Origin of the sequence: Bradyrhizobium sp. SZCCHNR1002 (genome assembly GCF_032381435.1) — a bacterium.
Taxonomy (GTDB): domain Bacteria; phylum Pseudomonadota; class Alphaproteobacteria; order Rhizobiales; family Xanthobacteraceae; genus Bradyrhizobium; species Bradyrhizobium aeschynomenes.
Window position 1 is genome coordinate 1 of sequence record NZ_JAUHIS010000008.1, and the last position, 57,384, is coordinate 57,384.

The following is a 57,384-nucleotide window of genomic DNA, read 5'->3' on the forward strand; positions in this document are numbered from 1 at the left end:
GATGATACGGCTATGGCTCGAAGTCGCACCGCGCCGAGCCCTCCTAGCCTCTTAATTTGGATTCTTGCCCAGCCTCGTCGGGCAAATCAGAACGATCTTTCCGCCCGTCCCGCCTCACTGAAGAGGGACGCTTCGCGGTCGTCACGAACGTGGAGGCGGGATGCGGTGGACGCGACGTGGCGCAGCGGGCCCTGGTGCCCGCGGACGAACGTCATGGCGCGGACGGTCAAGTCGCATGGTCCTGACATCCCGATGCTGATGCCAAGCTGGCCGATGATCGCCAGTGACGGGGGCAAGACAGCCCGGTCCCCGGGGAGAATGCGAAGCAGCCGTTAAAACCATTGCGCAGGGAGGGCCGGGTCTTGTCCGGCTGAACCTGTGGTACCTGCCGCCTGCATTTTTTTCCGCAGGCGGGCCACGGGCCTCAGTCGGGGCCCGGCCTTCCCTGCGCCCTCTGATAGGAGAGGGCGAGAAAGAAGATCAATGCTCGGACGCGAAACGCGGGCGCGAGGATGATGAACTGTGTCTATGAGGATGACCGGCTGCGCTGACAAACTCCGCCGTCGTCCCGGGCAAGCCGCACCAACGCGCATGCGTTGGTGTGGCGCCGACCCGGGACCCATACTCCCAGGAGCAAATGTGAGGCAGGCTGGAGCGACCGGATGTGCCAACCACGACGTGCGGTGGCTATGGATCCCGGCGTCCGCCGGGATGACACTGAATGCGAGGCGGCGCTGTCCCAACTCATTCCTACAACGGCGCCTGCCCATATTCGCGGTTGGCGAGGCTGGCCTCCTCCAGATCCAGGTCGCGTTCGATGCGGCGGCGGGTTTCGTCGGTGATCTTGCCGTCGCGGAGCATGACGTGAATGGTCTTGCGTTCGACGCCGATCAGCTCCCGCGTCAGCTCGATGCCGAGCGCGGAGGCGTCGTAGTCGTCGGGGTTCAGGGTTTCCGGCAACTGGTTGGCGCGCACCTCGTGGCGGGCGCGCAGCAGCCGCACCACCTCCTCGGACAGCTCGCGGTCATTGGTCATCGTCTCCAGCGAATTCAGCGCCCGATCGAGCACCTCGCGCCGGGCCGCGATCTCCTGCTCGTGCTCGCGCACATGCTCGGCGCGGCCTTCCTGGCCGAGCCCGAGCCCGCGCACGACCAGCGGCAGGGTCAGGCCGAGTCCGATCAGCGTGAAGAAGATCACGCCAAAGGCGACGAACAGGATCTCGTCGCGATAGGGAAACGCATCGCCGGTCGACAATGTCAGCGGCAGCGCCAGCGCGGTCGCGAGCGAGACCGTGCCGCGCACGCCGGTGAAGCCGATGATGAAGGTCTGCTGCCAGGGCGGCAGCGGATCGCGGGCCCGCAACGAAGGACTCAGCACGCGCGGCAGGATGGTCGCGGGGAAGGTCCAGGCGAAGCGCGCGATCACGACGATGGCGACCACCAGCGCGGTGGCGATCATGATCTCGTCGAGCGGGAATGCCTTCGACTTCTCGTAGATCAGCCGCATCTGGAAGCCGGTCAGCAGGAACAGCATGCCCTCGATCAGGTAGACCACGAGGTCCCAGAAGAACACGCCCTGCAGCCGGGTCGCGGAGGAGATCCACAGCGGGCCGTTCCAACTCATGTAGAGGCCGCAGGCCACCGTCGCGATCACGCCGGAGCCGCCGACATGCTCGGGAATCCAATAAGCGAGATAGGGCGTCAGCAGCGACAGCGTGATCTCGACCTGCGGATCCCTGGAATAATGCCGGGCGCGCAGCATCAGCCAGCCGACGCCGATGCCGAACGCGATCTCTCCGACGACGATCGCGGCGAATTCGCCGGCGGCGACGGGAAAGGAAAACGTGCCGGTCATGATCGCCGCCACCGCGAAGCGGTACAGGATCAGCGCCGTGGCGTCATTGGCGAGGCCCTCGCCTTCGAGGATCACCATCACCCGGCGCGGCAGATGCAGCCGGCGGGCGATGGCGAGCGGCGCCACCACATCCGGCGGCGCGACGATGGCGCCGAGCAGGAAGCCGAGGCTCCAGGGCAGGCCGAGCAGGACGTGAGTTGCCGTCGCCACCAGCGTTGCGGTGAAGATCACGCAGCCCACGGCCAGCAGCACGATCGGCCGCAGATTGCGCTTGAACTCGCGCCAGCTCATCGCGACGCTGGAGGAGTAGATCAGCGGCGGCAGCACCACGAGCAGCACGAGTTCGGGCGGCAGTGCAAAGGCCGGCATCGTCGGCACGAAGGCCAGCGCGATGCCGGCCAGCATCAGCAGGATCGCCGGCGCCAGGTTGGCACGCCGCGCGATCAGGGCGGTTCCCGCCAGCACGGCCAGCAGGATCAGGAATATTTGAAAATGCTCTTCCATTGCGGACAGCCTGGCGCCGGTGCGCCGGGCTCAGTCCCGGAGGTCGTAGCGATAGGATTTCGACACGATCTGCCAGCCGTCCTTCAGCTTCATCGCCACGAGATAATCGGTAAAATAGCGCGGCGGCAGCTGGCAGCGCACCTTGATGAAGGCGGTCTTGTCGTCGGACCGGTCGATGGTGACGATGAAGTCCTCGCGCGGCTTGCCCTCGCCCTTGGCAGAGGGACGCTTGCGCACCCAGGCGAGCCAGTCCGGCACCGTCAGGACCTTGAGCTCGCCGTTCTCGACCCAGCGCAGGTCGGCGGTGGGATGGAACACCGCGCCGAGCTTGTCGGCGTCGCCCTCATAGAGCGCATCGAAATAGCCCTGCACCACGGCTTCCACGCTCGAACGATCTGTGCTCACGGCCATCTCCCTGGAACCCGGACAAACAAGCATCGCATTCTCGATGCAAATCCGGACTTGGCAAGCCATGAACTGCGGCCGATGCTCCCTCGACAGAAATATCGTGGCCGACGCGGGTTCTCCGGGAACAACGGCTGCGTGATCCCGATCACAAGGCGAGCGGGCTTTCATCTGGTAGGCAGAGCCGGCAGATTTCCCAGGGCTATGGGGTAAGACGATGTCGTGGTCAGTTCGATTGGGCGGTTTCCTCCTGGCGGCAGCGCTATTGCTCGCTGGCCACCCCGCGCTCGCCGAGAAGCGGGTGGCGCTCGTCATCGGTAATTCCGCCTATCAGAACGTGCCGCAGCTGACGAACCCGGCCAATGACGGCGCGGTGATGACCCAGACGTTCAAGAATGCCGGGTTCGATGTGGTCGACTACCGCCGCGACCTCACCGCGCGGGAGACGCGCAGGGCGTTGCGCGATTTCGCCGACGCGGCCCGCGATGCCGACATTGCCGTGGTCTATTATGCCGGCCACGGCATGGAGGTCGAAGGCTCCAACTATCTGATCCCGATCGATGCCCGGCTCGAGCGCGACACCGACGTCTATGACGAGACCTTGTCGCTCGACCGCATCCTGGTCGCCGTCGAGCCCGCCAAGAAGCTGCGGCTGGTCATTCTCGATGCCTGCCGCGACAATCCCTTCACCCGCAACATGCAGCGGACGGTGGCGACCCGCAGCCTCGGCCGCGGCCTTGCCAAGGTCGAGCCGACCAGCCCGAACACGCTGATTGCCTATTCGGCCAAGGCCGGCTCCACCGCGCAGGACGGCGACGGCAGGAACTCGCCCTTTACGCTGGCGCTGTCGCGGCACATCGCGACCCCCGGTCTCGATGTCCGCAAGGCGTTCGGCTTCGTGCGCGACGAGGTGCTGAAGTCCACGAGCAACCGCCAGGAGCCGTTCGTGTACGGCTCGCTCGGCGGCGAGGACGTGCCGCTGGTGCCCGGCGTGCCGCGCGTCGTCACGCAGATGCCGGTCGCGCCCGCCCCGAGCCCGCAGGCCGACATCCGCCGCGACTACGAGCTGGCGATGCAGGTCGGCAACAAGGGCGCGCTGAATGCCTTCCTGGCGCAGTATCCCGACGGCTTCTATGCGAGCCTCGCCAAGCTGCAGCTCGAAAAGCTGACCGCGGAGGAAAATCGCGCTGCCGCCGCCGAGAGGGCCCGCGTGACCGAGGCCGAACGGGCCCGTCTCGCGGCGGAGGGGGCCCGCAAGGACACGCTCGCCAAGGCGGAGGCCGAGGCCAAGGCGGCCGAGCAGGCGCGGCTCGCAGCCGAAAAGGCCAATCAGCTGGCGCAGCAGCAGGCCGCCGAGGCCGAGAAGAAACGCCAGGAGCAGCCGCTCGCAGCGGCTGACAATCCGCGCGCCGCGACCTCGCCGGCCGCAGCTCCGCCGCAGGGGCCGCAGGTGGCCTCGCTGACGCCGGCGTCGCAGCCCGCCGATCTGACCAAGTCTGTCCAGCTCGAGCTGCGCCGCGTCGGCTGTCTCACCGAGGAGGCCGACGGCGATTGGGGCTCGGCCTCGCGCCGCTCGCTGTCGCAGTTCAACCGCTATGCCGGCACCAAGCTCGACACCCAGTCTGCGTCGGCCGATGCGCTCGAGGCGATCAAGCTCAAGCAGGCGCGCGTCTGCCCGCTGGTCTGCCAGCACGGCTTCAAATCGGACGGCGACCGCTGCAGCCGCATCGTCTGTGCCGAGGGCTCGTTCGTGAACGACGACAACGAATGCGAGAAGCGGCGCGACAAGAAGCCGGTCGCCAAGCGCGGTCAGGACGACGAGGACATGCCGTCGCGCCGCCGCGCCCGAGCCGCGCCGGAGCCCGGCATGCCGTTGTCCTCTCCCGGGGTGGGGGTTGGCGTTGGCATCGGTGTCGGTGGCGGTGGTCTCGGCGTCGGCATCGGCGCAGCTCCCGGCTACGCCAAGCCGCAGACCCAGGCCACTCGGCCGTCGAAGTCCTCCGGCCAGATCTATTGCGATGCCTATCTCTGCCGCGCGGTCAGGCCCGGCTGCCGGCTCGAATATCGCGGCGGCGGCGGCCCCGCCAACAATGCCAGCGTCGAGGTGTGCAATTGATCAGGACGAGATCGCGCTCGCGGCGATGTTGACCATCAGGGCGACCAGGGCGGTGTTGTAGACGAACGAGATGATGCCGTGAACGGTCGCGGTGCGGCGGATGATCTTGTCGGTGATGCCGACGTCGGAGACCTGCGCGGTCATGCCGATGATGAAGGAGAAGTAGACGAAGTCCCAATAGTCGGCGGGCTGCTGTTCGTCGCCGCTCGGGAATTGCAGGCCGCCGGGCTTGGCGCCGCGGTAGTAGTCATGGGCATAGTGCAGGGCGAAGGTGGTATGCACCGCGGCCCAGGACAGCGAGACCGTGAGCAGCGCCAGGGTCAGCGCCGGCGCGTCGCGCTTGGAGGCGCCGAGCTCGAACACGATGGCGGCGATGCTGGCGAAGGCGCCGAGCGCGGTGACCATCAGGATCACGAAGCGGCCGTCGTCCTGCATGATCGCCTTGCGGCGGATGTGATGATGCTCGCTGCGCAACATCATCACCGCGACCAGCACCAGGTAGAGCGCGGCGAAGACGTCCCAGCTGATCAGAAGCCGCGTGATCAGCCGCAGCGCGGAGGGCAGCAGGAAGAAAGCGGCGACCGCGAGGCCCAGCGACGCGAAGGTACGGGGCCTCGCATAGACGATCCGCAAGGCCGTCGGCAGCCGTGTGAAACGGGCGAGGGCCGGATCGTCAGGATGGACGCCGGCCAATGCCTCGCCTCAGCTCTTGCGCTCGGCGACGAAGTGGGCGGCGGCACGCAGCACGTCGCCCTTGGCGCCGAAGATCGACAGCGCGGCGTCGCCGCGGGCGAGGAGGTCGCGGACGCGCTGCTTGGCGCCCTCGATGCCGAGCTGGGTGACGAAGGTGGTCTTGCCGAGCTCGGCGTCGGCGCCAGCGGGCTTGCCGAGCGTGGCGGCATCGCCCTCGACGTCGAGCAGGTCGTCGGCGATCTGGAAGGCTTCGCCGAGGGCGCGGCCGTAGTCGTCGAGCGCCTGGTACTCGGCCGCCGAGGCCTGGCCGAGCAGGGCGCCCGCGATGCAGCCGAAGCGGAGCAGCGCACCGGTCTTCATCTGCTGGACGCGGGCGACGTCGACCGGGCCGCTGTCGCCGAACCGGCCCTCGCCCGCGAGGTCGAGGATCTGGCCGCCGGCCATGCCGCCGACCCCGGCGCAGCGCGCCAGCGCCCGGGTCAAAGCGAGGCGAACCCCGGCGTCGGGATGGATCTCGTCGCGGGTGATGATGTCGAAGGCGATGGTCAAGAGCGCGTCGCCGGCCAGGATCGCGGTGGCGTCGTCATAGGCCTTGTGCAGGGTCGGACGTCCCCGGCGGAGATCCGAATTGTCCATCGCCGGCAGGTCGTCATGAATGAGGGAGTAGCAGTGGATGCATTCCAGCGCGGCGCCGGCCATCAGCGCGCCCCGGCGCGGCACGCCGAACACGGCGGCGCTCTCGACCACAAGGAAAGGACGCAGCCGCTTGCCGCCGCCAAGGCTCGAGTAGCGCATCGATTCGATCAGCCGCTTCGGCCGGACGATCTCGTCGGCCATCGGCGCATCGGACAGGAGCTCCCCGAGCAGCGCTTCGGTCTCCTCCGCGGTCTTGTCCAGGCGTTGGGTGAAGTCGGTGGCCGTCGCAGTCATTTAAGAAGAGCTCCAGGGGGGCGAAATTCGCCGGACAATCGTTGATGGCGGCGACTTCGTCAATTGCCGGGACCGTGGCGGCTTTCGGCCGCAACGGTAGCAAAAAGCGTCAAAAAAAGCAGGAAACCTTACGGAGATGTCGGATACTCCCGCCCAATTGCCCGCCGATGCGGCGGTCCCAACCGAGCGGCGCCTGCCCTTGCGTACCGTCAGAACCATCCTGGTGATCGTCGTGCTGGTGCTGCTCGTGCCCTACGCGCTGACGCCGTTCTATGCCGTGGGTCACCCGGTCTCGACCCTGATGCTCTGGCGGACGGTCACCGGCCAGCCGGTGACACGGCACTGGATCGACCTGTCGGCGATGTCGCCCTACCTGCCGCGTTCGGTGGTGGCGGCGGAGGATGCCAAATTCTGCAGCCATCACGGCATCGATTGGGGTGCGCTGCGCGAGGTCATGGACGATGCCGAGGATGGCGAAGTCAGCCGTGGCGGCTCGACCATCACCCAGCAGGTCGCCAAGAACCTGTTCCTGTGGCAGGGCCGCAGCTACGTCCGCAAGGCATTGGAGCTGCCGCTGGCGCTGTGGATCGACCTCGTCCTCAGCAAGCGGCGCATTCTGGAGATCTATCTCAACATCGCCGAGCTCGGCCCCTCCGGCCAGTTCGGGGTCGAGGCCGGGGCGAATTATGCGTTCAACCGCTCCGCGGCCGGCCTGGGCCCGCGCGAGGCGGCGCTGATGGCCTCGATCCTGCCCAATCCCGTCCGGCGCAGCGCCCGGACGCCCGGGTCCGGCGTGCGGCGGCTATCGGCGACCTACATGGTACGGGCTCAGGCCGCCAGCCTGCAGACCTGCTGGGGAGACCGACGTTGAGGCTCGGCGGGCGCGAATTTTGGCCAAAAATGCCTCGGAGAGCCCTAGCCATCGCGGACCCCTTCCTCTATAAGCGCGGCCTTGATCGGCATCCCGGCTCGCCAGCTTCTTGGCTGCAGCCGTCCCTTTGCGGACGATGCCTTCCGAATACCCCTAGAGGATACCGATATGGCCGTCCCCAGAAGAAAAACTTCGCCGTCGCGCCGCGGCATGCGCCGCTCGGCCGACGCCATCAAGAAGCCGACCTATGTCGAGGACAAGGACTCCGGCGAGCTGCGTCGTCCGCACCACCTGGACCTGAAGACCGGCATGTACAAGGGCCGCCAGGTTCTGAAGAAGAAAGACGCCTGATCGTCCGCGGGCAGCGTTTGAGGCTGCCCGAATTCGGCCATTGATGAGGTTGAAATCGGTCCCGTGCGATTGATTCGCCGGGACCGATGCGCATGGATCATGCGCGACGCTCTTCGTTGATTCGTCGGACACCATTGATTTCGCGCCGAGCCTCGACCGGCGCCATCCAAGGCTTCAACCGATGTCCATGGTCGGTTTCCCGCTGCTGCTGATCCCGCTGGCGATCTACAACATGATCGTCTTCCTGATGCCGGGGGTCGCGTTCAGCGAGACGCTGCTGCGCCTGCAGCTCCCGTCAGGGGAGGTCTGGACGATCTCGCTTGGCGACATGCTGCTTTCGCTCGGCGTGCTGCTGCTGCTGCTCGAAATCATCAAGGCGGCCAAGCCGAACGGCAAATATCTGACCGACCACCTGCTGTCGCTGCTGGTGTTCGGCGGCGCCGCGGCTGAGTTCGTGATGTGGCAGAAGTTCGGGAACTCGACCTTCCTGCTGCTGACCCTGCTGGCAATGGTGGACTTCTTTGGCGGCATCGCCCTGCGTACCAAGCGCGCCGCCCGCGCCGCCGTGGCAGCACCTGCTCCGATGCCGGCGCCGGCCGATGAACACGTCCCCGAGCCCGAGCTGATCGAAGAGCCGGCCAAGGAGCCTGCTCCCGTGGAGGTTCAGCCGACGGACGCTGCCGCCGCACCTGCCCCCCTGGTCGAGGAGCCCACCGACGCCGTGCCGGCGGCGGCTTCGGTCGCCGAATCGGTGCTGCTCGATCGCTCGGTGCCCCCGCCGGCTCCTGCCGTCGAGCCGAAAGTGACCGCCCCCGAGCTGCACGCCGAGGTCGCAGGCGCAAATGGCCGGGATCCCCTCAAGACAGACCCGCCGAAGGCCTGACAGGTCGCAAGCGCCGGATCAGATGACCTGCCGTGTCCGGGGGCTGGCACTCGTGACCGGATGAAGCCTCGCCGCATAGGCATTGTGGACGTCGGCCGGCGCGGCGCGGCGCAGCATGCGCGTCTGCGGCAGCTGCTCGGCGGTGGCAATCAGATGAGCGATGAAGCCGGCGTCGGGGCGGGCGGCGCGGCTGACATGCCCTCGGCGGTCGCGGCTCGTTGCCGACGACAGCGGCACCAGCGAGCAGGACATCTGCTCGGCGCCGTCCCGGCCGTCCTCGTGATCGATCGTTAACATCGTCCCACCACATCCGGCGCGCTCGTCTCGTTATGGGACGCCGGAGCCTTTCACCCTTCGACCTCGCAAGGGCAATGCCGCGCCCGGCCGGCCAGGTCCCTTCCGATCGAAAGATGGTTGATGCGCTTCTGACGCACGCCCGTGACCTCGGCATGCTCTCCGTTAACCAGAGATGCGTAGTCTGATTCGCGAAGTCCGCTGCCGCCGCTCGCACGGGTAGGCGTCGGCTGTCCTTGACATCGACGCCGGTCCACGCCGGCTTGTTCCGAAACGAGGCGATCTTGACATCCGATTTGCCGCAGACCTCGATGATCCTGGCGTCCCTGGGCCAAGCAGCCTTCGTCTGGGATCTCGCGAGCGACGTGATCGTCTGGAGCGATCATGTCGGCGCCGTGTTTGCCGACGTGCCGCTGCCGCAGCTCTGCAACGGCACCGAGTTCGGCAAGCTGATCGAGCCCGACCGCAGCATCCGCCTGGAGGTCATGCGTCAGGCGACGCCGCTTCATGGTGCCGCCGGCACGCCCTACCGGATCGAATATGGCGTGCGGACCCACGCCGGCGCGCCGTTGATCTGGGTCGAGGAGACCGGTTGCTGGTTCGCAGGCTCCGACGGCCGGCCCTCGCGCGCCCAGGGCATCGTGCGGATCAACAACGAGCGGCATGCCCGCGAGGAGCAGCTGCTCAAGCTGTCGCGCCACGATCCGCTGACCGGCGAACTGAACCGCACCCATCTGCTGGCCACGTTGGCCGAGGTCATCGAGGAGTCGCAGCGCTTCCGCTTCGCCTGCGCCTTCATGCTGGTGGGCATCGATCACCTCGCGCGCATCAACGACGCGTTCGGTTTCGATGTCGCCGACGGCGTGGTGCTGGAAATTGCCCAGCGCATCCGCTCACGGCTGCGTGGCGGCGACTCGTTGGGGCGCTTCTCGGGCAACAAATTCGGGCTGATCCTCAAGAACTGCACGATGGACGACATGAACGTCGCCGCCGAGCGCTTCCTGGCGACCGTTCGCGATGAGGTGGTGCCGACCAAATCCGGGCCGGTGGCCGTGACTGCGACGATCGGCGCGGTCAGCGTGCCGCGTCATGCCCGCTCGGTCGAGGAAGCGGTCAACCGCGCCCATGAGACGCTCGATGCGGCCAAGCGGCGTCGCATCGGCTCGTTCTCGATCTGGCGGCCGAATGTCGAACGCGACGCGCAGCGTAAGGTCAACATCCGCGTCACCGACGAGATCGTCACCGCGCTCAACGAGCGGCGCATCGTCACGGCGTTCGAGCCGGTGGTGAACGCCCACACGCTGGCGCCCGCCTTCTACGAATGCCTGGTGCGGATGCGGCAGGATGACGGCCGCGCGTTGCTGGCGCCGGACGTCGTGCCGGTCGCCGAGCGCCTCGGCCTGATTCGGCTGGTCGATCACCGCATCCTCGAGCTCGTCGTCGCCGAGCTCGCGAGCACCCCGAACGTGACCTTGAGCCTGAACATTTCGCCGGAGACCACCATGGATCCGGACTGGTGGGCCTCGATCGAATCCATGATGCGCGCCCATTCGGGCGTTGCCGAGCGCCTGATCGTGGAGATCACCGAGACGGTCGAGATCCAGGACATCGACGATCTCCGCGGCTTTGTGACGCGGCTGAAGGATCTCGGCAGCAGGATCGCGATCGACGATTTCGGCGCCGGGCACACCTCGTTCCGCAACCTGCGCAAGCTGGGCGTCGACATCGTCAAGATCGACGGCGCGTTCGTGCAGAATCTCGTCCGCTCGGCCGATGATCGCGCTTTTGTGCAGACGCTGGTCGAGCTCGCGCGGCGGCTGCAGATCAAGACGGTGGCCGAATGGGTGCAGGATGAGGCGTCGGTCGCGCTGCTGCGGGACTGGGGCTGCGACTACATCCAGGGCCGGGTGATCGGCCTTGCGTCCGTCGAGCGGCCCTGGATCGAGAGCAGCAGAGTGGAGCTGCCGGCGGCGAGCTGATCGGCCGCCGGCTTGGCGCCGAACGCCTCAGCCTTGCTGGTCGTCCTTCTTCGGCTCCGACATGCGGTCGAGCCGGTCCTGCATGTCCTTCATCTGGCGGCGCAGGTCGTCGATGTTGTCATCGGGCGCGGCGGCGGCACCCGGCTCCGCGGCCTTCTCATCGGTGCGGACCGCTGCAGGTGCGAACGGCTTGAACATCGAGAAGGTCTGCTGAAACAGCTCCATGTTGCGGCGCACCTGCTCCTCCAGCGGCGCGAACGGCGTTCCGCTGAAGGTGTCCGCGATCTGCTTGCGGAACTTCTCCTGCTCGCGGGTCAGGGTATCGATCGACTGTTCGAGGTATTTGGGAACCACCATCTGCATGCTGTCGCCATAGAAGCGGATCAGCTGGCGCAGGAACGTGGTCGGCAGCAGGTTCTGGCCCGCTTTGTTCTCCTGCTCGAAGATGATCTGGGCGAGCACCGAGCGGGTGATGTCGTCACCGGTCTTGGCGTCGTAGACCAGGAAATCCTCCCCGTTCTTAACCATGGAGGCCAGATCCTCGAGGGTCACGTAGGTACTCGTCCCGGTATTGTAGAGCCGCCGGTTCGCGTATTTCTTGATGGTGGTGGGTTGGTCAGATTTCGCCATGAGCTCACACATGCAAACCGAGAACAGGGGAACCCGGCGGCGTCGCCGCAGGGCGAAGAGCTACGCAATGCAATAAGGTAATCACTTTCGAGCGAGTTCGGCTACGGTTTTGTGCGGAACGGTTAATTGGGCAGCAGAAATCTTGCTCAGGAAACGGCCAGACATCCCATTTTGAATGCGCCGCAACAGGAATTGCGGCTGCCGCCGATTGACATGTCGCAACGACGTTAACAGGATGACGGGCGAAGGTTGCGCACCGCCAATCCGGGGCTTGCGGACGGCCGGCACGACCGTGAACTGAAAAATTCGTTTTGATTTCAAATACGCCCAATCTCTCAAGCCTCGCTCTCACGTCCAAGATCAAGAACCCCAGGAGATGCCCATGTCAGACGATGTCGTCATCGTCAGCGCCGCTCGCACCGCGGTTGGAAGTTTCAACGGTGCCTTCGCCAGTGTCCCGGCCCACGAGTTGGGTGCGGTCGCCATCAAGGCTGCGCTGGAGCGCGCCGGCGTCGAGCCGGGCCGGGTCTCCGAGGTCATCATGGGGCAGATCCTGACCGCGGCGCAGGGCCAGAATCCGGCGCGGCAGGCCTCGATCGCCGCCGGCATTCCGGTGGATAGCCCGGCCTGGGGCATCAACCAGCTGTGCGGCTCCGGCCTGCGCTCCGTCGCGCTGGGATACCAGGCGCTGAAGAACGGAGACTCCGACATCGTCGTCGCCGGCGGGCAGGAGTCGATGAGCATGGCGGCGCACGCACAGTACCTGCGCGCCGGCGTCAAGATGGGCTCGCTTGAGCTCGTCGACACCATGATCAAGGACGGCCTCTGGGATGCCTTCAACGGCTACCACATGGGCAACACCGCCGAGAACGTTGCCAAGCAATATCAGATCACGCGCGCGCAGCAGGACGAGTTCGCAGTTGCGTCGCAGAACAAGGCCGAGGCCGCGCAGAAGGCCGGCAAGTTCAAGGATGAGATCGCGGCGGTGACGATCAAGGGCCGCAAGGGCGATACCGTGGTCGACACCGACGAATATCCGCGTCACGGCGCGACGATCGAGGCGATGACCAAGCTGCGCGCGGCCTTCGAGAAGGACGGCACCGTCACGGCCGGCAACGCGTCGGGCATCAATGACGGCGCGGCGGCCGTCGTTCTGATGACGGCCAAGCAGGCCGCAAAGGAAGGCAAGACGCCGCTGGCGCGGATCGTGTCGTGGGGGCAGGCCGGCGTCGACCCGAAGATCATGGGCACGGGACCGATCCCGGCCTCGCGCTCCGCGCTGAAGAAGGCCGGCTGGAACATCGCCGACCTCGATCTGATCGAGGCCAACGAGGCGTTCGCCGCGCAGGCCTGCGCGGTCAACAAGGATCTCGGCTGGGATCCGGCCAAGGTCAACGTCAATGGCGGCGCGATCGCGATCGGCCATCCGATCGGTGCATCCGGCGCGCGCGTTCTCGTGACTCTGCTGCATGAGATGCAGAAGCGCGACGCCAAGAAGGGCCTGGCCACGCTGTGCATCGGCGGCGGCATGGGCATCGCGCTGTGCGTCGCACGCGACTAAAAACGCGGCAGCGACTGCGAACCGTTCGGTCTTCGCAATCGCTTCCAGCTCAACTAAAGATCAACGCCCGGCGATTTCGCCGGGCGTTTTGTTCTTGATGTCCGTCAAACACGTCGCATAATCGACCACTAAAAAAATGGACGTGAGCGAGCGTGAGCGGCGCGGCGACGAAGCGATTGTCGCAACGGCGGTCATGGTCCAATAACAACGGGTCGGTACGGCGGCATCCAGAGGTTGTCGTCGTGCGCATAGTCATCGAGGGAAGGAATCGACATGGCACGTGTAGCGTTGGTGACGGGGGGAACGCGCGGTATCGGCGCTGCGATCAGCAAGGCGCTGAAAGCGGCGGGGTACAAGGTCGCTGCGAATTACGGTGGCAACGATGCCGCTGCGGAGAAGTTCAAGAGCGAGACCGACATTCCCGTCTACAAATGGGACGTCAGCTCCTTCGAGGCCTGCTCGGAGGGCATCAAGAAGGTCGAAGCCGAGCTCGGCCCGATCGACGTGCTCATCAACAATGCCGGCATCACCCGTGACACGGCCTTCCACAAGATGACGCTCGAGCAGTGGAGCGCGGTCATCAACACCAATCTCGGCTCGCTGTTCAACATGACCCGTCCGATCATCGAGGGCATGCGCGCGCGCAAGTTCGGCCGCATCATCAACATCTCCTCGATCAACGGCCAGAAGGGCCAGTTCGGCCAGGTCAACTACTCCGCGGCGAAGGCCGGCGACATCGGCTTCACCAAGGCGCTGGCGCTGGAGACGGCCAAGGCGGGCATCACCGTCAACGTGATCTGTCCCGGCTACATCAACACCGAGATGGTGCAGGCGGTGCCGAAGGACGTGCTTGAGAAGTCCATCCTGCCGCTGATCCCCGTCGGGCGCCTCGGCGAGCCCGAGGAGATCGCGCGCACCGTCGTGTTCCTCGCGGCCGATGAGGCCGGCGCCATCACCGGCTCGACGCTGTCCGTCAACGGCGGCCAGTACATGGCGTGATGTCAGCGGTGGCGTTGCCACCGGGTGCGATCTACGGTTAAGACACGGAATGCCCGCGCTCGCCGCGGGCATTCACGTCTTGGGTGTTGCCCGGCACGGGCACAGGCGTGAATGGCCGTCGGATCGGCCGTGATGGAGCCTGCCGTCCGATGTCCCAGCGCACCGCGACCTTGATCGGCCTGACCGCGATTCTGATGTGGTCGCTGCTGGCCTTGCTGACGGTGGCAACCGGCGCGATCCCCGCATTTCAGCTCGCCGCGATGACCTTTGCCGTCGGCGGCGTCGTCGGCATGCTCACCGTCTTGCAGCGGGGCAATGTGCTGCAGGTGCTCCAGCAGCCGGTGACGGCGTGGGCCGTCGGCGTCGGCGGCCTGTTCGGCTATCACGCGCTGTACTTCCTGGCACTGCGCTTTGCGCCTCCGGCGGAAGCCGGCTTGCTCAACTATCTCTGGCCGCTCCTGATCGTGCTGTTCTCGGCCTTTCTGCCCGGCGAGCGGCTCGCGATTCATCACGTGATCGGCGCCGCGCTCGGGCTCGTCGGTACGGCGCTGTTGTTGGTCGGCAATGGTGCGAGCTTCGCAGCCAGCCAGCTGCCGGGTCTCGTGGCCGCGTTCGTCGCGGCCTTCGTATGGGCGATCTACTCCGTGCTGTCGCGCCGTCTGAAGGCGGTGCCCACTGATGCCGTCGCGGGGTTCTGTCTCGCCACATCCGGGCTCGCCGCCCTGGTCCACCTGGCCGTCGAGCGTACGGTCTGGCCCGACAACGCGATGCAATGGCTGGCCGTTGCCGGGCTCGGCCTCGGCCCGGTCGGGGCTGCCTTCTACGCCTGGGACATCGGCATGAAGCGTGGCGACATTCGTGTGCTCGGAGCGGCGTCCTATGCGACGCCGCTGCTTTCGACCGCGTTCCTGATCGTCGCCGGCTATGCCCAGCCGAGCGCCGCCATCGCGGTCGCGGCCTTGCTGATCGCGGGCGGGGGGCTCGTCGCGGCCAAGGACATGTTCCTGCTGCGCCGCCGCTGACGGCACTCCTGCGCACGCCGCGTCGAATGTCGGCGCCTGTCGCGAATACGCAAGTTATCCTTGATGCACGCTTAACCCCGGGAACCAGCGGCATCGTTTGCTGGTAGCTTGCAACCGGCGATCGTGGTTTGGCGTGGTCTGCACCTAACCCAGCCTTTACCGGTGATGCGCGACACTCTGCCCGCAATGGTGCTGACAACGGGGCGGCGGATGCCGGACGTGAAACGTTACATGGCCCGGGCGGGGGATTTGTTTCGCGTTCCCGCCGAGAATCCCGAGCTGACGCGCGCGCAATTCCAGGCCTTCTCCAAGCAGGTGCCGCTGCTCTATTTCATCCTGATCACCAACAGCCTCGCGCTCGCCTACACGTTCCTGCCGTTGGCACCGGCATGGCTGACGGTCTCGGTGCCGGCGCTGCTGTCGACGATCACCGGCGTTCGCATGCTCTGGTGGCTGCGTCAGGGCGAGGTGACGAGCAGCGACGCCGAGGTCTTGCACAATCTGCGCGTCACCAACAGGATCGCCGGGCCGATCGGTGCGCTGTTCGTGGTCTGGTCGTTCGCGCTGTTTCCCTATGGCGATCCGTTCGCCAAGGGACAGGTCGCGTTCTACATGGCCGTCACCGTCATCGGCATCATCTTCTGCCTGATGCATCTGCGCTCGGCAGCGCTGATCGTGACGCTGGTGGTGATCGTCCCTTACGTGATCTTCTTCATGTCAACGGGCGTTCACGCGCTGCGGGCGATCGCCGTCAATCAGCTGCTCGTCTCGGGCGCGATGGTGACGGTGCTGTTCATCTATTATCGCGACTTCGCCGCTTTGGTCGCGAGCCGCAAGTCGCTGTTGGCCGAGCAGGCTGCAACCCAGGCACTCTCGGACGAGAACTTCCGGCTTGCCAATCTGGATTCGTTGACCGACCTTCCCAACCGGCGTCGGTTCTTCTCCGAGCTCACCCATGCCTTCGCCGAGGCCGAGCGCGACGGCACGTGCCTCGCCGTCGGCATCATCGATCTCGACGGCTTCAAGCCGATCAACGACACCTATGGGCACACGGTGGGCGACCGCGTCCTGATCGAAGCTGCGCGCCGCATTCGCGACGTCTGCGACACCCGTGGATCCCAAGTTCACTTGGCGCGGCTCGGCGGCGATGAGTTCGGCCTGATCGTGGTCGGCAATCCGACGGATGCTGATCTTCTGACGATCGGTCGCGAGATCACCGATCTCATCAAGCTGCCCTATCAGTTTGACACCACGCATACCGGCCTGTCCTGCTCGACCGGCTTTGCGATGTATCCGCGCTCGGCGATGGCCGCGGATGCGCTCTATGAATGTGCTGACTATGCGCTGTACCACGCCAAGCGCCGCGCGCGCGGCCAGGCGATCATCTTCTCGACCGAGCTCGAGGCCGAGATCCGCAGCCGCAGCGTGATCGAGCATCTGCTGCGCACGGCGGATTTCGAGACTGAAATGGAATTGGTGTTCCAGCCGATCATGGATGCCGCGAACGCGCGCACCACCGGCTTCGAAGTCCTGGCGCGCTGGCACAGTCCCAAGCTGGGCGTGGTGACGCCCTCGAGCTTCATCCCGGCGGCCGAGCGCATCGGCGTCATCCGCAGCCTCACCCGCGTTCTCCTGGTGAAGGCCTTGGCCGCAGCTCGGATGTGGCCGGATGGCATCCAGATGTCGTTCAACCTCTCGGCGCATGACATCTGCTCGCCCGAGGGCATCCTGCCGCTGATTTCCATCATTCAGGCCAGCGGCGTCCCGCCACGCCGCATCGAGTTCGAGATCACCGAGACGGCCGTCACCTACGATTTCGCCCGTGCCGAGGAGTCGATCGCGGCGTTGAAGGCCATCGGCTGCGGCATCTCGCTGGATGATTTCGGCACCGGCTATTCATCGCTGAGCCACGTCCACCGGCTGCCGCTCGACAAGCTCAAGGTCGACCGCAGCTTCGTCCGTGACGTCAATGCCAATCCGGTCAGCCACAAGATCATCAAGTCGCTGACCGGCCTGTGCGCCGACATGGAGATATCCTGCGTCGTCGAGGGCGTGGAGACCAAGGAGCAGCTCGACAGCCTCAAGCGCCTGGGCGCCGACTACATCCAGGGCTACTACTTTGCCGAACCGATGCCGGCCGAGGCGATCTACGGCTTTCTCACCAAGGAGCGTCAGCGCTTCGCCGAGCCGCCCGGCGCCAAGGTCGCCGGTGTGAGCGCCTGAGTCAGACTGCGGGCTCCCAGCCTGCGGGCGCCAGCTCGAAACCCTCGAACCTGAATCCCGGCGCGACCGTGCAGCCGACCAGGGTCCAGTCGCCGGTGCTCTCGGCCGCTTGCCAGGCATGGGCGGGGACCACCGCCTGCGGGTGCTGGCCGGCCGCAAGATCGATGCCGAGCGTGGTCGTCTCCGGCGGCTTGCCTTCGCAGGCAATTCGCAGCGCCAGCGGAGCGCCGGCATAGAAATGCCAGGTCTCCACCGCGTCGACCCTGTGCCAATGCGAGCGCTCGCCGCGCGCGAGCAGGAAATAGATCAAGGTCGAGGCGGCGCGCCCGGATGCGTCGACGGCGGTGTCGCGAAAGGTTTCGCGAAAATGTCCGCCTTCGGGGTGCGGCAGCAGACCGAGACGGGCGATGATATCGGCTGCGGACAGCGCGGTCATGGCCGTGCTCCGTCTTACGACTTGTTCTTGCGTTCGCGCAGCTCGCCGAACACCTCCTCCGGGCTGGCGCCCTTCATGCGCAGCCGGACCGCGACCGCCGGGTCATCGGCGCGCAGGAACACGTTGGCCTGCTTCTCCTCGCCGAGCAGCGTCGGGATGGTTGGCCGGTTGGCGGCGCGGAGCCGCGTCACCTCGTCGGCGCGCGCCTTCAGCGCTTCGTTGTCCGGATCGACGGTCAGCGCGAACTTGACGTTGGAGACGGTGTATTCGTGACCGCAATAGAGCCTGAAATCGTCCGGCAGGGTGCGCAGCTTCAGCAGCGAATCCCACATCATTGGATAGTTGCCTTCGAACACGCGGCCGCAGCCGATCGAGAACAGCGTATCGGCTGCGAACACGGCCTTGTCGGCATCGAATACGTAAGCGACGTGGTCGAGCGTATGGCCCGGCGTCTCCAGCACGCGCGCAAGCAGTTCGCCGATCTTGACCACGTCGCCATGGGCCACGCGCAGATCGACATTGCCGATCGCCGTCGTCTTGTCGTGGGGGGCCACGACACGGCAACCATATTTCTGCTTCAGCTCGGTGACCCCGCCGACATGGTCGTGATGATGATGCGTGATCAGGATGTCGGTCAGGGTCCAGCCCGCAGCCTCGAGCTGGCGTATGATCGGACCGGCCTCCGGTGCATCGATCGAGGCGGTGGCGCCGGTCGCGGGGTCGTGGATCAGATAGCCGAAATTGTCCGACAGACAGGTGAAGACGCGGATGTCAGCGGCCATGATGTCTCCGTTCGGCGATACAGGCGGCAGAGATATGGCGTTAACGGTGCAGGCGCAACGCAATATTGGACGCGCGGCAGGCCGCATCCGCATGGTACATTGACGCCATGGACGTGATCGATCTGCGGAATTTCTATTCGGGTCGCCTCGGGATCGTCGCGCGGCTCCTGATCAACCGCGGCATCCGCGCGCGCTGGCCGAGCGCGGCCGGACAGCGCGTGCTCGGCATCGGCTACCCGACGCCCTATCTCGGACTGTTCCGTGAAGATTCGGAGCGCTGCATCGCCTTCATGCCGGCGGCGCAGGGGGTGCTGAAATGGCCGACGGCGCGGCCGACCCTGGCGTCACTGGTGGATGAGTTCTCGCTGCCGCTGCCGGATTCGGCTGTCGACCGCATCCTGATCGTTCACGCCCTGGAAATGTCGGACGATCCGGCCGGGTTGCTGCGCGAAGTCTGGCGCGTGCTGGCGCCGACCGGGCGCGTGATCATCGTGATTCCGAACCGGCGCGGTGTCTGGACCAGGACCGACAACACCCCGTTCGGCCATGGCCGACCCTATTCCCGCTCGCAGATCACGCAGCTGCTGCGCCAGACCTGGTTCACGCCGAGCGCGTGGGGCGAGGCGCTGTTCATGCCGCCGGTCGGCGGCTGGTTCCTGAAATCGGCGATGGCCTGGGAGCGGGTCGGCGCGGCGCTGTCGCTGCCGTTCGCCGGCGTCCACATCGTCGAGGCGACCAAGCAGGTCTATCGTGTCATTCCCGCCCGGCGCGAGCGCATCCGGCTGATCCCGCGGCTCGAACCGGTGCTGGCGCCGGCGCCGTCGACCCAAGGATCTGGTCTCGAGTCCAACCTTGGCTCCAATCGCGGCGCCAATGCCGCCTCGGATGATTGATTGCGCCGGCCTCGTCGAGGGAACGGCTGCACAAAAAAGCGGGCGGACAAATCGCCCGCCCGCCTTCTTCAATCTGTCAGCAACGATCATTCGCCGGGATTGAGGTCCTCGCTCGGCGCTGGCGCCGCAGCGGCTTCCGGGCGCGGGCCGTGCGGACGGCGGCGGCGGCGCGGGTAGCGCTCGGCAGCGCCTTCGAAGGCCGCCGGGGCGTTGGCGATTTGCGGCTGGGGACCGGTGATGAAGGACGGCAGGCGATCGACGCCGCTGTCGGCAATCACGGGCTGCGGCTGTGGCTGATACTGGGCAGGCTGCGGGCGTTCGCGATGCTCGCGCTGCTCCTGGGGGTCGCGCTGCTCACGAGGCTCGCGATGCTCCCGCGGCTCCCGGGGTTCTCGCGGCTCCCGATGCTCTCGGGGCTGGCGATGCTCACGCGCCTCGCGGTGCTCACGCGGCTGCTGCTGGTCGCGCTGATAGGGCTGGTTGTCACCGCGCTCGCGCTGGCCGCCTTCACGCATGAAGGGCTGGGGCTGCGGCTGGGCGGGAACGAATCCGGGCTCCTGGCCGAAATTCGAGAAGCTCTCGCCGTCATCGTCGAGGTCGTCGACGGTCAGGTCCTCGGTCGAGCGCGGCTGCGGCTGGTTCTGCCGGAACTGCTCCTGGGCGGCGGCGATCAGGCGAAAATAGTGCTCGGCATGCTGGTAGTAGTTCTCGGCGGCAACGGGATCGCCCGAGGAGCGGGCGTCGCGGGCAAGCTGGACGTATTTCTCGGCCACATGGGAGGCAGTGCCGCGGATCTTGATGTCCGGCCCGTTGGACTCGAACACTCTGGTCAGCGGATTCTGGCCGCGCCGGTTGTTGTTATTATTGTTACCGCTATTCCGGTTGCGCATCCGCTTGTTGTTTTGACCGTTTCTCATGTCCTGCCTTTATTCCAACCCTGCGTTAGGAGCACTGATTGTCATCGGAATACCGATACCGTGTTGAAATACCGCCTCGCGGCCGGGCGCCCGCGCACGGTCCAAAGGGACGATCTGGCCCCGCCGGTTCCGAGATGCCGGTTCCGACCCATGCCTTCGACCCAAGCCGATGTGATCGACAGCCGATTCTCTCGACAAAAGCGCGTTCAACACGCGTTCCCCACCCACCAGCCGTCTCGGCCGGCGAACCACGTCATTCAGCCAGCCCGGGCGATGCGCGCCACGACCGACCCAGTTTGCTTAGCGTAAGACCTCAAGTGCAAAGTCAGGCTTTCGTTCGCTTTGCAGTCGTCGGCTGCGCAGCCATCCGGCTCTCGCGCTCAACAGATCTGCGTTCTGGAACCAATCGCCCGGCGCGGCTCTCTGGCATCCGTCCGCGGCGGTATTCCGTGAATACCACTCAGCGGGCCTGCGCCGATGCTATGGAGGGAACGTAGTCGCTCCCCGGGGATATTCCAAGAGCTTTTTCCATTTCCGCCGGCCTTTAGCGGAGCTTTTTTAGGGCCATGACGGCCCTCGAAATGCCGCCCAGATCGGCCCTCACGCCCGCCGAATCGATCGCCAGCCCGGCTTCCGTCATCAGCGTTGCGACGTCGCCGCTCTGTCCGACGCCCACCTCGACGATCAGGGCGCCGCCAGGTTGAAGCAGGCGAGCGGCCTGCGGGATCAGCGCGCGATAGGCATCGAGTCCGTCGCCGCCGCCATCGAGCGCGCGGCGCGGGTCGTGGGCGCGGACCTCGATGGCGAGATCCTCGATGTCCGTCGAGGGGATGTAGGGCGGGTTCGAGACGATCAGATCGAGCGGCGCCTGCAGAGCGGCGGCAAAGGAGCAGGCGATGAAGCCGGCACGGTCGGCAAGGCCGAGCGCCTGCGCGTTGTCGCGGGCAGTCTCGAGCGCGGCGACGCTGATGTCGGTGCCGACGCCATAGGCCCGCGGCAGCTCGGACAGCAGCGCCAGCAGGATGGCGCCGGAGCCGGTGCCGAGATCGGCGATGCGCAGCCGCCGCTTGAGGTCGCCGCCGGCCGCGAGATGCTCAAGCGCCAGCTCGACGACGGTCTCGGTGTCCGGACGCGGCACCAGCGTATCGGCTGATAATTGCAGCTCGAGGCCCCAGAACTCCTTGGTGCCGAGGATGCGCGCGACCGGTTCGCCGGCCAGCCGGCGCGATGCCAGCACGTCGAGGCGCTGTGCGTCCTCTTGCGACAGCTGTCGCTGCCCGTGCATCACCAGTCCGGTGAGGTCGAGCTGCATCGCGTGCCCCACCAACCGCCGCGCGTCGAGCTCGGGCGAATCGAGCCCCGCGGCTGCGAGGCGCGCCGCCAACGTGCGGCGGGCCGCATCGATGGTTGCCCCGGCGACGATCTCCGTCATCGCGCCGTCTCTCTCCACGGGTCATCCCCGCGAACGCGGGGATCGATACGCCGTGCAGGCGCGGGACGGGCAGTCGGAGTGGCCGTCTGTGCCAGCCACTGCAGCCGGCGGTTATGGGTCCCGGCGGTCGCCGGGACGACACGGAGCGTGTCGCGGCAGCGTCGCATCGCCTCTCGCAATGCGCGCGCGCTCATCACGCCGCAGCGCCTTGCGCAGCGAGCTGCGCGGCCTGGTGCTCGGTCGTCAGTGCGTCGATCAGCTCGCTCAGCGCCTCGCCGGCGATCACCTGCGGCAGCTTGTACAGCGTCAGATTGATGCGGTGGTCGGTGACGCGCCCTTGCGGGAAATTATAGGTCCGGATGCGCTCGGAGCGGTCGCCGGAGCCGACCTTCTCCTTGCGCTCGGCCGAGCGTGCGGCATCCACCTTCTGCCGCTCGGCATCATAGATGCGCGAGCGCAGGATGTTCATCGCCGACGCCCGGTTCTTATGCTGCGAGCGGCTGTCCTGCATCATCACCACGATGCCCGTCGGAATGTGGGTGATGCGGATCGCCGATTCCGTCTTGTTGACGTGCTGGCCGCCGGCGCCTTGCGCGCGCATGGTCTCGATGCGCAGATCGTCCTGCTTGATGTCGACGTCGACCTCCTCGACCTCCGGCAGCACGGCGACCGTCGCCGCCGAGGTGTGGATGCGGCCCTGCGTCTCGGTGTCGGGTACGCGCTGCACGCGGTGAACGCCGGATTCGAACTTCAGCTTGGCGAAGGCGCCGCGGCCCTGCACCTCGGCGATGATTTCCTTGTAGCCGCCGACGGTGCCCTCGGACGCCGAGATCACCTCGACCTTCCAGCCCTGCAGGCTCGCGAAGCGCTCATACATCCTGAACAGGTCGCCGGCGAACAAAGAGGCCTCGTCGCCGCCGGTGCCGGCGCGGATTTCGAGCACCACGTTGCGGTCGTCCATCGCGTCCTTCGGCAAGAGCGCGACGCGGATCTTCTGCTCCAGCTCGCCGCGGCGCGCGATCAGCTCGTCGCGCTCGGCCTCGGCCATCGCGCGCATCTCGGCATCCGTCTCGGGATCTGCGATCAACGCCTCGGTGTCGGCGAGTTCTTTGACTCCTGCACGATAAGCCTTCACCGCCTCGATCAGCGGATTGAGCTCGGCGAGCTCGCGGGTGATCTGCACGTAGCGGTCGGAATTGACCTGGCCGAGCAGCTCCGCCTCGAGCGAGGCGTGGTGCGCGAGCAGAACGTCCAGTTTGGCTTCGGGAAGCGACGACATGATGCAATCTGATCTAGGAGCAAACAATACGAAGGGAAGGCGCGCGGTGCGACAGGCCCGCTACAGCGCCAGGCCTTCGCTCTCGGCGAATTCGGTCAGCTTCTGCCGCATCGAGAAGCTGCCCGCCGGTGCCGCCAGCCACTCGGCCATCTTCGCCTCGGCCTTGGCTGCGTCGAGCTCGAGGATCATCGCCTTGACCGGGCCGTGCGCGGTCGCCGACAGCGACAGCGAGCGGTAGCCGAGCGCGATCAGAGCCAGCGCGCCGATCGGCTTGGACGCCATCTCGCCGCACAGCGACACCGAGCGCTTGGCCGCCTTGGCCTTGCGCACGATCTCCTGCAGGGCCCGCAGGATCGGCGTCGACAACGTGTCGAACCGTTCGGAGACCTTGGCATTGCCGCGGTCGACCGCGAACAGGAACTGGAACAGATCGTTGGATCCGACCGAGATGAAGTCGACCTTCGAAAGCAGCTCGTCGAGCTGATACAGCAGCGCCGGGACCTCGAGCATGGTGCCGACGTCGACGCGCTCCGGCAGCGTGTGGCCATGCTGGCGCAGATAGGTCAGCTCGCGCTCGACGATCGCCTTGGCGGTGTCGAACTCGGCGACCTCCGAGATCATCGGGAACATGATGCGCAGCGAGCGGCCGCCGCCGGCGCGCAGCAGCGCGCGGATCTGGCCGCGCAAAAGGCCGGGACGATCGAGCCCGAGGCGGATCGCGCGCCAGCCGAGCGCGGGGTTCTCCTCGATCACCGTCTCCATGTAGGGCAGGGCCTTGTCGCCGCCGATGTCGAGCGTCCTGAACGTGACGGGCTTATTGCCGGCCGCGTCGAGCACCGTGCGATATAGCGCGAGCTGATCGCTGGAGCGCGGCAGGCTGGCAGAGACCATGAACTGCAGCTCGGTGCGGAACAGGCCGATGCCGGCGCTGCCGGTGTCCTCGATATGCGGCAGGTCAATCACGAGGCCGGCATTGATCATCAGCTCGATCGGCTGGCCGTCCTTGGTCTTGCAGGGCTTGTTGCGCAGCTCGCTGTATTGCGCCTGCCTGCGGGCGCGGAAGCGGACCCGCTCGGCATAGGCGGATTCGATCTCCGCCGAGGGACGCACATAGATCGAGCCGGAGGTGCCGTCGACGATGATGGCGTCGCCGGGATCGGCAATGCCGGGCGCGTTCGGCACCTCGCCGACAGCGGGAATGCCGAGCGCGCGGGCGACGATGGCGACATGCGAGTTGGCGGTGCCTTCCTCCAACACCAGGCCGCGCAGCCGCTTGCGGTCGTAGTCGAGCAGCGCCGCCGGGCCCATCGCGCGCGCGATCAGGATGGCGTTGTCGGGCAGGTGATCGCGGCTCGGCGCATGATCCTGGCCGACCAGCTGGCGCAGCAGGCGGTAGCCGAGATCCTCGAGATCGTGCAGCCGCTCGCGCAAATAAGGATCGGTCGAGCGCAGCATGCGGGCGCGGGTGTCGGACTGCACGCGCTCGACGGCGGCCTCGGCCGTGAGGCCGGTGGCCACGGCCTCGTGCAGCTTGTGCGACCAGCCCTGATCGTTGGCGAACATCCGATAGGCTTCGAGCACCTCGCGATGCTCGCCGCCATCGGCGACGTCGCCGCGCTCCAGCATGCGGTCGAGATCGGCGCGCAGCTTCACCAAGGCCGCATCGAGCCGCTTGATCTCCTTGGGCAGATCCTCGGCGATGTAGTTGTTGACGACGACGCGCGGCTCGTGAAGCACGACATGGCCAAGCGCGATGCCGTCCGACAGCACCGCGCCGGTCTTGTGAATCGAATGCCGGACCGCAGGCTCCGCGCCGGGCTGCGCCAGCGCGGCGAGCTCGCCGGAGGCGATCATCTCGGCGAGCACCATCGCGGTGGTCTGCAGCGCCTCGACCTCTTCCTCGACATAGGTGCGCTTGGCGCGGTTCTGCACCACCAGAACGCCGAGCGTGTTGCCGGCACGCAGGATCGGCACGCCCAGGAAGGAATGGTAAATCTCTTCGCCGGTCTCCGGGCGATACGAGAAGGCCGGGTGGCTGTGTGCGTCGCTCAGATTGAGCGGGGTGGCCTCGCTGGCGACGAGGCCGACCAGGCCCTCATGCGCGCTCATCACCGTGATGTGCACGGCGTCGCGGTTCAGACCTTCGGTGGCGTAGAGTTCGAGCGTGTTGTCGACGCGCAGCACATAGACCGAGCAGACCTCCGCGACCATGTTGGCCGCGATCAGCACCACGATCTTGTCGAGCCGCTCCTGTGCCGAGACCTGCTCCGCCATGGTCTCGCGAAGCCGTCTGAGCAGGACGCGGGGGCCTCCCGACGTGCTTCGCATGTGGCACAATCCCCCTTCCTGGGACCACTCCGGCGGTCGGCCGGACTGGCGCTAAACTCGCGAAATCGAACAGCTTTCTTGATTCGACCTCGTTACACGCCGAAGCTGCCGGGTCGAATCAGGACAGCCATCACTGGAGCACAGTTCGCGGCAGCCATCCTGCGAGGCGTATAGCGAATTAGGGCTTGTTTTGCCAAGCAAAACGCCTGCCACCGGCGGCGGCGTCAACGGCTTTCGCGCACGTCTGCGCGATGTCCCGCTGTTACAGAACGGGACATCGGGCGTGAAGGAGGAGGATTTTCTAGGCCTGGTCCAGTCCGTAGAGCGTATGCAGCGTGCGGACGGCCAGTTCGGTATAGGCGGCGTCGATCAGCACCGAGAACTTGATCTCGGAGGTCGTGATCGCGCGGATGTTGATGTTGCGGGCGGCGAGTGCGGCAAAGCCCTTGGCGGCGACGCCGGCATGGCTGCGCATGCCCGAGCCGATCACCGACACCTTGGCGACGTCGGTCGCGGTATCCAGGCGCTGGTAGCCGATCTTGTCCTTGGCCGCTGTGATGGTCTCGCGGGCCCGGTTATAGTCGGTCGCCGGCACGGTGAACGTCAAGTCGGTGGTCTTGCCGTCCTCGGAGACGTTCTGGACGATCATGTCGACGTTGATGTTGGCGTCCGCCAGCGGCCCGAAGATCGAGGCGGCGATTCCCGGCTTGTCCTCGATCTGGCGCACCGAGATCTGGGCCTCGTCCTTGGAGAAGGCGATGCCGGTCACGACGTGATTTTCCATGATTTGTTCCTCGCTGCAGATCAGCGTCCCCGGCGGCTGGTTGGCGTGCGGGTCGATATCCTCGGGCTTGTCGAATGAGGAGCGGACGAAGATCGGCATGTTGTGGACCATGCCCAGTTCCACCGAGCGGACCTGCAGCACCTTGGCGCCCTGGGACGCCAGCTCCAGCATGTCCTCGAAGGCGATCTTGTCGAGCCGCTTGGCCTTCGGCACCACGCGCGGATCGGTGGTGTAGACGCCGTCGACGTCGGTATAGATGTCGCAGCGGTCGGCCTTGATGGCAGCGGCGATCGCCACCGCAGAGGTATCCGAGCCGCCGCGGCCGAGCGTGGTGATTCGATTCGTATCCGGATTGATGCCCTGGAAGCCGGCGATGACAGCCACTTCCTTGCGCTCCTGGAAGCGCTGGATCAGTTCGGAGCCGTCGATACCGACGATGCGGGCCGAGGCGTGGGCGTCGCTGGTGCGAATCGGGATCTGCCAGCCCTGCCAGGAGCGGGCCTGGATGCCCATGCTCTGCAGCACGATCGCTAGCAGGCCCGACGTGACCTGCTCGCCCGAGGCCACCACGGCATCGTATTCGCGCGCGTCGTGCATCGGCGAGGCTTCGGTGCACCAGGCCACCAGCTCGTTGGTCTTGCCGGACATCGCCGAGACCACGACGGCGACCTCATGACCGGCATCGACCTCGCGCTTGACGTGGCGCGCGACGTTGCGGATGCGGTCGATGTTGGCGACGGATGTGCCGCCGAATTTCAGCACGAGGCGACCCATGACGACGCGCTCATTCCCATCAGGAGGATAAGTTGACCGGCTCGCGCGGAAACCGGAGGCGCGCCAGCCGAAACGCGCGTATACATAGCGGCGCGGCTGGGGGCAAGACGGTTCCTTGCGGTGACGGAGTGGGGTAGAGGACTGGTATGGCGCGTTACATCGACGAAATCCTGCAACCCGGCGAGAAGGTGCTGTATTCGACCAATGCGCACTGGATGTTCTACCTTCCGGCGATCGGGGCCTGGATCGTCGTGTTTGGATTGCTCCTCCTCTCTCGCACGACCGTGAATGACAATCTCGTCATGCTCTGCCTGGCCACCTCCGCCGTGATCGCCGTCGTGGGCCTGTATTGGACGGTCAGGGCCTGGTTCCACCGCCTGACGACCGAGACCGACGTCACCAATCGCCGGGTCGTCCACAAAACCGGTTTCATCCGCCGCCGTACCTTCGAGATGGCGCTCGACAAGGTCGAGAGCGTCGACGTCAACCAGACCATCATGGGACGACTTCTCAATTATGGCGACGTCACCATCTTGGGTGTGGGCGAGGGCAAGGAAACCATTTCGACCATCGCGGAGCCGCTGGCGTTCCGGAACGCCATCACGGCGCGTTAGCGCCCCGCCGCGTCCAGCTTCGATCATTGAGTAATCACCGATGACAATGCCTCAGGATTCCCGCAGCAGCCCTGTTTCTCCAGGCTCGACCGTCGACCCTGCCGAGATCGCAAAATTCTCGAAATTGTCCGAGACCTGGTGGGACCCCAAGGGCAAGATGGCGCCCCTGCACAAGATCAATCCGCTGCGCCTGACCTACATTCGCGATGCCGCCTGCCGGAAGTTCGAGCGCAACGCCAAGAGCCTCAACTGCCTGTCGGGCCTGCGCATGCTCGACATCGGCTGCGGCGCCGGCCTGCTGTGCGAGCCGTTCACGCGGCTCGGCGCCCAGGTCGTCGGCGTCGATCCCTCGGCGAGCAACATCGCTGCCGCCAAGCTGCATGCCGAGAAGGGCCACCTTTCCATCGACTATCGCTGCACCACCATCGAGGAGATGGACCCGCGCGAGCGCTTCGACATCGTGCTGGCGATGGAGGTCGTCGAGCACGTCACCGACGTCGGCGCCTTCCTCGGCCGCTGTGCGGCGGTGCTGAAGCCGGGCGGCCTGATGGTCGTCTCGACCCTCAACCGCAACTGGAAGAGTTTTGCGCTCGCCATCGTCGGCGCCGAATACGTCCTGCGCTGGCTGCCGCGCGGCACCCATGAATGGAGCAAGTTCGTCACGCCGGACGAGCTGACGAAATACCTGCTCGACAACCGCCTGGTCATCACCGAGCAGAGCGGCGTCGTCTACAGCCCCTTCGCCGACCGCTGGAGCCTGTCGGCCGACATGGACGTGAACTACATGATGGTCGCGGAGCAGATGGTGTAGCGCGGCGCCGGTCCTTCGCGTCGCTGGTTCAGCCCGACTGGCACTCCACCGCCGGTGTCGTCCCTGCGAACGCATGCGTTCGCAGGGACGACACCGGTTGCGTGGCGCGAACTTAGCATGAGTCGCTGGGACTTGCTTTTTTCCCCGAGTCGAGAGTCGATCTTGCGACTTGCAATCCTGACATGCGACTGAACTGCCGCCTGCGCTGTTGACCCTGCGCTTCGCGCTGGTCACGGTGGCCGGCCCTCACAGACGCCGTGTCCCCATGCTTTCCATCACCTCGCTCTGGATCCCCTTCACCCTCGTCGCCGCCGCCGGCCAGGTCGCGCGCAACGCGATGCAGCGGTCGTTGACGGCCAGGCTCGGCACCTGGGGCGCGACCAATATCCGTTTCCTGTTCGGCTTTCCGTTCTCGCTGGTGTTCCTGACGGCGGTGCTGCTGGCGACCGGCGACCGTCTGCCATGGCCCTCCGCAAGCTTCTGGCCGTGGCTGCTGCTCGGCGCGCTCAGCCAGATCATCGCCACCGGCCTGATGCTGCTGGCGATGACCGATCGGTCCTTCGTGGTCACGACCGCCTATCTCAAGACAGAGGCAATCCAGACCGCGATCTTCGGCTTCATCTTCCTCGGTGATCCGCTCTCGCTTCCAAAGGTGATCGCGATCCTGATCGCCACCATCGGCGTCGTCATCACCGCGCTCCGGCCGGGTGGCGACAAGAGCTTTGCCGAGTTGAAGCCGACTGTGACGGGGTTGGTCGCCGCCGCGGCGTTCGCGTTGTCGGCCGTCGGTTTTCGCGGCGCCATCATCACCGTCGACGGCGTGTCCTTCGTCACGGCGGCGTCCACCACGCTGGTCTGGGGCCTGTTCGTGCAGACGGCGATCCTGACCGTCTATCTGCTGGCGCGCGCGCCGGAGATCCTGCGCGGCATCCTGTCGCTGTGGCGACCGTCGATGATGGCGGGCTTCGTCGGCGCCTTCGCCTCGCAGTTCTGGTTCCTGGCGTTCGCACTGACGGCCGCGGCGAACGTCCGCACGCTGGCGCTGGTCGAGGTGCTGTTCGCGCAAGGGGTGTCGTACTACTCGTTCAAGCAGCCGGTCTCGCTGCGCGAGATCGTCGGCATCGCGCTGATCGTGGCCGGCGTGGCGCTGCTGATTGCGGTGTAGTCAGCCTTTGATCGCAATCAGCACGGCGCCCGATGCGATCAGCGCGATGCCGATCCAGCCCTGCGCGCTCGGTCGCTCGCCGAGAAAGACGACGCCGAACAGCGCCACCAGCACGACGCTGAGCTTGTCGATCGGCGCGACCAGGGTCGCGGGCCCGAGCTTCAGGGCGCGGAAATAGCACAGCCAGGACGCGCCGGTGCCAAGCGCCGACAGCGTCAGGAAGATCCAGCTCTTGGCCGAGATCGGGCCTGGGCTGGTGAGCTGGCCTGTCGCAAACAGGATCAGCGCCAAGGTCACCAGCACGATCGCGGTGCGGATCAGCGTGGCGAGGTCGGAGTTCAGCCCCTCGACGCCGACCTTGGCGAAGATGGCGGTGAGCGCGGCGAAGAATGCGGAGAGCAGCGCCCAGAGCTGCCAGGAGGAGGAGAGGGGGGACATCCTTGCTCCGTCATTCCGGGGCGGACGCAACGCGTCCGAACCCGGAATCTCGAGATTTGATGCGGCGCTCGTTGCGCGAGATTCCGGGTTCACCTGCTTGCGCAGGTGCCCCGGAATGACGGACTTCGCCCGTCAATTCCGATCGTCCGGCAGCACCGGGATCGGTGCGACCTCGATGCCTTCCTCGATCAGCTCGCGGGCCTCGTCGAGCGAGGCCTCGCCGTAGATCGGCCGGTGCTCGGTCTCGCCATAATGCATCTTGCGCGCTTCGGTGGGGAAGCGCTCGCCGACGTCGTCGGCGTTCTTGACGATGTGGTCGCGCAGCTCCTTGAGCTTGGCGCGCAGCTCGCGCTCCTGCGCCATCATCAGCGATGTCGATCCCGGCGGAATCACCTCCTGCGTCGGCGCCGGCGAGGGAGCCGAGGGGGCAGGCGCCGCCTCGCGGCCCTTCTTGCTGACGATGCGCGGCGCCATGATCGCCTTCTCGATCCTCGTCGAGCCGCAGGTCGGGCATTCCACCAGCTTGCGCTTCACCTGCGACTCGTAAGCCGAGGAGGTCTGAAACCAGCTTTCGAACGTGTGATCACGCTCGCAGCGCAGCGCGTAGCGGATCATGCCGAGCCCCGCACCAGGTGCAGATAATCGGGGCCGCCCTTGGGATCGGCGATGCCGAAGCGGCGGCCGTGCTGCAGCGAGGGGATGGTCTGGCGCACGCTCTCGACACGCGACGGATCGATGCGCGTCAGGATCACGCCGGGCTCGACGCCGCCCTCGGCGAGGATTTCGCCCCAGGGATCGATGATCAGCGAATGGCCGAAGGTCTCGCGCTTGTTCTCGTGCAGGCCGCATTGCGCGGCGGCGAACACGAAGCAGCCGGTCTCGATGGCGCGGGCGCGCAGCAAGGTGTGCCAATGCGCCTCGCCGGTCTTGCGCGTGAACGCCGAGGGCACGCTGATGAACGCTGCGCCGCTCTCGGCCAGCGCGCGGTACAGCGCCGGGAAGCGGACGTCGTAGCAGATCGTGAGACCCAGTCGGCCCCACGGCAAATCGCTGATGACCGCCGTCTCGCCCGGCTGGTAGTTGGCCGACTCGCGATAGCTCTCACCGCCGGGCAGGTCGATGTCGAACATGTGGATCTTGTCGTAGCTCGCCAGCACCTCGCCGGCGGGCCCGATCAGGAACGAGCGGTTGACCGCCTTCTCGGGCGAGAAGCGCAACGCCAGCGAACCGATGTGGAGGTGGATGTTCAGCTCCTTGGCCAGCGCGCGATAGGCCTTGAGCGAGGGATCGTCGTCCTCGCTCTTGAGCTGCTCGAACAGCGCCGTCCGGTTGAGCTGCATCATGTTGCTCACTTCCGGCGTCTGGACGTACTGCGCGCCTTGCGCGACCGCTTCCCGGATCAGCCTGGTGCCCTGCTCGAGGCTCGGCTCGGGCAAGAGCGAGGTGCGCATCTGCACCATGGCGGCGGTAAAGCTGCGGTCGTTGCTCATGACGTCGCCTTGTCTCCGGCCAGCATGGCGTCGAGCCTGCCCTCGCGATCGAGCGCATAGAGATCGTCGCAACCGCCGACATGGGTCTTGCCGATGAAGATCTGCGGAAAGGTCGAGCCCGGGCCGACGCGGTCATACATCTGCTGCCGGACGTTCGGATCCTTGCCCGCGTCGTGCTCGGTGAAAGAAACGTTCTTGCGGGTCAGGAGCGATTTGGCGGCCGTGCAGTAGCCGCATCCCGGACGGGTATAGATTTCGATCGCAGCGGTCATGTCGCGCTCAGCTGTTACGGAACGTCAGATTATATGGGAGCGCGGGGCGCATCGACAACCCGGGCGAAGACCAGCACGCTGACCTCCGCCGCCTTGGCGCGGAGCAGGGCGCGGGCGCAGGCATCGACGGTCGCTCCGGTGGTCAGGACGTCGTCGACGATGACGATGCGTCGACCCTGCACGTCATGCAGGCGGTCTGGAGATACCTGGAATGCGCCTTGCACATTGCTGGCGCGCTGGGGGCGCGACAGCCCGACCTGCTGCTCCGTCGCGCGCACGCGGCGGAGCGCATCGCCCTGCAGGCGGACGCCGCTGGATCGGGCGATCACACGGGCGAGCGCGCCGGACTGGTTGTAGCGGCGGGAAAAGCCACGCCGCCAGTGCAAGGGTACGGGGACCACGAGATCGGCCTCGGCAAGCAGCTCGCGGCCGGCCCGGGCCATCCAGCGGCCCATGATCGGCGCCAGATCGGTGCGGTCCTGATATTTCAGCTGATGCACCAGGGTGCGGGCGACCTCGTCGTAGCGCACGGCGGCGCGGGCACGGGCGTAGGCCGGCGGCGCCGCGATCGCCTCCATCGACAGCAGTTCGGGCCCGGGGTCGTAGACGAAGGGAATGCCGAGCTTCGGGCAATACGGCCGCTCGATGAACGACAATTTGCCCCAGCACGCGGCGCAGACACCCTCGCCATCGACCGGCTCGCGGCAGGAGATGCACAGCGTCGGCAAGGCGATGTCGAGCGCGAGCTTGGCGACATGAGCGAGGCCCCCATGCAGCGCGTTGGCGGCTGCACGGATTCGCCCGGCGCTGATTGGAGCAAAGGTCACACCCATCTGTTGACGCTAGCGCCGCGACCGGCCCGGCTCAAGCGGCGCATTGCTCGCCCCGAAGGATCGGCGTAACCAGCCCCCATGACCCAGCCTGCCACAGCCCCCGTCCTGTTCGATCGACTGCTTCTTGCGCGCAGGCAACGGCGGGCTGCGCACGGGCCGGAGACATTCCTGCTGGAGCGCGTTGCCGAGGATCTCGGCGATCGTCTGGCCGCGGTGAACCGGACCTTCACGGATGTCGCCGACGTTTGGACCCCTGGTGCAGGACTGAAGCCGTATCTGCCTGGGTCCATCTCGCAGTTGGCGCATATTGCTCCACCCGACACGGCCGATGAGCGGTTGCCGCTCACGCCGCAATCGCTCGACCTAGCGCTGTCGGCGCTGGCCTTCCAGTTCGTCAACGATCTCCCCGGCCTGCTGGTGCAGATCCGCCGTGCCCTGCGGCCCGACGGTCTGTTGCTCGCGGCGATGATCGGCGGCGATACGCTGACCGAGCTGCGGCAGAGTTTTGCGGCGGCCGAGGCCGAATGCGAAGGCGGCGTGTCGCCGCGGGTTGCGCCGTTTGCCGATCTGCGCGACATCGGCGGCCTGTTGCAGCGGGCGGGCTTCGCGCTGCCGGTGACCGATGTCGACCGGGTCGTGGTGCGCTATGGCAGCGCGTTCGGCCTGATGCAGGACCTCCGCCGCATGGGCGCGGCCAACAGCCTGGTCGAGCGCCGCCGCACGCCGCTGCGCCGCGCCACCCTGCTGCGCATGGCCGAGATCTATGCCGAGCGCTTCGCCGATCCCGACGGCCGTATCCGCGCTACCTTCGACATCATCTGGATCTCCGGCTGGTCGCCGCATGACAGCCAGCAGAAGCCGCTGAAGCCGGGCTCGGCGACGGCGAGCTTGGAGGCGGCGGTGAAGCGTGTGCCGCACTCCAATGAGGGCGCCTAGCTACACTCGTCATCGCCGGGCTTGACCCGGCGATCCATCATCTTTTTCGCAGGATGATGGATGCGCGGGCCTTCGCCGCGCCGAAGGGCTTCGGCCCCGCAGGCGGGTCAAGCCCGCGCATGACGAGTGAGGGTGGGGACGGCGCAGCGGCTCACATCAGCAAATCGATCAGATGCGGCAGCAGCGGGATGTCCGCGGGCGGCATCGGATAGTCGCGCAGCTTGTTCGGCCGCACCCAGGCCAGTTGCTGGCCCTCGCGCGCGGTGACCATGCCCTCCCAGCGCCGGCAGATGTACAGCGGCATCAGCAGATGAAACGTCTCATAGGCATGGCTCGCAAAGGTCAGCGGCGCGAGGCAGGCTTCGCGCACGGTGATGCCGAGCTCCTCATCGAGCTCGCGGATCAGGCTGGCCTCGGGGCGTTCGCCAGGCTCGAGCTTGCCGCCGGGGAACTCCCAGAGGCCCGCGAGCGTCTTGCCGGGCGGCCGCTGCGCCAGCAGCACGCGATTGTCGGCATCGACGAGGGCGCAGGCGACCACGAGGGTGAGTTTCAAGTCGGGCATGATCCGGTCGGGGGGGGGGGCTGGGAGCGCGCGCCGCCGCTGGTTCAGACTGAACGAGCCGGCTGCGCTGGTGAGGATTTCTTAACCTAAGCCGTTTCGAGCCGTCTTTCCACGATTGAAATAAGCCAACCTTAATTGGCTCACGCGTATTTTCACGGGTGTCAGTCGTGGCTTCCTCATGGTTCGTTAGGCATCTTTCATGCGATTTTTAACTGACCTGCTCGCCCGCTTGCGCCGCGACGTCAGCGGCAATGTTGCCGTGACCTTCGCCATCGTCTGCGTGCCGGTGATCACGGCGGTCGGCTGCGGCATCGACTACAGCCGGAACAACCAGATGCGCGCCAAGCTGCAGGCGGCGGTGGACGCCGCGTCCGTCGGCGCGGTGTCGAGGACCGCGCCGGCCTTCATCGCGGCGGGTTCCATGACCGGCGACGGCCCGATCGCGGTCGGAAACGACGATGCGCGCAAGATCTTCAACGGCAACATGTCCGGGACGTCCGGCTATACGCTGAACAGTCTCACGCCGGACGTGAAGAAGTCGGGCTCGGTCGTGAGCGCCACGGTGTCGTTCTCGGCCACGGTGCCGACGATGTTCATGAGCATCGTCGGGTTCAAGACCATGACGCTGCAGGGCTCGTCGACGGCGAAGGCCTCGATGCCGAAATACATCGACTTCTACCTGCTGCTCGACAATTCGCCCTCGATGGGCGTCGCGGCGACGCCCGACGATGTGACCAAGATGGTCAACAACACGTCCGACAAGTGTGCCTTCGCCTGCCACGACTACAATGATTCCAACAACTACTATAATCTTGCGAAGAAGCTTGGCGTCACCACGCGCATCGACGTGCTGCGCAGCGCCACCCAGCAGCTGATGGACAAGGCGGCGGCCACGCAGACCTATCCCAATCAGTTCCGCATGGCGCTGTACGATTTCGGCGCGGCGTCGAAGACGATCGGCCTGCGCTCCTTGTTCGCGCTGTCGTCCAATTTGTCGAGCGCCAAGAGCGCCGCCGGGAATATCGACCTGATGGGTGTCTACGGCAACAACGATGCCTATACCGCCGACAAGGATACGCCGTTCTCGACTGTGTTCCCGGCGATCAACAACGAGATCTCGACGCCCGGTGACGGCACCACGGGCTCGCCGCTGAAATACCTGTTCTTCGTCTCCGACGGCGTTGCCGACGAAAGCAATGCGGCCTGCCTGAAGGCGAAGGCGAGCGGTAACCGATGCCAGTCGCCGCTCAATCCGGCGCTGTGCACCGCGCTGAAGAACCGCGGCATCAAGATCGCCGTGCTCTACACGACCTATCTGCAGCTGCCGACCAACAGCTGGTACATGAGCTGGATCGATCCCTTCAACAAGGGGCCGTTCGGGCCGTCGCCGAACAGCGAGATTGCGCAGAACATGCAAGCTTGCGCGTCCGACGGATACTACACCGAGGTGTCCCCGACCCAGGGCATCGCCGAAGCGCTGAGGAAGCTGTTCGACAGAGCGGTCGCCGACGCCCGGATCGCGAGTTGAGCGATTGCAGGGCGCCTCCGAGGGGGCGCTCCTCAGTTGCAGCCAGTCGGCTCAGGACCGGTAGTCGCCGTTGATCGCGACATACTCCTTGGTGAGGTCGCAGGTCAGCACGCGGTCGCGGCCCTTGCCGAGGCCGAGCGCGACCTTGATCTGAACTTTCTGCGCCTTCATGGCCTCGGAGACTTCCGCCTCGTCATAGGACGGATCGCGCGCGCCCTTCGACGCCACGCGGATGCCGTTGAACGAGATCGACAGTCTGTCGCGATCGGCCGGCTCGCCGGCCTTGCCGACGGCCATCACGACGCGGCCCCAATTGGCGTCCTCACCGGCGATCGCGGTCTTCACCAGCGGCGAGTTGGCAATGGACATGGCGATCTTGCGCGCCGACGGCTTGCTCTTGGCGCCCTCGACGATGATCTCGACCAGCTTGCGCGCGCCCTCGCCGTCGCGTGCGACCTGCTCGGCGAGGTCGGCCAGCACGGCGTTGAACGCCTTCACGAACGCCTTCGCGCGCGGATCGCTGGCGCGGCTGATCTTCGGCGCGCCCTTCGCCGCGGCGGCACCGGTGGCGAAGGCGAGCAGGGTGTCGGAGGTCGAGGTGTCGCCGTCGATCGTCACCGCATTGAACGTGTCCTCGACACCGGCCTTGAGCAGCGCCTGCAGCGCCGGCGCCGTGATCGGCGCGTCGGTGAAGACGAACGACAGCATCGTCGCCATGTCGGGCGCGATCATGCCGGCGCCCTTGGCCATGCCGTTGATCGTCACCTTGGCCTTGCCGAGCTTCACGGTGGCGGTCGCGACCTTCGGGAAGGTGTCGGTGGTCATGATGGCGCGCGCGGCGCCCATCCAGTCGTCAGGCGCGGCGGTGCCGGCGAGCCCTTCGAGCACGCCGTCGAACTTGGTGGCGTCAAGCGGCTCGCCGATGACGCCGGTGGAGGCGAGGAAGATCTCGTCCTGCTTGCAGCCGACCGCCTTGGCGGCGATCGCGGCCGTCAGCGCCGTCGATTGCTTGCCGGTCTTGCCGGTGAAGGCGTTGGCGTTGCCGGAATTGACCACCAGCGCGCGCGCCTTGCCGCCCTTCAATTTGGCGCGGCACCATTCGACCGGGGCCGACGGGCATTTCGACAGCGTGAACACGCCGGCGACCGTGGTGCCGGGATCGAGCAGCGCCAGCAGCACGTCGGTGCGGTTCTTGTAGCGGATGCCCGCCGCGGCGGTCGCGAGCCTGACGCCGGCCAGCGCCGGCATGTCGGGGACTTCGGTCGGGGCGAGCGGGGAGACGGCTGAGGACATCGGAGAGGCTTCCGGCAGGATTGGCGGGAAGCGCTCTGTATCATCTCGGTCAACGATACGGGAGAGGCTTGCAACACCCACGGTGTCATCCCCGCGAACGCGGGGATCCATAACCACAGGATTTCGTCGTGATCCGCGGTATGAGCCGCGTGCCCATTCCCAACATCACGCGGTATGAGTCCCGGCTCAAGGCCGGGACGACACCTGTTGTGACGCGGCGGTGACGGCTCTCTGACGACTGTCTTACAAGCTGACGCCGGCGCGCCTCAAGCGGAGCAAACCGCTTACTTCTTCGCCGGCTCGGCCGGCTTCGCGTCCGCCGGCTTGGCGGCATCGGCGGCCGGCTTGTCCATGCGCTCGATCTTCGCTGCCTCGCGCAGCTTGCTGACATAGTCGGCCTGGGCCTTGCGGGTCACGTAGGTCTCGATCTGGCTCTTGACCTGGTCGAACTCCGGCGGCTTGCGGTTGCGCTTCTCTTCCACCTTGATGATGTGCCAGCCGAACTGCGTCTTCACCGGGTCGGAGATCTTGCCCGGCTCCATCGCGAAGGCGACGTTGGCGAATTCCGGCACCATCTGCTCCTTGGTGAAGAAGCCGAGGTCGCCGCCATCCGACGCGCCCGGATCCTTCGACTTCTTTTTGGCGAGCTCGGCGAAGTCGGCGCCCTTGGCGAGTTCGGCCTTGACGGCCTTGGCCTCGTCCTCGGTCTCGACCAGGATGTGGCGCGCATGCACCTCCTGCTCGCCGCCGATCTGCTTGGAGGCTTCCTCATAGACCTTCTTCATCGAGTCCGGCGTGGTCGCGGCCTTGCCCTCGCTGGCGAGCAGGCTGTCCATCAGCAGGCGGTTGCGGGTGAAGGCGAGGCGCTTCTTGAAGTCTTCGCTGTCACCGACCTTCTTGTCCTCGGCCGCCTTGGCGACGAGCTTCATGTCGATCAGGAACGACAGCACGTTCTCGTCCTTGGTCGCCGGATCCATCTGGGCGAGGCTCGGCCCGAGCTCCTCCTCGGCGAGCGTGACGTCGCTCTTGCGGATTTCGGCGCCGTTCACCTTGGCCAGCACCGGGTTGGCATCGTCGGCGGCGCGCGCGGGGGCGACCAGCAGGGACAATGCGAGACTGCCGGCGAGAGCGGTGGCTAGGCCGAAGCGCAGGCCGGTTTTCGTAACCGGGAACGACGTGGTCATGGAAAATCCTTGTTCTGAAGAGGGGCTCGAGGGGCGTTACCTCTGGGCGGCGGGGACACTCGCCCAATCGTCGTGCCTTGGCAACGCGAAAAGTCTGTCAATTTCGTGAAATCGGCGACAGGTTCGGGGCGGATGTCCTGGTGTCGGGCGCCGTTGACAACGTTCCCCCCCAGCCATATCTCTGCCCGATCGCTTCAAGGGCGATAGCGCTTATTTTGCTGCGTTTTTGGCCGTTGAACCCTGGTTTGCTCGTCTCCCACTCATCTGACGGCCGCCTGATGGCGCCGACGTTCGAGCCTGGCGCGGCTGCTGCGGTGCATCACGCCGGGAACAGCAAACCCAAACCATGAGTTACGGCTGCAACGCAGACCCATTAGAGGCAGGATTTCAGCAATGATCGGCGCGCTCGCCCGTAAGCTTTTCGGCTCCGCCAATGACCGCCGCGTCAAGGGCTACCAGTCCCGCGTCAACGCCATCAACGCGCTGGAGCCGGAGCTCGCCAAGCTGTCGGACGAGGCCCTGAAGGCGCGCACCGAGGAGTTCAAGAAGCAGCTCGCCGACGGCAGGACGCTCGACGACATCCTGGTCCCGGCCTTCGCCACCGTCCGCGAGGCCTCCAAGCGCACCCTCGGCCAGCGTCATTTCGACGTCCAGCTGATCGGCGGCATGGTGCTGCACGAAGGCGACATCGCCGAGATGAAGACCGGCGAAGGCAAGACGCTGGTCGCGACCTTGGCGGTCTACCTCAACGCGCTGGCCGGCAACGGCGTCCATGTCGTGACGGTGAATGATTACCTCGCCCGCCGCGACGCCGGCTGGATGAGCCAGATCTACGGCTTCCTCGGCCTCACCACCGGCGTGATCGTGCATGGCCTCGACGATGCCGAGCGCAAGGCGGCCTATGCCTGCGACATCACCTACGGCACCAACAACGAATACGGCTTCGACTATCTGCGCGACAACATGAAGTACCGTCTGGAGGACATGGTCCAGCGCGGGCACTTCTTCGCGATCGTCGACGAGGTGGACTCGATCCTGATCGACGAGGCGCGCACGCCGCTGATCATCTCCGGTCCGCTCGACGACCGTTCCGAGTTCTACAACACCATCGACACCTTCGTGCCGAAGCTCGACAAGACCGACTACGAGGTCGACGAGAAGCAGCGCACGGTCACGTTGACCGAGGCCGGCATGGAGAAGATCGAGACCCTGCTGCGCGACGCCGGCCAGCTCAAGGGCGAGTCGCTGTACGACGTCGAGAACGTCTCCGTCGTGCACCACATCAACCAGGCGCTGCGTGCCCACACCCTGTTCACCCGCGACAAGGACTACATCGTCCGCGACGGCGAGGTGGTGATCATCGACGAGTTCACCGGCCGCATGATGCCGGGCCGGCGTTATTCGGAAGGCCTGCACCAGGCGCTCGAGGCCAAGGAGCACCAGCCGGTGCAGCCCGAGAACCAGACGCTGGCCTCGATCACCTTCCAGAATTACTTCCGCATGTACGCCAAGCTCGCCGGCATGACCGGCACGGCCGCGACCGAAGCCGACGAGCTGTTCGACATCTACAAGCTGGAAGTGCTGGAGATCCCGACCAATCTGCCGGTCGCCCGTCTCGACGAGGACGACGAGGTCTATCGCACCCAGCAGGAGAAATACGCCGCCATCCTCGCCGAGATCGAGCGCGCGAATTCGCGCCTGCAGCCGGTGCTGGTCGGCACGGCGTCGATCGAGAAGTCCGAGGTTCTGGCCGCCTACCTGAAGCAGCACGGCTACAAGCAGATCGATTTCGGCAGCGAGCGCGCGCTCGACAAGCTCTACGCGGCGGCCCGCGCCGGCAAGCCGGCCAAACTGTTCGCGGTGCTGAACGCGCGCTTCCACGAGCAGGAAGCCTATATCGTCGCCGAGGCCGGTGTGCCCGGTGCGATCACGATCGCAACCAACATGGCCGGTCGCGGCACCGACATCAAGCTGGGTGGTTCGCTCGAGATGCGCATCCAGCAGGAGGCCGCTGGCATCACCGACGAGGCCGAGAAGGCCGCCAAGATCGAGCAGATCAAGGCCGACATCGCCCGCTTCCGCGAGATCGTGCTGAAGGCCGAGGAGACCGTCGAGATCGAGCCGGCCAAGGGCTCCAAGGCGGCCAAGACCGTGACGAAGCCGGGCGGCCTCTACATCATCGGCTCCGAGCGCCACGAATCTCGCCGCATCGACAACCAGCTGCGCGGCCGATCCGGCCGCCAGGGCGATCCCGGCCGCTCGAAATTCTTCCTGTCGCTGGAAGACGATCTGATGCGGATCTTCGGCTCCGACCGGCTCGACAGCATGCTGACCCGCCTCGGCCTGAAGGAAGGCGAGGCCATCATCCACCCCTGGATCAACAAGGCGCTGGAGAAGGCACAGCAGAAGGTCGAGGCGCGCAACTTCGACATCCGCAAGAACCTGCTCAAATTCGATAACGTTCAGAACGACCAGCGCAAGGTGATCTTCGACCAGCGCGTCGAGCTGATGCAGGACGAGAGCGTGGTCGAGACCATCACCGACATGCGCCACGCCTTCATCGACGATCTCGTCAGCAAGCACGTGCCCGAGCATGCCTATGCCGAGCAGTGGGATGTCGCCGGCCTGAAGGAGGAGCTGAAGCGCGTGCTCGACCTCGACCTGCCGGTCGAGGACTGGGCCAAGGAAGAGGGCATCGCCGACGAGGAGCTGCTCAAGCGCATCGAGACCCATGCCGACGAGCGCATGGCCGCCAAGGTCGCGCAATGGGGTCCCGACGTGATGCGCTACGTCGAGAAGACCATCCTGCTGCAGACGCTGGACCATCTCTGGCGCGAGCACCTCGTGATGCTCGACCATCTGCGCCAGGTCATCGGCCTGCGCGGCTACGGCCAGCGCGATCCGCTACAGGAGTACAAGTCGGAAGCCTTCACGCTGTTCGAGGCGATGATCGCGCATCTGCGCGAGGCCGTCACCGCGCAGCTGATGCGCGTCGAGATCGTGCCGCCGGAGGAGCAGCAGCCGGTGTTGCCGCCGATGCAGGCGCATCATGCGGATCCGAACACGGGTGAGGACGAGATGGCCTTCGCCAACGTGTCGCTCGTGCCCTCATCGGGCGCCGCCCCGGTCCCGGCCGAAGCGCGCAACCCCAACGACCCCACCACCTGGGGCAAGATCGGCCGCAACGAGGACTGCCCCTGCGGCAGCGGCAAGAAGTACAAGCACTGCCACGGGCGGTACGCGTAAGCGCGGCCGCCCCCTCACCATCGTCATCGCGAGCGTCAGCGAAGCGATCCAGAGTCCCGCCAACGACTCTGGATTGCTTCGCTTCGCTTCGCTCGCAATGACGCTGTTGCGCGAGTTGCGCGCCAAATCACCGCTGTCATCCCGGCGAACGCCGGGATCCATAACCACAGGATGATGTTGTGAGGCAGGCTGGGCGCTCCAGCGTGCCTGCTCATTTCTGCTGAGGTGTATGGGTCCCGGGTCGGCGCACATCGGCGCGATGCGCCGACGTGCTTGCCCGGGACGACACCGAGAGTGGATCACACAGCTTCCGAGGAAGGATCAGGCCGCCTTGGAGGCGTCGACCTGCGCGCCTTCCGCAATCGTCCTTGGCGCCGTGTTGAGCTGCTCGATCGCGAAGCCCGCGGCCTTCTTGTAGTTGGCCATGAACGCCTCGCGCTCGGCCGGCGGCACAACCTCGTCAATGTTGGTGAACTTGCCGCCGCAGCGCTCGTCGACCAGGTTGAGCAGGCCGAACGGCCCAGCGCCACGGTTGCGCAGGATGACCGCCGAAATCGGGCCGCACAGCTTCTCGTCATACGCCGCCAGCGCCGCCGGGGTGACGCCGTGCGCCAGCAGCATGGTGCCGAGCACGCGGGCGTCGACGATCGCCTGGCTCGCGCCGTTGCTGCCGGTCGGATACATCGCATGGGCGGCGTCGCCCATCAGCGCGACCGGGCCGTCGACCCAGGTCGAGACCGGATCGCGGTCGATCATCGGGTTCTCATAGGCGCCGTCGGCGCAGCCAATCAGCGCGGGGACGTCGAGCCAGTCGTAGGTCCAGCCCGCGAAATGATGCGCGAACTCGGCGGTCGGCACCTGGCGGAACCAGCCGGTCTGCTTCCAGCCCTCGGTGTTGTCCATCGTCACTTCCGCGATCCAGTTGATCAGCGCGAGGCCTGTCTTGGGATCGGGATGCGAGATCGGATACACCACGACGCGATGCCGGTGGGTGCCCAGCCCCACGAAGGACGAACCGGTGCGCATCGGCTTCGCCCAGGTGACGCCGCGCCACATCACCGCACCGCCCCAATGGATCGGCGGCTGCGTGGGATGCATCTGCGCGCGCACCGCCGAATGAATGCCGTCGGCGCCGATCAGCAGGCGTCCGCGCTGCTCCGAGCGCGAGCCATCGGCGTGCTCGATGCGCGCCGTCATCGTGCCATCCGCGTTCTTCTCATAGCCGCTGACGCGACTGCCGAGCCGGACGGTCTGTGCGCCCGCGCGCTGCACCAGCCGGCTGTACAGCAGCATGTGCAGCTTGCCGCGATGCACCGCATATTGCGGCCAGTTGTAGCCGGCGAGCAGCCCGCGCGGCTCGGAATAGATGTCGTTGCCGTTCAGCCCGACCAGCGCCCATTCCTTCGCGGGCACGCCGACCTGGTCGAGATCATCAGGCCCGATGCCGAGGTCGTACAGCTCCCGCACAGCGTTGGGCTGCAAATTGATGCCGACCCCGAGCGGCCGCATCTCGCGCACGCTCTCGTAGACCATGCAGGGCACGCCGATCTGCTGCAGCGTGAGCGCGGTCGCGAGGCCGCCGATGCCGCCGCCGGCGATGAGGACAGGAAGGTCGGTCATGGGCATGGTCCTGGCAGGTCCGTCGCAGGTGAACTCAACAGAATTTCGGAAGAGAAGCCGAAAGGGGATGCATGCACGGCGTTTGCTGCGCCTGCGGATCGCCTCCCCTCGATTCCTCCTGGCCAGCCTTGCCGGCTGGTCTCATGTGGTTAAGGCCTAGTTCAGAAGGCCAGCGGAAACAAGAGGAATGGGCATTGCGCGCTGGCGTGGTAGGCTGGTGCCATGCAGCGCTCATGTCTTTCGCTCGTCTCCGCGTTCCTGGTCGCGGTCGTCGGTAGCCCGGCGATGGCCTTCGATATCGAGGCGCATCGCGGCGGGCGTGCGCTGTATCCGGAGAACACGCTGCAGGCCTTTGCGGCCGCGCTGGCGCTTGGCGTCGACACGCTCGAGCTCGACGTCGGTGTCACCCGCGATGGCGTGCTGGTCGTCTCGCATGAGCGGCGGCTCAATCCCGATCTCGCAAGGGATGCAGCCGGCAACTACGTCGCGCCGCCCGGGCCGCTACTGATCGATCTGCCGCTGTCTGAAGTGCAGTCCTACGATGTCGGCCAGATCCGTCCCGCTAGCGACTATGCCAAGCAGTTTCCGTTTCAGCAGGTGCTCACCGGCGGCGTGCCGCCGCCGCGGATTCCGACCCTGAAGCAGGTCATCGATCTCGTCCGGCGTTCGGGCGTGGAGCACGCGCGCTTGAATATCGAGACCAAGCTCGATCCTGCGCTTACCGGAGAAGCTCCGGAGCCTGATCGGTTCGTCGCCTTGCTGCTCGACCTGATCGAGGCTGAGAACTTGACCGGCCGCGTCATGATCCAGTCGTTCGACTGGCGCACCTTGCAATTGGTGCAGCGGCGCGCACCAAACATCCCGACCGTCTATCTGTCCCGGCAGGGTGGCAAGACGCCGACGGTCTCGCTGACGGAAGCCACGCGCTGGACGGCCGGCTTCAGTCCCGCGGACTACGGTGGCTCGCTGCCGCGCACAATCAAGTCCGCGGGCGGTAAGGTCTGGTCGCCGTACTACACCGAGGTCTCGCCGGAGCTGGTCGATGAGGCGCATGCGCTCGGTCTGCAGGTCGTGGTGTGGACCGTCAACAAGCCGGAGGACATGGCGCAACTGATGGATGTCGGTGTCGACGGTATCATTTCCGATTGGCCGAACCTGTTGCGTCGTGTTGCGGTCGACAAAGGATTGGCAAAGCCGCTCATATTGGATGTCGAACGGCTGGAGCCGGGCATTCCGATCAAATAAATGGCGCTCTCACTCTCCACGTCTTCATGGCCGGGCTGTCCCGGCCATCCACGTCGTTCGGCACGCCGCACGGCGTGGATGCCCGGGCCTTCGCCGCGCCGAAGCGGCTTCGGCCGCGCAGGCGGGACAAGCCCGGGCATGACGGAGCAACGAACTGACTTGATCGTTTGTTGCGACGGCTCTCTATCTTCCCATGAGACGCCGCACGCCAGGAGCCTGGACGGAGGATGACGCGTCCGCCGCTCACCCCATCACCACCTCATGCCGGATCACGAACGGCGCCAGCAAGGTGTGCACCTCGTTCTCGATCGCCTCGCGTTGCTCCGCCGGCACGTTGCGCAGGGTCACCGTGGCGAGGCTGCCGTGGCTGCCATGGGCAGCGACCTTGACGCTGCAATCGATGCCGCGGTCGGTCAGTTGCGACAGCACCTTGGCGAACACCCGCGTCGCGGCGTCCCAGCGCAGCTGCGGCTTGAACACCTTGCCGACGCCGGTCACCGGCATCGGATCGATCGGGATGATCTGCACCGGCACCGCGGCGCGCTCGGGCGTGCGCGCACGCACCCAGTCCTCCAGCTCACCCGGCTGCACGCTCGCGCCAGGCTTGAGCTGGACGTAGCCGATCGGCAGCTCGCCGGCGTAGGCGTCGGGCTGGCCGACCACCGCGGCGAAGCCGACCGAGGGATGCTGGAACAGGATCTCCTCGATCGGCGCCGGATCGATGTTGTGGCCGCCGCGGATCACGAGGTCCTTGGCGCGGCCGGTGATCCACAGGAAGCCGTCGGCATCGAGCCGGCCGAGATCGCCGGAGTTGACCCAATGGCCGTCGACGAAGGCGCCCTTGTTGTGGCCGTCGTCGAGATAGCCGGAGAACACGCCGGGTCCGGCCATGATGACGACGCCGATCTCGTCCGCCGCGCAGTCGCGCTCATAACGGCCATCGGCATCGAGCTTGACGATGCGCACTTTTGCGTAGGGCACGGGGAGGCCGACCGAGCCGAGCCGGATCGGCTGGTCCGGATAGGCCATGGTGTGCACGCTCGCCGTCTCGGTCATGCCGTAGACCTCGATCACCGGCAGCTTCAGCTTGTCCATGATCGCCTGGCCCACCGCGACCGGAATCGCGGATCCGCCGCCGGCGGCATAGCGCAGGCTGGAAATGTCGGCGCTACCCTGCGGCACCGCCAGCGTCGCCGCGAGCACGGTCGGCACGCTCGACAGCGTCTCCGGCCTGAAGCGCTCGACAAGACCCCAGATGTTGCGCACCGCATTCGGATTGCGCCAGCCGGCGCCGGAGAGCACGACGAGGCTGCCGCCGGCGGAGAGCGTCTGCAGCGCCTGCGTCAGCGAGCCGCCGACATGGAACAGCGGCATGCCGAACAGCAAGGTGCCGCCGGGCTTGGCCTTCAGGATCAGGTTGATCGCCCAGGCCTGGTAGACTTGGTTGCCGTGGCTGTGACGCACCAGCTTGGGCGTGCCGGTGGTGCCGCCGGTGTGGAAATAGGCTGCGGTGTCGCTGGCCTTGATCTGCCGGCCGCTGACGAGATGATCGCCCGGCTGCGGCTTGATCAGGTCGTTGAAGGCGTGGATGCCGTTGGCCGGATCGCCGCCACCGCCATAGACCTGCACGATCGCCTTGAGGTGTTTCAGGCCGCCGCGGACCTTCTCGACCTTCTGCCAGATGTCGGTGCCGGGCAGGGGGCCGAGCGCCACCAGCACCTTGGTCTCGGCAGCGTCGAGAATCTCGGCGATCTGGTGCGGCTCGAGCAGCGGATTGACGGGATTGGCGATCCCCGCGGCCTCCGCGCCGAACAGCGTGATGAACGCTTCCGGCACCAGCGGCAGCATGAAGCTGACGACGTCATCGGGGCCGACGCCGAGCGCGTGAAACATGTTGGCCGCCTGCGTCACCTTCGCGATCAAGTCGCGATAGGTGATCACGACCGGCGTATCGGCCGGATCGGCATTCTGCAGAAACTGGATCGCCGGCGCGTACGGATTCGCCGTCGCTCCGCACTTCAGCGCCTCATACGTGCTCTCAGCGGCGATGCGGTCGCCGTAAGGCGTCTGCTCGAAGGCGCGGATGTCAGCCGTGCTGGCGAATGTCGGATAGTCGCTGCCGATGGCGCGATCGAGCAGATGAATGCCCATAGGAATGCCCATGGCCTGTCCTCCCTGTGTCGTGTCCTCGTCCGGCCATGCGAGGCCGGTGATCGCGCGCGGGCTCTGTGGCCCGTTCGTCGCGATCGTCAGATGACAAGATGAGGGAGGATTCGTCTTGCGTCTATCCCGGCGTTGCCGGACGGCCCGACACATTTGCCGCAGTCGAGGGGGCGAGGCGCGGTCAAGTCCTCATGATGCGGCGCGAAGATTACTCCGACCTCCGCGTCATTGCGAGCGCAGCGAAGCAATCCAGGGTGGTGGGCGGGACTCTGGATTGCTTCGCGGAGCCTGTCATCGGGCCGCGCTTCGCGCGAACCCATTGGCTCGCAATGATGGAAAATAGAGCAGCGCAGCGTCGGCTCAGCTCGCCGCGTCGATCAAATTCTCCAGCAGCCGCTTCAGCTCACCCGTGGCCTTGTCGCCGTAGTTCTCCAGGATGTGCGCCTCCTGGCTGGCGGCCAGCGAGTTCAGCCGCTTGCACAGCGCCTTGCCGCGGTCGCTGATGAACATCAGCACCTTGCGGCGGTCATTCGCATCCTGGCGGCGGTAGACCAGCGAGTCCGACACCATGCGGTCGATCATCTTGGTCAAGGTCGGATGGTTCAGCAGCACGGCTTCGGCGAGGTCGCCCATCGAATGCCCCTCGCCGTCCGACAGCACCTTGAGGATGCGCCATTGCTCGACGGGCACGCCCTCCGTGCTCAGGCGCGATTCCAACTGCCGGTTGATCTCCCGGTTGGCCTGCGCGAGCAGATAGGCGAGATGTTCGGTGAGGGGGGTGTTGGGATGGGGCGGTTTGGCCACGGTGAATTTCGCTTGCGGTCCCGATTTGAATGAATGTCCGGCAGTTGCTGCCCGATCTATATGCATCCCAATTCTTGAACATTCAACATTTTCGAATAGGATATTTGTCGAACGCGTGCTGATTTTGACGGCGTATGACCGCCGGCCCACAGTGTCGGGCCAACCATGGTTGCGGGCCAAGGAGTGGGTGTGCTCTCGACAGGATCCGTCACGGGTGGGCGCGTCAGCCTGCCGCCATCCCTGCTGTTCAGGAGCCCGCCCCAACGGAGCGGCCTGCCGTCGCTGGCCCCGTTCGATCCCGACAGCATCACGCGCCGCGGCTCCCGCAGCAAATTGCGCATCGGCAATTTCATCACCTTCTCCGGTTCGCCCGGCATCTGGGGTCCCGCCGCGACCAACAGCGCGCTGCTGGCCGTGTCCGAGCTCAACCGGCGCGGCGGCATCCTCGGACGCGAGATCGAGTTGTCGTTCTACGATTCCGGCGGCCCGGTCGATGACGTCGTCACGCGCGCCCGTGACGCGCTCGAGTTCGACGGCATCGACATCGTGATGGGCTCGCATATCAGCGCGGTGAGGCTGGCGCTGCGCCGGCTGACACGCGGTCGCATCCCTTATGTCTACACGCCGGTCTACGAAGGCGGCGAGCGCACGTCCGGCGTGATGGCGATCGGCGAGACGCCGCACAGCCAGACGCGGCCGGCGATCCATTGGCTGGCGGAGAACAAGGGCGCCAAGCGCTGGTACCTGATCGGCAGCGATTATGTCTGGCCGTGGCAGTCGCACCGCTCCACCAAGACCTACATCACCGAAGCCGGCGGCCACGTCGTCGGCGAGGAATTCGTTCCCGTCGGTGAGGACGACCACGAGGCGCATCTGGCGCGCATCCGTGCCGCCAAGCCCGACGTCGTGCTGATCTCGCTGATCGGCACCGACAGCATCACCTTCAACCGGGCGTTCGGCGAATCCGGCCTCGCCGCGACCACCTTGCGTCTCGCCGGCGCCGTCGACGAAACCGTGCTGCTCGGCATCGGCGCCGACAACACCGAGAATCTCTACTCCGCCTCCGGCTATTTCAATTGCATCGGCTCCAAGGCCAATGACGACTTCCTGGGCGGTTACACTGCGATGTTCGGCGCCGAGGCGCCGCCGGTCGGCTCCGTCGGCCAGTCCAACTACGAAGGTCTGCGCTTCCTGAAAGCCGCCGCGGAGCGCGCCGGCTCATTGTCCCTGCACCCGCTCGCCGAAGCCGGCCGCAACATCGTCTACTCCGGCCCCCGCGGCGACGTCACCCTCCGTCACGGCCGCGCCGCCATGGCCATGCACCTCGCCGCTGCCGACGGCCTGGATTTCAGGATCATCCGTACGTTCTGAGCGCCGCCCGCGCAGGCGGCTCGCGAGACGTTCCTCTCTCTCCACGTCGTCATGGCCGGGCTTGTCCCGGCCATCCACGTCGGCCGGCATGCTGAGAACGACGTGGATGCCCGGGACAAGCCCGGGCATGACGGAGTAACTGATCGGCAGGATCGCTCGTCAGGGAAACTCCGCATCTTCACATGTGATAGCCCTGCCCTCCAGGGGAGGGTGGCACCTGCTCACGCAGCCGCGGCGCTCTTGGCCGGCGCTTCCGCGGACGGCGCGACCTCCACCTCCCGGATCATCTTGCTGATCGCCTCCTGCGGCATCGGCTTGCCGAACAGAAATCCCTGCACGCTGGTGCAGCCTTCCTCGCGCAGGAAGGCGAGGTGCTGCTCGGTCTCGACGCCCTCGGCCAGCACGGGAATGTTCAGGCTGCGGCCCAAGAGCAGCGTCGCCTTGACGATCGCCGCCGCATGCACGCTGGTCTCGACCGACTGGATGAAGCTCTTGTCGACCTTGATCTTGTCGAACGGAAACACCTGCAGGGTCGACAGCGACGAATAGCCGGTGCCGAAATCGTCCATCGCCACGGTGACTCCGATCCCCTTCAGCGCCTGCATCACCTGCAGCGCGTGCTGGCGGTCGGCGATGATGCCGGTCTCCGTCAGCTCGATCTCCAGCCGTTCCGGCGCCAAGCCCGTCTCGCGCAGCACTTCGGCGACACGCTTCGGCAGGTCGTGGTTGAGCTGCATCGGCGCGACGTTGACGGCGACCTTGAACGGCTGGCTCCAGCTCGCCGCGGTGGCGCAGGCGGTGCGCAGCACCCAGTCGCCGATGTCGACGATCAGTCCGGTTTGCTCGGCCATCGGGATGAAATCGTTCGGCGGCACGCGGCCCTTCACCGGATGATTCCAGCGCAGCAGCGCCTCGAAGCCGATGATCCCGCCGCTCTGCGTGTCGTTCTGTACCTGGTAATGCAGCTCGAACTCGTCGCGGATAAGCGCGCGCTTCAGGTCGATCGCGAGCTCGGCACGGCGCCGGCTGGCCTCGTCCATCGACGGCTCGTAGGTGCAGATCTTCCCCTGGCCGAGGCTCTTGGCGCGATACATCGCAAGATCGGCGCGGGTGAGCAGCTCGTCGGCGGTCAGGCCGTGCTCGGGATAGAGCGCGATGCCGATGCTGCAGCCGACCGAGAGGCTGCGCTCCTCCCATTCGACCGGCGTCAGCACCAGCGTGCGCATGCGTTCGGCGAACTTCGCGGCTTCGGTGCGCGCGAAGATCTCGCTCTTGACCGCGACGAACTCGTCGCCGCCGATCCGCGCCAGGAATTCGCCGGGCTGCAACGTCGCCGCGATGCGCCGGGCGATCGTGGTGAGCACGGCGTCGCCGGCGGCATGGCCATGCGCGTCGTTGATGTCCTTGAACCGGTCGAGGTCGATCGCGAGCACCACCAGATGCGCGGTCTCGTCGCCTTCCGCCAGCAGCGGCGTCAGCCGCTGTCCCAGGCCGTTGCGGTTGGGCAGGCCGGTGAGCGGGTCCTGCAGCGCCAGCTGCCGATAGCCTTCGACCGCCTCCTGCGCCGCCTGCATGTCGATCATGTAGGCCGAGGCCGCCATCGCCATGATCAGGCCGATGCCGGTGACGATGCTGATCAGCATCACGCCGTCGGACAGCGCCTGCGCGGGCGCATCGGCTCCGGCCATCGGCGCCAAGGTGAGGGCCGCCATGCCGGTGAAATGCAGGCTGAGGATCGCCAGCACCATCGCCAGCGAGCTGCCATATTTGCAGAAGCGCGTGACCGGGCGCGCGATCCGGTTGGCGGCGACGGCGCCGAAGCCCATTGCCAGCACGATCGAGAGCCAGATCGCCGGCACGTGCCACGTCCTGATGCCCTGGAGATTGAGTGCGCCCATGCCGGTGTAATGCATCGCGGCGATGCCGAAGCCGAACACCGCGCCGCCGATCTCGATCAGCGGGCCACGCTGCGTGCGGGTGGTGATGAAGAAGCCGAGCCAGGAAAACGCGACGGCGAGGCCGAGCGAAGCAAAGGTGAGGCCCGCTTCGAACGAGCGGTTGCCGGGCGCATCATAGCCGAGGATGGCGGCGAAATGCGTCGTCCACACCGTGCCGCCGGCGACCAGCCCGGCCAGAAACAGCAGATGAAGCCGGCGCAGGCCGGCGTTGCGGCGAACGCGCGCGAGCAGGCGCATCGACAGGATGGAGCCGAGCACACAGACCAGCAGCGCGGCGGTCACATAGCGCAGATCATGATTGGCAGGCAGGCAGGACAGGATCGTCAACATCGGCAATGAACCCTCACGCAGGCCAGCTACGAACCAAGGCGCGCCGCGTTTTGGCGCACGGGATTCGCGGTTAGCAAAGCGTCAACGCGAGGCAGCACATCTGCCCGCGCCAAATCACGCATCCAAGTCATGCATGAGGTCTGCAAGCCGATGATTAAGGGCGGCGCGATGGTCTTCTGGTTCCCAGAAGGAACTGGGGACATCGTGACGAAAAGACCAACGACGCGTGTCACTCTGTGCCGAGCTGGAACCGGCCGGCTGTTCGCTGGCCACATCGCGCGGCAACGGCCTTGTCGGTGACGACCGGCGGCGAGGTGCCCCGTAGCAGCCGATGGCGGTGATCTCGTTGTCGCGAACGACGCCAGCGCGCAGCGCGTCTCCGGACGAGGCTTCGCCTCGCCGGGACCATGCGGCCCGTGAGCGCCCGGCACGCTCCGTTGGGTTGCTCCGCTGCCCCGCCCCCCTCGGCCGCAGCCGCCCGCGCCACACGCGCTTTTGTGAAACCCCCGGGCCGGAACGGGTTGCCGCTCCATGACGGAATTAATACGATCCGATGTCAGTCACATGAAAATTGGAGTGCCGGATGCGTGCGCAGTCGCGAGCCCTGTCGAACCCCGTCGCTCTGTGGTGGGCGATGCTGACCCTCGTCAGCCTCGCCAACATCGTGTTCTGGTTCATCCTGTATCGCCAGCTGCATGGCGGCAGCGTCGCCGTCAGCCAGTCGCCGGAGACCGGCCAGATGCTGGCGCTGTCGGCGGCCTATGTGTTCGGCTGCGCCTTCCGCTCGGTGCTGCCGCGCGCCGACGTGCAGCGCATCTGCCTGGTCGACAGCTGGCTGTCGAGCGTGTTCGTCGGCCGCACCGTCGCGACCATCGCCGAGATCGCCTTTGCGGCGCAGTGGGCGATCATCCTGGCGCAGCTCGGCGCCATCGCGGATGCGGAGACCGCCGTCAACATGGCGCGCCTGATCGTGCCGATCATCGTCGTCGCCGAGATCTGCTCCTGGTACGCCGTCGTCACCAAGAACTTCCTCTACAACGCGATCGAGAATTCGCTGTGGGCGGTGGCCTTCCTGTTCGTCGGCATCGGCCTCGGCCGTCTGCTGCCGGAGTTCGACGGACTGGTGCGCGGGCTCTTGATCGCAGGCCTGATCGGCATCGCCTGCTATCTCGCCTTCCTCGTCGTGATCGACGTGCCGATGTATGTGAAGCGCTGGCGCATCGAGCGCGCCGCCGGCAAGCCGCTGCTGCATCCGCTGGTCGGATTGCGCGATTCCGCCACGCAGTGGACGGTCACCCACGAATTCGAGCACTGGAAGGAAGAGATCGCCTGGATGTCGCTGTATTTCAGCGCCGCGGTCTGGGGCTCCCTGGCGCTGTGCGCGCTGTCGGCGATGAATGGTCCCACGCCGCAGGTTCGCGCCCAGGCCGCGGCGCCGTCCGCCATCGTCCAGCCGGCGGCGCTGCGCTGAGCTTGAGAACCGCGACGAACGACCCGCGGTGATCCGCACCGCGGGTCGTCGTGCCGGCGGCCTCAGCCATGCATCGCGAAGTGATGCGAATCGTCCATCTGGACGACGTGGCTGTAGTCGACATGCGGGGCGTCGTGTCCGCCACCGGCGTGACCGATGTCGAAGTTCGGCGGAACGATGCCGGTGTTGCCGCTGTGGCCGTGGTCGCCGAAATTGTCGACGATGATCGGACCGTGCGACGAACCTTCGCCATGCAGCGGTCCGGCGAGTCCGAGCCCGGAGCCTTCGCCGCTGTGGCTGTCGCTCGACTGCTGGATCGCCGAGGCGATCGAGTCCCAGAAGCCGCCATGGCTGCCGCCATCCCCCGCGCCGATCACGATGCTGCCGTCGCTGCGCAGGCCGTCCTGCGCCAGCTTGAAGATGTCGCCGATCGCGGCGCCGAGATCGCCATGGCTGAGATCGTTGACCAGCGCGCCGAGGTCGTGGCCGATCGCTTCGAGCTGATGGCCGACGGAATGGGCCAGGTCGCCCGCGGTCTCGGCCAGTCCATTGACGCCCTCGCCGACGAAGTGGCCGACGCCGTCCACCACTGCCGTGCCGACCGCATCGGCGCCATGCGCGATGCCCGAAATCGCTTCGCCGATCGGACCGCCGATGATGTGGCCCGCTGCCGAGGCTGCGTCGGCGGCGACGCCGATGGCGCCATCCGCCACCGCCACGCCGGCCTCGAAGCCACCCTTGACGACCGCACCTGCCGCGTCGAGCGCCTGCTCGCCGACGTCGGCAGCCGTGCCGACGATGGTGCCGGCCATGTCGAGTGCGCCCTGACCGATCGCTCCTGCCGCCTCCACGCCGGCTTCGCCGACGCCGACCGCGGTGTGCACGACGTCGCCGGCAACATCGATCGCGCCATGCGCCACGTCGCCGACAACCGCCAGCCCGCCATCGACGATGTGGCCGCCGATATGCTGCACGTCGTTGATCACGCCGTTGAGGTCGCCATGCACGAGATGGCCGAGGCCGGACGCGACGTCGCTGACGACGTTGACGCCGGTGTGAACGATGTCGCCGCCGACATGCACCACGGTCGACGCGACGTCTTCGACGGTGTGAAGCAGGCCGCCACCGACCGCTTCCACGCCATGCCCGACTGCGCCGAGCACACCGCCCACGGTGTGAATCGCCTCGCCGCCGAGCTCGCCGAGCCCGTGCACGACGCTGCCCACCGCATGCACCGCATCGCCGGCCACATGCTCCACCGTGTCGACCACGGCCGAGGCCGCACCGCCCACGGCACCCGCCACATCGCTCGCCACATCCTTCACGTCGTCCACGACCGAACTGACGGCGTCGGTCACATCATCCCAAAATCCCATGGTCCTGCTCCTCGGTTGCGCCACCTCGCCTCGGGTGACGGCGCCGTTGTCGCAGATGCTGGCCGCGTCCTCCGTGCGCGGCATCACGCAAGGGTCTCGCTCCCGGCGTGACCGACCCAGCCATGCCAGGTCAGCGCAGAAAAGAACGGGCGGCTGTCGCGGAAGCCGCCGTCGCGCAGGACCGCGCCATCCTCGTCGGGGCTGAGCATGTTGGTGCTGGCCTCGATGGTCGCGCGCATCGAGATGGCCTGCTCGGCGGCGACGCCGGAGGCAACGGCATAGGCCGCATAGCGATCGAGCCAAAGCGCCCTCTCGATCGGCTCCCTGGGCAGGCAGCCATGGGCAACCACGAACGACGCGCCGGGGCGGAGCCGGTCGTGCACGGCGCGCACCGTCCGCAAACGCTCCGGCGCCGGAAGAAAGTGGAGCGTCAGCAGGCAGGTCGCCGCGTCAAACGGGCCGGCCGGCGCATCGTCGATGGTGCCTTCGATCAAGTCGACCCGGCTCATCCGCGCGCCAAGCGTGCGTTCGGCGAGTTGCAGCATCTGCGGCGACGGATCGACGCCGACGAATGTCCAGGACGGGTGGGCATCGGCCAACGCACTGAGCTCGAGCCCGCCACCCGCGCCCAGCACGAGCACCTTCGCATGTTCGGGCGCCCGTTCAGCAAGCAGGATGGCCGTCATCCGATGCAGCCCATCGAGCCCGGGCACGAAGCGCCGTGGTCCGTCGGTGTAGCGTGCGACGAATTCGGGATCGGAAAACGCGCGGATGAATTGCCGGGCGCCGTCGGTGATGTCAGCCGTCATGACAAACGTCTCCTTTGCGAGGCCGCTTTCGGCGTTCGAGGCGGGCGTGGAAATCAGCGCTCAGGGCCGCGAGCGTGATGGCGCCGAGACGGGCCAGCAGCAGCGCCTCCGCAGCCTGGATGGAGGTGTCGAGCGCCGCGTTGACGGCCTGTTCGACGAGGCAGTCCGGATGCTCGGTTCGATTGCCGATCGCGAACAGCGATGGCCGTCCGAGGGAATCGTAGATGTCGCGCAGGCTGACGGTGGCCAGATCGCAGGCGAGTGTCCATCCGCCGCCATGGCCCTTGTCGGAGCGCACATAGCCGCTGTCCCGGAGTCCGGCCATGGTTCTGCGGATCACGACCGGATTGGTCTGCATCATCAGGGCGAGGGCCTCGGAGGTCACCGGGCCGTCCTGCTCCGCCATGTGGAGCAGGACGTGAAGGATGCCGGACAGCTGGCTGTTGGGTCTCATGTAACTTTCGATATTACATGATGTGCGTGACGTCAACCGGCCGGCCGCGGGGCGTCGCGGATGCGACGCTCGGTCCGCGACCCGTCGGGCGACTCGGTGCGTCCTCTCGCGTTCGGCAGGCGCAGCCCCCCGCATCGATCCCGCCGAAAAATGTCTGCGCGCAGAAAATGATTTCGGCTGCGCGTTCAAGCTGATTTGGGCTGTCCAGTCCCGTCAGCGAAAATATTCAGCTTCGCGTTTTCGGAAATTCATGATCTTCTCCCGTCATCCCGCCTCATCGACGAGGGGCGCTGCGCGGTCGTCACGAAGCGTGGAGTGCGGGATGTGGTGGGCGGGCCGGTTTGCAGCGTGAGAAGTCGCGCGGACGAACAACATCGGCCCGTACGGTCAAGTCGCGTGGTCCTGGCCTCCCGATGCTGAGGTCAAGCCGGCCGATGATGCCTCGCGCATCTCGTCGGTGATGGGGGCAAGAAAGCCCGGTCCCCAGGGAGATCGCGAAGCAGCCGTTCAAACCATCGCGCAGGGAGGGCCGGGTCGTTCCGGCTGGACCTGTGGTACCTGCCGCCTGCATTTTTTTCGCAGGCGGGCCACGGGCCTCAGTCGAGGCCTGGCCTTCCCTGCACCCTCGGTTTCGAAGAGGGTGAGATCGATGCATCACTCGGACGCCATGGAGCGCCGCGAGGACAGAAACGCATGTCCGAGAATGCAGTCTGAGACCGTTGTCCACGCCAGCGCCGCCGATGCGCTGCTCACCCTCCCCCCTCCAGGGCAGGGCTATCGCATATGGTCAATCTGAGTGTGTCGCGAAACCGTCTCCACATCGTCATGCCCGGGACAAGCCCGGCCATGACGACGCGGAGGGAGATGGGCGCAAAACATCGATCGCCATATGCGATAGCCCTGCCCCTCCAGGGGAGGGTGGCAGCGAGCATGCGGCGTCATTGTCGTCAAACATCAGCCCTGCGAGGCAGCGCGCCGCCCGCAGGTCCCGCGATTGCCGGCCTACTTGAACCCGGCGAACCGGCTGTCGAACGAGTTCGACTGCAGCACCGGAACGGCGCCGGAGACCAGCGCGGTCTGGGTCTGCACTGGCGCGGAGGCGGTCGCCGCCGGCGCGCTGGCTGCGGCGGGCTTGAACGGCGGCCGCGCGGCGGCCTGCTTGGTCTCGGCCGGCTTGGTCTCGGCCGGCTTGGCGACGGCGACCGGCTTCGGCGCGGGCTTGGCCTCCGCGGTCTTGCTCTCGGTCGGCTTCGTCGTCGCCGTGGTCTCGTTGGAGCCGCCGATCCCGACCTTGCGGGCGAGGCTCGACATGAAGCTCGGCTTCTCCGGGGCGGCCACGGCCGCGACGCGGGTGGCGGGCGCTGCGACCGGCGCCGGGGCGGCGCTGGCCGGGATCGCGGCGACCTCATCGGCGCCCGGTGCGCGCGGCGGGTTGACGTGACCCGGGATCGTGCCCGGCGCGGGCGAGAAGTTGGCGAGCGACAGGCCCGGCGCTTCGCCGGAATCGGACAGGCCGGTGGAGGCGCCCGGCACGCGGTTGGCGAACACGGGATTCATGCCGCCGTCGATGCCGGTGTTCAGCTTGGCGACCGGCGTCCCCTTGGCGACGAGCTTGGCGTATTCGGCCTCGTCCGCCTGCTGCTTCTCGCGCACGGCCGTCGTGATTTCGTCGGGCACCACATAGGCCGGGCACTTGGCGGCGGCGTCGAACACCAGATCGCGGGTCGCGCCCGGCGGCTTCTGGGCGTTGAAGACGTATTTCTTCTCGCAGAAGTCGACCTTCGGCTCCTGCCGGGTGACCTCGAAGGCGTCATAGCCTTCCTTGATCATGCGCCAGAACGGCATGTTCGGATTGTTGCGGTGCCTGGCCATGTTCACCGGCGTCATCCGGAACGGATAGGCCTGGAACTGGAAGGCGCGCTGGCCGCCGAAGAACGACTCGCGGCCGAGCGCATAGATCTCGGCGATCTGCTCGTCGGTCATCGCGAAGCAGCCGCGCGAGGAACAGTCGCCGTGCACCATCAGCTGCGAGCCGGTGCGCCCCAGCGCCTTGTCGAACGCGTTGGGATAGCCGGTGTTGAACGACAGATAATACGCCGATTGCGGATTCATCTGGCTCGGATTGATCGAGTAGAAGCCCTCCGGCGCCTGACGGTCGCCCTCGCGCACCTTCGGTCCGAGATCGCCCGACCAGCGGCAGATCGGATAGGTCTTCAGGAGCGCGAACTTGCCGGAGCGGTCCTGCTTCCAGACCTCGAGCTCGGCCTCCTGCTTGAACACGCGCACCAGGATCGGCGACTGCGTGTCCATGTCCTTCTCATTGATCGTGGCGACGAGCTTGGGCGGCACCGGCTGATTGGCTTTGGCGCTGGTGGCGAGCGCGACCTGATCGCTGTTGCAACCGGTCAGCAGCGCGCCGGCGGCCAACGCCGCCGAGGTCATCAGAACCCGGACGAAAGCGCGGTTGATCA

At 66.4% G+C, this 57,384-nt stretch carries 48 protein-coding genes (1 of these 48 only partly in view); 19 read left to right on the forward strand and 29 right to left on the reverse strand.

What is annotated here, in order from left to right:
- Positions 1–750: 750 nt before the first annotated feature.
- Both QX108_RS29315 and QX108_RS29320 read right to left on the reverse strand, forming a co-directional pair.
- Positions 751–2,358 (reverse strand): Na+/H+ antiporter, encoded by a 1,608-nt coding sequence (locus QX108_RS29315; RefSeq protein ID WP_315723865.1) that lies wholly within the window; start codon positions 2,356–2,358, stop codon positions 751–753.
- A 30-nt stretch (positions 2,359–2,388) separates the two neighbouring features.
- The gene (locus QX108_RS29320) at positions 2,389–2,763 is read right to left on the reverse strand and encodes a nuclear transport factor 2 family protein (protein WP_315723868.1); all 375 of its coding nucleotides are present in this window, start codon (positions 2,761–2,763) and stop codon (positions 2,389–2,391) included.
- A gap of 217 nt (positions 2,764–2,980) precedes the next feature.
- Here QX108_RS29320 and QX108_RS29325 point away from each other — a divergent pair, with 217 nt between their 5' ends.
- The gene (locus QX108_RS29325) at positions 2,981–4,879 is read left to right on the forward strand and encodes a caspase domain-containing protein (protein ID WP_315787636.1); all 1,899 of its coding nucleotides are present in this window, start codon (positions 2,981–2,983) and stop codon (positions 4,877–4,879) included.
- On the opposite strand, the gene QX108_RS29330 is transcribed toward QX108_RS29325, so the two are convergent.
- Both QX108_RS29330 and QX108_RS29335 read right to left on the reverse strand, forming a co-directional pair.
- The gene (locus tag QX108_RS29330; RefSeq protein WP_315723872.1) at positions 4,880–5,572 is read right to left on the reverse strand and encodes a DUF1345 domain-containing protein; all 693 of its coding nucleotides are present in this window, start codon (positions 5,570–5,572) and stop codon (positions 4,880–4,882) included.
- 9 nt (positions 5,573–5,581) lie between these two features.
- Positions 5,582–6,502 carry a polyprenyl synthetase family protein gene (locus QX108_RS29335; RefSeq protein WP_172131461.1) on the reverse strand — a complete coding sequence of 307 codons (921 nt, stop codon included), beginning with the start codon at positions 6,500–6,502 and terminating at the stop codon, positions 5,582–5,584.
- Between the two features lie 199 nt (positions 6,503–6,701).
- On the opposite strand from QX108_RS29335, the gene mtgA reads away from it, so the two are divergent.
- The 3 genes from mtgA (at position 6,702) to QX108_RS29350 (ending at position 8,607) form a co-directional block, all read left to right on the forward strand.
- A complete protein-coding gene (gene mtgA / locus QX108_RS29340) occupies positions 6,702–7,373 on the forward strand; it encodes a monofunctional biosynthetic peptidoglycan transglycosylase (RefSeq protein ID WP_315787634.1) in 672 nt (223 codons plus the stop codon).
- A 168-nt stretch (positions 7,374–7,541) separates the two neighbouring features.
- Positions 7,542–7,724, forward strand: coding sequence for a 50S ribosomal protein L32 (rpmF, locus tag QX108_RS29345; protein ID WP_006610266.1), 183 nt, complete (start codon positions 7,542–7,544; stop codon positions 7,722–7,724).
- 181 nt (positions 7,725–7,905) lie between these two features.
- Positions 7,906–8,607 carry a hypothetical protein gene (locus tag QX108_RS29350; RefSeq protein ID WP_315787633.1) on the forward strand — a complete coding sequence of 234 codons (702 nt, stop codon included), beginning with the start codon at positions 7,906–7,908 and terminating at the stop codon, positions 8,605–8,607.
- An 18-nt stretch (positions 8,608–8,625) separates the two neighbouring features.
- Here QX108_RS29350 and QX108_RS29355 read toward each other — a convergent pair whose 3' ends face one another.
- On the reverse strand, positions 8,626–8,904 hold the full coding sequence (locus QX108_RS29355; protein ID WP_315787632.1) for a hypothetical protein: 279 nt from the start codon (positions 8,902–8,904) through the stop codon (positions 8,626–8,628).
- A gap of 308 nt (positions 8,905–9,212) precedes the next feature.
- Here QX108_RS29355 and QX108_RS29360 point away from each other — a divergent pair, with 308 nt between their 5' ends.
- Complete coding sequence (locus QX108_RS29360; protein ID WP_315726572.1) at positions 9,213–10,880, forward strand: bifunctional diguanylate cyclase/phosphodiesterase; 1,668 nt, start codon at positions 9,213–9,215, stop codon at positions 10,878–10,880.
- Between the two features lie 27 nt (positions 10,881–10,907).
- Here the strand turns inward: QX108_RS29360 and phaR are convergent, their stop codons facing one another.
- Entirely contained in the window at positions 10,908–11,510 is a 603-nt protein-coding gene (phaR, locus tag QX108_RS29365) for a polyhydroxyalkanoate synthesis repressor PhaR (RefSeq protein ID WP_315723881.1), read from the reverse strand.
- A gap of 382 nt (positions 11,511–11,892) precedes the next feature.
- On the opposite strand from phaR, the gene QX108_RS29370 reads away from it, so the two are divergent.
- From QX108_RS29370 to QX108_RS29385, 4 genes are all read left to right on the forward strand, one after another.
- Positions 11,893–13,071, forward strand: a complete 1,179-nt coding sequence (locus tag QX108_RS29370) for an acetyl-CoA C-acetyltransferase (RefSeq protein WP_315723883.1) — start codon at positions 11,893–11,895, stop codon at positions 13,069–13,071.
- A gap of 273 nt (positions 13,072–13,344) precedes the next feature.
- Entirely contained in the window at positions 13,345–14,070 is a 726-nt protein-coding gene (locus QX108_RS29375) for a beta-ketoacyl-ACP reductase (RefSeq protein WP_315723886.1), read from the forward strand.
- 149 nt (positions 14,071–14,219) lie between these two features.
- Positions 14,220–15,092 (forward strand): DMT family transporter, encoded by an 873-nt coding sequence (locus QX108_RS29380; protein ID WP_315723888.1) that lies wholly within the window; start codon positions 14,220–14,222, stop codon positions 15,090–15,092.
- 210 nt (positions 15,093–15,302) lie between these two features.
- A complete protein-coding gene (locus tag QX108_RS29385; RefSeq protein WP_315723889.1) occupies positions 15,303–17,315 on the forward strand; it encodes a putative bifunctional diguanylate cyclase/phosphodiesterase in 2,013 nt (670 codons plus the stop codon).
- 1 nt (position 17,316) lies between these two features.
- On the opposite strand, the gene QX108_RS29390 is transcribed toward QX108_RS29385, so the two are convergent.
- Both QX108_RS29390 and gloB read right to left on the reverse strand, forming a co-directional pair.
- A complete protein-coding gene (locus QX108_RS29390; protein ID WP_315787630.1) occupies positions 17,317–17,751 on the reverse strand; it encodes a cupin domain-containing protein in 435 nt (144 codons plus the stop codon).
- Between the two features lie 14 nt (positions 17,752–17,765).
- The gene (gloB, locus tag QX108_RS29395; RefSeq protein WP_315787628.1) at positions 17,766–18,533 is read right to left on the reverse strand and encodes a hydroxyacylglutathione hydrolase; all 768 of its coding nucleotides are present in this window, start codon (positions 18,531–18,533) and stop codon (positions 17,766–17,768) included.
- Positions 18,534–18,640: 107 nt separating this feature from the next.
- Between gloB and QX108_RS29400 the strand changes: the two genes are divergently transcribed.
- Complete coding sequence (locus tag QX108_RS29400; protein ID WP_315723895.1) at positions 18,641–19,426, forward strand: class I SAM-dependent methyltransferase; 786 nt, start codon at positions 18,641–18,643, stop codon at positions 19,424–19,426.
- A gap of 86 nt (positions 19,427–19,512) precedes the next feature.
- On the opposite strand, the gene QX108_RS29405 is transcribed toward QX108_RS29400, so the two are convergent.
- The 5 genes from QX108_RS29405 to QX108_RS29425 all read right to left on the reverse strand — a co-directional run bounded on the left by QX108_RS29405 (position 19,513) and on the right by QX108_RS29425 (position 26,940).
- On the reverse strand, positions 19,513–20,343 hold the full coding sequence (locus QX108_RS29405; protein WP_315723897.1) for a DUF4167 domain-containing protein: 831 nt from the start codon (positions 20,341–20,343) through the stop codon (positions 19,513–19,515).
- 544 nt (positions 20,344–20,887) lie between these two features.
- Complete coding sequence (gene prmC, locus QX108_RS29410) at positions 20,888–21,775, reverse strand: peptide chain release factor N(5)-glutamine methyltransferase (protein WP_315787626.1); 888 nt, start codon at positions 21,773–21,775, stop codon at positions 20,888–20,890.
- Positions 21,776–21,968: 193 nt separating this feature from the next.
- A complete protein-coding gene (gene prfA, locus QX108_RS29415) occupies positions 21,969–23,054 on the reverse strand; it encodes a peptide chain release factor 1 (RefSeq protein WP_315787624.1) in 1,086 nt (361 codons plus the stop codon).
- Positions 23,055–23,114: 60 nt separating this feature from the next.
- A complete protein-coding gene (gene ptsP / locus QX108_RS29420) occupies positions 23,115–25,382 on the reverse strand; it encodes a phosphoenolpyruvate--protein phosphotransferase (RefSeq protein ID WP_315787622.1) in 2,268 nt (755 codons plus the stop codon).
- A gap of 301 nt (positions 25,383–25,683) precedes the next feature.
- Positions 25,684–26,940 (reverse strand): aspartate kinase, encoded by a 1,257-nt coding sequence (locus QX108_RS29425; RefSeq protein ID WP_172114461.1) that lies wholly within the window; start codon positions 26,938–26,940, stop codon positions 25,684–25,686.
- A 146-nt stretch (positions 26,941–27,086) separates the two neighbouring features.
- On the opposite strand from QX108_RS29425, the gene QX108_RS29430 reads away from it, so the two are divergent.
- From QX108_RS29430 to QX108_RS29440, 3 genes are all read left to right on the forward strand, one after another.
- A complete protein-coding gene (locus tag QX108_RS29430) occupies positions 27,087–27,554 on the forward strand; it encodes a PH domain-containing protein (protein WP_315723905.1) in 468 nt (155 codons plus the stop codon).
- Between the two features lie 46 nt (positions 27,555–27,600).
- Entirely contained in the window at positions 27,601–28,365 is a 765-nt protein-coding gene (ubiG, locus tag QX108_RS29435) for a bifunctional 2-polyprenyl-6-hydroxyphenol methylase/3-demethylubiquinol 3-O-methyltransferase UbiG (RefSeq protein ID WP_409998571.1), read from the forward strand.
- Between the two features lie 265 nt (positions 28,366–28,630).
- Positions 28,631–29,530, forward strand: coding sequence for an EamA family transporter (locus QX108_RS29440; protein ID WP_315787665.1), 900 nt, complete (start codon positions 28,631–28,633; stop codon positions 29,528–29,530).
- On the opposite strand, the gene QX108_RS29445 is transcribed toward QX108_RS29440, so the two are convergent.
- The 5 genes from QX108_RS29445 to QX108_RS29465 form a co-directional block, all read right to left on the reverse strand.
- Positions 29,531–29,968, reverse strand: a complete 438-nt coding sequence (locus QX108_RS29445; RefSeq protein WP_315787666.1) for an EamA family transporter — start codon at positions 29,966–29,968, stop codon at positions 29,531–29,533. It lies immediately after the preceding gene.
- 132 nt (positions 29,969–30,100) lie between these two features.
- Positions 30,101–30,583 (reverse strand): DUF1178 family protein, encoded by a 483-nt coding sequence (locus QX108_RS29450; protein ID WP_315787667.1) that lies wholly within the window; start codon positions 30,581–30,583, stop codon positions 30,101–30,103.
- Positions 30,580–31,458, reverse strand: coding sequence for a carbon-nitrogen hydrolase family protein (locus tag QX108_RS29455; protein ID WP_315787668.1), 879 nt, complete (start codon positions 31,456–31,458; stop codon positions 30,580–30,582). Before QX108_RS29455 ends, QX108_RS29450 begins: the two co-directional genes overlap by 4 nt.
- Positions 31,455–31,730, reverse strand: a complete 276-nt coding sequence (gene grxC / locus QX108_RS29460) for a glutaredoxin 3 (protein ID WP_315723917.1) — start codon at positions 31,728–31,730, stop codon at positions 31,455–31,457. Before grxC ends, QX108_RS29455 begins: the two co-directional genes overlap by 4 nt.
- A 29-nt stretch (positions 31,731–31,759) precedes the next feature.
- Complete coding sequence (locus tag QX108_RS29465; RefSeq protein WP_315723919.1) at positions 31,760–32,563, reverse strand: ComF family protein; 804 nt, start codon at positions 32,561–32,563, stop codon at positions 31,760–31,762.
- A 78-nt stretch (positions 32,564–32,641) separates the two neighbouring features.
- On the opposite strand from QX108_RS29465, the gene QX108_RS29470 reads away from it, so the two are divergent.
- The gene (locus tag QX108_RS29470; RefSeq protein WP_315787670.1) at positions 32,642–33,499 is read left to right on the forward strand and encodes a methyltransferase domain-containing protein; all 858 of its coding nucleotides are present in this window, start codon (positions 32,642–32,644) and stop codon (positions 33,497–33,499) included.
- A gap of 151 nt (positions 33,500–33,650) precedes the next feature.
- Here QX108_RS29470 and QX108_RS29475 read toward each other — a convergent pair whose 3' ends face one another.
- Complete coding sequence (locus QX108_RS29475) at positions 33,651–34,061, reverse strand: (deoxy)nucleoside triphosphate pyrophosphohydrolase (RefSeq protein WP_172114471.1); 411 nt, start codon at positions 34,059–34,061, stop codon at positions 33,651–33,653.
- A gap of 199 nt (positions 34,062–34,260) precedes the next feature.
- Between QX108_RS29475 and QX108_RS29480 the strand changes: the two genes are divergently transcribed.
- Positions 34,261–35,589: a TadE/TadG family type IV pilus assembly protein gene (locus tag QX108_RS29480; RefSeq protein WP_315787672.1), complete on the forward strand. Its 1,329-nt coding sequence runs from the start codon at positions 34,261–34,263 to the stop codon at positions 35,587–35,589.
- Positions 35,590–35,640: 51 nt separating this feature from the next.
- On the opposite strand, the gene argJ is transcribed toward QX108_RS29480, so the two are convergent.
- Together argJ and QX108_RS29490 are read right to left on the reverse strand one after the other, a co-directional pair.
- Entirely contained in the window at positions 35,641–36,882 is a 1,242-nt protein-coding gene (argJ, locus tag QX108_RS29485) for a bifunctional glutamate N-acetyltransferase/amino-acid acetyltransferase ArgJ (RefSeq protein WP_315787674.1), read from the reverse strand.
- A gap of 284 nt (positions 36,883–37,166) precedes the next feature.
- A complete protein-coding gene (locus tag QX108_RS29490) occupies positions 37,167–38,066 on the reverse strand; it encodes a peptidylprolyl isomerase (protein ID WP_315723928.1) in 900 nt (299 codons plus the stop codon).
- A gap of 393 nt (positions 38,067–38,459) precedes the next feature.
- On the opposite strand from QX108_RS29490, the gene secA reads away from it, so the two are divergent.
- Complete coding sequence (secA, locus tag QX108_RS29495) at positions 38,460–41,312, forward strand: preprotein translocase subunit SecA (protein WP_315787676.1); 2,853 nt, start codon at positions 38,460–38,462, stop codon at positions 41,310–41,312.
- Between the two features lie 321 nt (positions 41,313–41,633).
- Here the strand turns inward: secA and QX108_RS29500 are convergent, their stop codons facing one another.
- Positions 41,634–42,932: a flavin-dependent oxidoreductase gene (locus QX108_RS29500; RefSeq protein WP_315787678.1), complete on the reverse strand. Its 1,299-nt coding sequence runs from the start codon at positions 42,930–42,932 to the stop codon at positions 41,634–41,636.
- A gap of 222 nt (positions 42,933–43,154) precedes the next feature.
- On the opposite strand from QX108_RS29500, the gene QX108_RS29505 reads away from it, so the two are divergent.
- Complete coding sequence (locus QX108_RS29505; RefSeq protein ID WP_315787680.1) at positions 43,155–44,177, forward strand: glycerophosphodiester phosphodiesterase; 1,023 nt, start codon at positions 43,155–43,157, stop codon at positions 44,175–44,177.
- Between the two features lie 243 nt (positions 44,178–44,420).
- Here the strand turns inward: QX108_RS29505 and QX108_RS29510 are convergent, their stop codons facing one another.
- A complete protein-coding gene (locus QX108_RS29510; protein ID WP_315787682.1) occupies positions 44,421–46,340 on the reverse strand; it encodes an acyl-CoA synthetase in 1,920 nt (639 codons plus the stop codon).
- Between the two features lie 360 nt (positions 46,341–46,700).
- On the reverse strand, positions 46,701–47,144 hold the full coding sequence (locus tag QX108_RS29515) for a MarR family transcriptional regulator (RefSeq protein WP_315723938.1): 444 nt from the start codon (positions 47,142–47,144) through the stop codon (positions 46,701–46,703).
- A gap of 189 nt (positions 47,145–47,333) precedes the next feature.
- Between QX108_RS29515 and QX108_RS29520 the strand changes: the two genes are divergently transcribed.
- A complete protein-coding gene (locus QX108_RS29520; RefSeq protein WP_315787685.1) occupies positions 47,334–48,515 on the forward strand; it encodes a substrate-binding domain-containing protein in 1,182 nt (393 codons plus the stop codon).
- Positions 48,516–48,736: 221 nt separating this feature from the next.
- Here QX108_RS29520 and QX108_RS29525 read toward each other — a convergent pair whose 3' ends face one another.
- Positions 48,737–50,803 (reverse strand): putative bifunctional diguanylate cyclase/phosphodiesterase, encoded by a 2,067-nt coding sequence (locus QX108_RS29525; protein ID WP_315786819.1) that lies wholly within the window; start codon positions 50,801–50,803, stop codon positions 48,737–48,739.
- 583 nt (positions 50,804–51,386) lie between these two features.
- Between QX108_RS29525 and QX108_RS29530 the strand changes: the two genes are divergently transcribed.
- The gene (locus QX108_RS29530) at positions 51,387–52,274 is read left to right on the forward strand and encodes a hypothetical protein (protein ID WP_315723942.1); all 888 of its coding nucleotides are present in this window, start codon (positions 51,387–51,389) and stop codon (positions 52,272–52,274) included.
- Positions 52,275–52,336: 62 nt separating this feature from the next.
- Here the strand turns inward: QX108_RS29530 and QX108_RS29535 are convergent, their stop codons facing one another.
- The 4 genes from QX108_RS29535 to QX108_RS29550 all read right to left on the reverse strand — a co-directional run.
- Positions 52,337–53,650 (reverse strand): hypothetical protein, encoded by a 1,314-nt coding sequence (locus QX108_RS29535; RefSeq protein ID WP_315786814.1) that lies wholly within the window; start codon positions 53,648–53,650, stop codon positions 52,337–52,339.
- Positions 53,651–53,733: 83 nt separating this feature from the next.
- On the reverse strand, positions 53,734–54,459 hold the full coding sequence (locus QX108_RS29540) for a class I SAM-dependent methyltransferase (protein ID WP_315723946.1): 726 nt from the start codon (positions 54,457–54,459) through the stop codon (positions 53,734–53,736).
- Complete coding sequence (locus QX108_RS29545) at positions 54,449–54,913, reverse strand: Rrf2 family transcriptional regulator (protein ID WP_315723948.1); 465 nt, start codon at positions 54,911–54,913, stop codon at positions 54,449–54,451. Before QX108_RS29545 ends, QX108_RS29540 begins: the two co-directional genes overlap by 11 nt.
- Positions 54,914–55,915: 1,002 nt before the next feature.
- Positions 55,916–57,384 carry the 3' portion of a L,D-transpeptidase family protein gene (locus QX108_RS29550; RefSeq protein ID WP_315786809.1) on the reverse strand. It continues 1 nt past the right edge of the window, so 1,469 of the gene's 1,470 nt are visible here — the last part of the coding sequence; its start codon straddles the right edge of the window (only 2 of its three bases are visible, at positions 57,383–57,384); the stop codon is at positions 55,916–55,918.

Excerpts from the sequence above, each read along its gene's own strand:
- QX108_RS29450 (WP_315787667.1), bottom strand. The coding sequence starts at position 30,583 with ATGATCCGCTACGCGCTGCGCTGCGAGCGTGATCACACGTTCGAAAGC.
- gloB (WP_315787628.1), bottom strand. The coding sequence starts at position 18,533 with ATGGCCGCTGACATCCGCGTCTTCACCTGTCTGTCGGACAATTTCGGC.
- ubiG (WP_409998571.1), top strand. The coding sequence starts at position 27,601 with ATGCCTCAGGATTCCCGCAGCAGCCCTGTTTCTCCAGGCTCGACCGTC.
- QX108_RS29535 (WP_315786814.1), bottom strand. The coding sequence starts at position 53,650 with ATGGGATTTTGGGATGATGTGACCGACGCCGTCAGTTCGGTCGTGGAC.
- QX108_RS29350 (WP_315787633.1), top strand. The coding sequence starts at position 7,906 with ATGTCCATGGTCGGTTTCCCGCTGCTGCTGATCCCGCTGGCGATCTAC.
- QX108_RS29325 (WP_315787636.1), top strand. The coding sequence starts at position 2,981 with ATGTCGTGGTCAGTTCGATTGGGCGGTTTCCTCCTGGCGGCAGCGCTA.
- QX108_RS29385 (WP_315723889.1), top strand. The coding sequence starts at position 15,303 with ATGCCGGACGTGAAACGTTACATGGCCCGGGCGGGGGATTTGTTTCGC.
- QX108_RS29500 (WP_315787678.1), bottom strand. The coding sequence starts at position 42,932 with ATGACCGACCTTCCTGTCCTCATCGCCGGCGGCGGCATCGGCGGCCTC.
- QX108_RS29375 (WP_315723886.1), top strand. The coding sequence starts at position 13,345 with ATGGCACGTGTAGCGTTGGTGACGGGGGGAACGCGCGGTATCGGCGCT.
- QX108_RS29425 (WP_172114461.1), bottom strand. The coding sequence starts at position 26,940 with ATGGGTCGCCTCGTGCTGAAATTCGGCGGCACATCCGTCGCCAACATC.
- QX108_RS29440 (WP_315787665.1), top strand. The coding sequence starts at position 28,631 with ATGCTTTCCATCACCTCGCTCTGGATCCCCTTCACCCTCGTCGCCGCC.
- ptsP (WP_315787622.1), bottom strand. The coding sequence starts at position 25,382 with ATGCGAAGCACGTCGGGAGGCCCCCGCGTCCTGCTCAGACGGCTTCGC.
- QX108_RS29355 (WP_315787632.1), bottom strand. The coding sequence starts at position 8,904 with ATGTTAACGATCGATCACGAGGACGGCCGGGACGGCGCCGAGCAGATG.
- QX108_RS29530 (WP_315723942.1), top strand. The coding sequence starts at position 51,387 with ATGCGTGCGCAGTCGCGAGCCCTGTCGAACCCCGTCGCTCTGTGGTGG.
- QX108_RS29315 (WP_315723865.1), bottom strand. The coding sequence starts at position 2,358 with ATGGAAGAGCATTTTCAAATATTCCTGATCCTGCTGGCCGTGCTGGCG.
- grxC (WP_315723917.1), bottom strand. The coding sequence starts at position 31,730 with ATGACCGCTGCGATCGAAATCTATACCCGTCCGGGATGCGGCTACTGC.
- QX108_RS29430 (WP_315723905.1), top strand. The coding sequence starts at position 27,087 with ATGGCGCGTTACATCGACGAAATCCTGCAACCCGGCGAGAAGGTGCTG.
- QX108_RS29400 (WP_315723895.1), top strand. The coding sequence starts at position 18,641 with ATGGACGTGATCGATCTGCGGAATTTCTATTCGGGTCGCCTCGGGATC.
- QX108_RS29545 (WP_315723948.1), bottom strand. The coding sequence starts at position 54,913 with ATGAGACCCAACAGCCAGCTGTCCGGCATCCTTCACGTCCTGCTCCAC.
- QX108_RS29480 (WP_315787672.1), top strand. The coding sequence starts at position 34,261 with ATGCGATTTTTAACTGACCTGCTCGCCCGCTTGCGCCGCGACGTCAGC.
- QX108_RS29445 (WP_315787666.1), bottom strand. The coding sequence starts at position 29,968 with ATGTCCCCCCTCTCCTCCTCCTGGCAGCTCTGGGCGCTGCTCTCCGCA.
- secA (WP_315787676.1), top strand. The coding sequence starts at position 38,460 with ATGATCGGCGCGCTCGCCCGTAAGCTTTTCGGCTCCGCCAATGACCGC.
- prfA (WP_315787624.1), bottom strand. The coding sequence starts at position 23,054 with ATGTCGTCGCTTCCCGAAGCCAAACTGGACGTTCTGCTCGCGCACCAC.
- QX108_RS29490 (WP_315723928.1), bottom strand. The coding sequence starts at position 38,066 with ATGACCACGTCGTTCCCGGTTACGAAAACCGGCCTGCGCTTCGGCCTA.
- QX108_RS29525 (WP_315786819.1), bottom strand. The coding sequence starts at position 50,803 with ATGTTGACGATCCTGTCCTGCCTGCCTGCCAATCATGATCTGCGCTAT.
- QX108_RS29390 (WP_315787630.1), bottom strand. The coding sequence starts at position 17,751 with ATGACCGCGCTGTCCGCAGCCGATATCATCGCCCGTCTCGGTCTGCTG.
- QX108_RS29370 (WP_315723883.1), top strand. The coding sequence starts at position 11,893 with ATGTCAGACGATGTCGTCATCGTCAGCGCCGCTCGCACCGCGGTTGGA.
- argJ (WP_315787674.1), bottom strand. The coding sequence starts at position 36,882 with ATGTCCTCAGCCGTCTCCCCGCTCGCCCCGACCGAAGTCCCCGACATG.
- QX108_RS29405 (WP_315723897.1), bottom strand. The coding sequence starts at position 20,343 with ATGAGAAACGGTCAAAACAACAAGCGGATGCGCAACCGGAATAGCGGT.
- rpmF (WP_006610266.1), top strand. The coding sequence starts at position 7,542 with ATGGCCGTCCCCAGAAGAAAAACTTCGCCGTCGCGCCGCGGCATGCGC.
- QX108_RS29540 (WP_315723946.1), bottom strand. The coding sequence starts at position 54,459 with ATGACGGCTGACATCACCGACGGCGCCCGGCAATTCATCCGCGCGTTT.
- QX108_RS29335 (WP_172131461.1), bottom strand. The coding sequence starts at position 6,502 with ATGACTGCGACGGCCACCGACTTCACCCAACGCCTGGACAAGACCGCG.
- prmC (WP_315787626.1), bottom strand. The coding sequence starts at position 21,775 with ATGACGGAGATCGTCGCCGGGGCAACCATCGATGCGGCCCGCCGCACG.
- QX108_RS29510 (WP_315787682.1), bottom strand. The coding sequence starts at position 46,340 with ATGGGCATTCCTATGGGCATTCATCTGCTCGATCGCGCCATCGGCAGC.
- QX108_RS29470 (WP_315787670.1), top strand. The coding sequence starts at position 32,642 with ATGACCCAGCCTGCCACAGCCCCCGTCCTGTTCGATCGACTGCTTCTT.
- phaR (WP_315723881.1), bottom strand. The coding sequence starts at position 11,510 with ATGGCGAAATCTGACCAACCCACCACCATCAAGAAATACGCGAACCGG.
- QX108_RS29465 (WP_315723919.1), bottom strand. The coding sequence starts at position 32,563 with ATGGGTGTGACCTTTGCTCCAATCAGCGCCGGGCGAATCCGTGCAGCC.
- QX108_RS29455 (WP_315787668.1), bottom strand. The coding sequence starts at position 31,458 with ATGAGCAACGACCGCAGCTTTACCGCCGCCATGGTGCAGATGCGCACC.
- QX108_RS29380 (WP_315723888.1), top strand. The coding sequence starts at position 14,220 with ATGTCCCAGCGCACCGCGACCTTGATCGGCCTGACCGCGATTCTGATG.
- QX108_RS29360 (WP_315726572.1), top strand. The coding sequence starts at position 9,213 with ATGATCCTGGCGTCCCTGGGCCAAGCAGCCTTCGTCTGGGATCTCGCG.
- QX108_RS29505 (WP_315787680.1), top strand. The coding sequence starts at position 43,155 with ATGCAGCGCTCATGTCTTTCGCTCGTCTCCGCGTTCCTGGTCGCGGTC.
- QX108_RS29475 (WP_172114471.1), bottom strand. The coding sequence starts at position 34,061 with ATGCCCGACTTGAAACTCACCCTCGTGGTCGCCTGCGCCCTCGTCGAT.